The organism is Paludisphaera soli (assembly GCF_011064595.1).
GTDB classification, from domain to species: domain Bacteria; phylum Planctomycetota; class Planctomycetia; order Isosphaerales; family Isosphaeraceae; genus Paludisphaera; species Paludisphaera soli.
In genome coordinates this window covers 55,786-113,231 of the sequence record NZ_JAALJI010000021.1, presented here as the reverse complement: position 1 = coordinate 113,231, position 57,446 = coordinate 55,786, and the positions used below count along the sequence as shown (strand labels likewise).

43 protein-coding genes and 1 other RNA gene (1 of these 44 running past the window's edge) are annotated in these 57,446 nt (G+C 72.4%); 22 read left to right on the top strand and 22 right to left on the bottom strand.

Annotated features, from left to right (window positions below; genetic code table 11):
- Positions 1-320: 320 nt before the first annotated feature.
- The gene (locus G6O68_RS22740; protein WP_165250945.1) at positions 321-1,001 is read right to left on the bottom strand and encodes a PEP-CTERM sorting domain-containing protein; all 681 of its coding nucleotides are present in this window, start codon (positions 999-1,001) and stop codon (positions 321-323) included.
- Positions 1,002-1,181: 180 nt separating this feature from the next.
- On the bottom strand, positions 1,182-3,356 hold the full coding sequence (locus G6O68_RS22735) for a heavy metal translocating P-type ATPase (protein ID WP_165250944.1): 2,175 nt from the start codon (positions 3,354-3,356) through the stop codon (positions 1,182-1,184).
- A gap of 132 nt (positions 3,357-3,488) precedes the next feature.
- Here G6O68_RS22735 and G6O68_RS22730 point away from each other — a divergent pair, with 132 nt between their 5' ends.
- Complete coding sequence (locus G6O68_RS22730; protein ID WP_165250943.1) at positions 3,489-4,241, top strand: PSP1 C-terminal domain-containing protein; 753 nt, start codon at positions 3,489-3,491, stop codon at positions 4,239-4,241.
- Here G6O68_RS22730 and G6O68_RS33360 read toward each other — a convergent pair.
- A complete protein-coding gene (locus G6O68_RS33360; RefSeq protein ID WP_165250942.1) occupies positions 4,221-7,433 on the bottom strand; it encodes a serine/threonine-protein kinase in 3,213 nt (1,070 codons plus the stop codon). The genes G6O68_RS22730 and G6O68_RS33360 overlap by 21 nt on opposite strands.
- A complete protein-coding gene (locus tag G6O68_RS22720; protein WP_240911455.1) occupies positions 7,424-8,092 on the bottom strand; it encodes an RNA polymerase sigma factor in 669 nt (222 codons plus the stop codon). The genes G6O68_RS33360 and G6O68_RS22720 overlap by 10 nt, the downstream gene beginning before the upstream one ends.
- A 584-nt stretch (positions 8,093-8,676) precedes the next feature.
- Between G6O68_RS22720 and G6O68_RS22715 the strand changes: the two genes are divergently transcribed.
- Positions 8,677-9,585, top strand: coding sequence for a sigma-70 family RNA polymerase sigma factor (locus G6O68_RS22715; protein ID WP_165250941.1), 909 nt, complete (start codon positions 8,677-8,679; stop codon positions 9,583-9,585).
- An 81-nt stretch (positions 9,586-9,666) separates the two neighbouring features.
- On the opposite strand, the gene G6O68_RS22710 is transcribed toward G6O68_RS22715, so the two are convergent.
- The 4 genes from G6O68_RS22710 to G6O68_RS22695 all read right to left on the bottom strand — a co-directional run bounded on the left by G6O68_RS22710 (position 9,667) and on the right by G6O68_RS22695 (position 11,929).
- Positions 9,667-9,870, bottom strand: a complete 204-nt coding sequence (locus tag G6O68_RS22710; protein ID WP_165250940.1) for a hypothetical protein — start codon at positions 9,868-9,870, stop codon at positions 9,667-9,669.
- An 86-nt stretch (positions 9,871-9,956) separates the two neighbouring features.
- Complete coding sequence (locus G6O68_RS22705; RefSeq protein WP_165250939.1) at positions 9,957-10,358, bottom strand: ankyrin repeat domain-containing protein; 402 nt, start codon at positions 10,356-10,358, stop codon at positions 9,957-9,959.
- A gap of 23 nt (positions 10,359-10,381) precedes the next feature.
- A complete protein-coding gene (locus G6O68_RS22700) occupies positions 10,382-11,140 on the bottom strand; it encodes a haloacid dehalogenase type II (RefSeq protein WP_165250938.1) in 759 nt (252 codons plus the stop codon).
- Between the two features lie 69 nt (positions 11,141-11,209).
- Positions 11,210-11,929, bottom strand: a complete 720-nt coding sequence (locus G6O68_RS22695; RefSeq protein WP_165250937.1) for an SDR family NAD(P)-dependent oxidoreductase — start codon at positions 11,927-11,929, stop codon at positions 11,210-11,212.
- A gap of 308 nt (positions 11,930-12,237) precedes the next feature.
- On the opposite strand from G6O68_RS22695, the gene G6O68_RS22690 reads away from it, so the two are divergent.
- A complete protein-coding gene (locus tag G6O68_RS22690; protein ID WP_165250936.1) occupies positions 12,238-13,755 on the top strand; it encodes an ArnT family glycosyltransferase in 1,518 nt (505 codons plus the stop codon).
- A 272-nt stretch (positions 13,756-14,027) separates the two neighbouring features.
- Here the strand turns inward: G6O68_RS22690 and rplU are convergent, their stop codons facing one another.
- Together rplU and G6O68_RS22680 are read right to left on the bottom strand one after the other, a co-directional pair.
- Positions 14,028-14,342, bottom strand: coding sequence for a 50S ribosomal protein L21 (rplU, locus tag G6O68_RS22685; RefSeq protein WP_165250935.1), 315 nt, complete (start codon positions 14,340-14,342; stop codon positions 14,028-14,030).
- Positions 14,343-14,576: 234 nt separating this feature from the next.
- Positions 14,577-15,143, bottom strand: coding sequence for a dihydrofolate reductase family protein (locus tag G6O68_RS22680; RefSeq protein WP_165250934.1), 567 nt, complete (start codon positions 15,141-15,143; stop codon positions 14,577-14,579).
- A 597-nt stretch (positions 15,144-15,740) separates the two neighbouring features.
- Between G6O68_RS22680 and G6O68_RS22675 the strand changes: the two genes are divergently transcribed.
- The 3 genes from G6O68_RS22675 (at position 15,741) to G6O68_RS22665 (ending at position 21,152) form a co-directional block, all read left to right on the top strand.
- The gene (locus G6O68_RS22675; RefSeq protein WP_165250933.1) at positions 15,741-17,405 is read left to right on the top strand and encodes an RNA polymerase sigma factor; all 1,665 of its coding nucleotides are present in this window, start codon (positions 15,741-15,743) and stop codon (positions 17,403-17,405) included.
- Between the two features lie 138 nt (positions 17,406-17,543).
- Positions 17,544-19,229: an RNA polymerase sigma factor gene (locus G6O68_RS22670; RefSeq protein ID WP_165250932.1), complete on the top strand. Its 1,686-nt coding sequence runs from the start codon at positions 17,544-17,546 to the stop codon at positions 19,227-19,229.
- Positions 19,230-20,066: 837 nt separating this feature from the next.
- Positions 20,067-21,152, top strand: coding sequence for a hypothetical protein (locus G6O68_RS22665; protein WP_165250931.1), 1,086 nt, complete (start codon positions 20,067-20,069; stop codon positions 21,150-21,152).
- 17 nt (positions 21,153-21,169) lie between these two features.
- Here the strand turns inward: G6O68_RS22665 and G6O68_RS22660 are convergent, their stop codons facing one another.
- The 3 genes from G6O68_RS22660 to G6O68_RS22650 form a co-directional block, all read right to left on the bottom strand.
- Entirely contained in the window at positions 21,170-22,234 is a 1,065-nt protein-coding gene (locus G6O68_RS22660; protein ID WP_165250930.1) for a PDDEXK nuclease domain-containing protein, read from the bottom strand.
- Between the two features lie 53 nt (positions 22,235-22,287).
- Complete coding sequence (locus G6O68_RS22655) at positions 22,288-23,211, bottom strand: lactate/malate family dehydrogenase (protein ID WP_165250929.1); 924 nt, start codon at positions 23,209-23,211, stop codon at positions 22,288-22,290.
- Between the two features lie 321 nt (positions 23,212-23,532).
- Complete coding sequence (locus tag G6O68_RS22650; RefSeq protein ID WP_165250928.1) at positions 23,533-24,957, bottom strand: redoxin family protein; 1,425 nt, start codon at positions 24,955-24,957, stop codon at positions 23,533-23,535.
- A gap of 468 nt (positions 24,958-25,425) precedes the next feature.
- Between G6O68_RS22650 and G6O68_RS22645 the strand changes: the two genes are divergently transcribed.
- The gene (locus G6O68_RS22645; protein ID WP_165250927.1) at positions 25,426-25,566 is read left to right on the top strand and encodes a hypothetical protein; all 141 of its coding nucleotides are present in this window, start codon (positions 25,426-25,428) and stop codon (positions 25,564-25,566) included.
- A 198-nt stretch (positions 25,567-25,764) separates the two neighbouring features.
- Here the strand turns inward: G6O68_RS22645 and ribB are convergent, their stop codons facing one another.
- Entirely contained in the window at positions 25,765-27,054 is a 1,290-nt protein-coding gene (gene ribB, locus G6O68_RS22640; RefSeq protein ID WP_165250926.1) for a 3,4-dihydroxy-2-butanone-4-phosphate synthase, read from the bottom strand.
- A gap of 263 nt (positions 27,055-27,317) precedes the next feature.
- Here ribB and G6O68_RS22635 point away from each other — a divergent pair, with 263 nt between their 5' ends.
- Together G6O68_RS22635 and G6O68_RS22630 are read left to right on the top strand one after the other, a co-directional pair.
- The gene (locus G6O68_RS22635; RefSeq protein ID WP_165250925.1) at positions 27,318-28,223 is read left to right on the top strand and encodes a manganese catalase family protein; all 906 of its coding nucleotides are present in this window, start codon (positions 27,318-27,320) and stop codon (positions 28,221-28,223) included.
- 112 nt (positions 28,224-28,335) lie between these two features.
- The gene (locus G6O68_RS22630; protein WP_165250924.1) at positions 28,336-29,592 is read left to right on the top strand and encodes a hypothetical protein; all 1,257 of its coding nucleotides are present in this window, start codon (positions 28,336-28,338) and stop codon (positions 29,590-29,592) included.
- A gap of 22 nt (positions 29,593-29,614) precedes the next feature.
- Here G6O68_RS22630 and G6O68_RS22625 read toward each other — a convergent pair whose 3' ends face one another.
- Positions 29,615-30,232: a hypothetical protein gene (locus G6O68_RS22625; protein WP_165250923.1), complete on the bottom strand. Its 618-nt coding sequence runs from the start codon at positions 30,230-30,232 to the stop codon at positions 29,615-29,617.
- A complete protein-coding gene (locus G6O68_RS22620; RefSeq protein WP_165250922.1) occupies positions 30,229-31,080 on the bottom strand; it encodes a methyltransferase domain-containing protein in 852 nt (283 codons plus the stop codon). Before G6O68_RS22620 ends, G6O68_RS22625 begins: the two co-directional genes overlap by 4 nt.
- 106 nt (positions 31,081-31,186) lie before the next feature.
- Between G6O68_RS22620 and G6O68_RS22615 the strand changes: the two genes are divergently transcribed.
- The 5 genes from G6O68_RS22615 to G6O68_RS22595 all read left to right on the top strand — a co-directional run bounded on the left by G6O68_RS22615 (position 31,187) and on the right by G6O68_RS22595 (position 36,360).
- Positions 31,187-32,200 carry an Ldh family oxidoreductase gene (locus G6O68_RS22615; RefSeq protein WP_165250921.1) on the top strand — a complete coding sequence of 338 codons (1,014 nt, stop codon included), beginning with the start codon at positions 31,187-31,189 and terminating at the stop codon, positions 32,198-32,200.
- Positions 32,201-32,260: 60 nt separating this feature from the next.
- A complete protein-coding gene (locus G6O68_RS22610; RefSeq protein WP_165250920.1) occupies positions 32,261-32,716 on the top strand; it encodes a MarR family winged helix-turn-helix transcriptional regulator in 456 nt (151 codons plus the stop codon).
- A 71-nt stretch (positions 32,717-32,787) separates the two neighbouring features.
- Positions 32,788-34,125, top strand: a complete 1,338-nt coding sequence (locus G6O68_RS22605; protein WP_165250919.1) for an SCP2 sterol-binding domain-containing protein — start codon at positions 32,788-32,790, stop codon at positions 34,123-34,125.
- 106 nt (positions 34,126-34,231) lie between these two features.
- On the top strand, positions 34,232-34,765 hold the full coding sequence (locus G6O68_RS22600) for an RNA polymerase sigma factor (RefSeq protein WP_165250918.1): 534 nt from the start codon (positions 34,232-34,234) through the stop codon (positions 34,763-34,765).
- A complete protein-coding gene (locus G6O68_RS22595) occupies positions 34,762-36,360 on the top strand; it encodes a LolA family protein (protein ID WP_165250917.1) in 1,599 nt (532 codons plus the stop codon). The genes G6O68_RS22600 and G6O68_RS22595 overlap by 4 nt, the downstream gene beginning before the upstream one ends.
- A gap of 30 nt (positions 36,361-36,390) precedes the next feature.
- Here the strand turns inward: G6O68_RS22595 and G6O68_RS22590 are convergent, their stop codons facing one another.
- The gene (locus tag G6O68_RS22590) at positions 36,391-37,401 is read right to left on the bottom strand and encodes a hypothetical protein (RefSeq protein WP_165250916.1); all 1,011 of its coding nucleotides are present in this window, start codon (positions 37,399-37,401) and stop codon (positions 36,391-36,393) included.
- A 203-nt stretch (positions 37,402-37,604) separates the two neighbouring features.
- On the opposite strand from G6O68_RS22590, the gene pruA reads away from it, so the two are divergent.
- Positions 37,605-40,667, top strand: a complete 3,063-nt coding sequence (gene pruA / locus G6O68_RS22585; protein WP_240911454.1) for an L-glutamate gamma-semialdehyde dehydrogenase — start codon at positions 37,605-37,607, stop codon at positions 40,665-40,667.
- A gap of 169 nt (positions 40,668-40,836) precedes the next feature.
- The gene (locus G6O68_RS22580) at positions 40,837-42,348 is read left to right on the top strand and encodes an efflux RND transporter periplasmic adaptor subunit (RefSeq protein WP_165250915.1); all 1,512 of its coding nucleotides are present in this window, start codon (positions 40,837-40,839) and stop codon (positions 42,346-42,348) included.
- Between the two features lie 24 nt (positions 42,349-42,372).
- On the opposite strand, the gene G6O68_RS22575 is transcribed toward G6O68_RS22580, so the two are convergent.
- Both G6O68_RS22575 and G6O68_RS22570 read right to left on the bottom strand, forming a co-directional pair.
- Positions 42,373-46,878: a PAS domain S-box protein gene (locus G6O68_RS22575; RefSeq protein WP_165250914.1), complete on the bottom strand. Its 4,506-nt coding sequence runs from the start codon at positions 46,876-46,878 to the stop codon at positions 42,373-42,375.
- Between the two features lie 103 nt (positions 46,879-46,981).
- A complete protein-coding gene (locus G6O68_RS22570) occupies positions 46,982-47,788 on the bottom strand; it encodes a PEP-CTERM sorting domain-containing protein (protein ID WP_165250913.1) in 807 nt (268 codons plus the stop codon).
- 181 nt (positions 47,789-47,969) lie between these two features.
- Between G6O68_RS22570 and G6O68_RS22565 the strand changes: the two genes are divergently transcribed.
- From G6O68_RS22565 to G6O68_RS22550, 4 genes are all read left to right on the top strand, one after another.
- Positions 47,970-48,575, top strand: a complete 606-nt coding sequence (locus G6O68_RS22565) for an RNA polymerase sigma factor (protein ID WP_165250912.1) — start codon at positions 47,970-47,972, stop codon at positions 48,573-48,575.
- Positions 48,572-51,040 carry a serine/threonine-protein kinase gene (locus G6O68_RS22560; protein ID WP_165250911.1) on the top strand — a complete coding sequence of 823 codons (2,469 nt, stop codon included), beginning with the start codon at positions 48,572-48,574 and terminating at the stop codon, positions 51,038-51,040. The genes G6O68_RS22565 and G6O68_RS22560 overlap by 4 nt, the downstream gene beginning before the upstream one ends.
- 112 nt (positions 51,041-51,152) lie before the next feature.
- Positions 51,153-51,476 carry a hypothetical protein gene (locus G6O68_RS22555; protein WP_165250910.1) on the top strand — a complete coding sequence of 108 codons (324 nt, stop codon included), beginning with the start codon at positions 51,153-51,155 and terminating at the stop codon, positions 51,474-51,476.
- A 274-nt stretch (positions 51,477-51,750) separates the two neighbouring features.
- Complete coding sequence (locus G6O68_RS22550) at positions 51,751-52,689, top strand: DUF4394 domain-containing protein (protein WP_165250909.1); 939 nt, start codon at positions 51,751-51,753, stop codon at positions 52,687-52,689.
- Positions 52,690-52,799: 110 nt separating this feature from the next.
- Here G6O68_RS22550 and G6O68_RS22545 read toward each other — a convergent pair whose 3' ends face one another.
- On the bottom strand, positions 52,800-53,789 hold the full coding sequence (locus G6O68_RS22545; RefSeq protein ID WP_240911458.1) for an acyl-ACP desaturase: 990 nt from the start codon (positions 53,787-53,789) through the stop codon (positions 52,800-52,802).
- 327 nt (positions 53,790-54,116) lie between these two features.
- Positions 54,117-54,632, bottom strand: coding sequence for an aminoacyl-tRNA deacylase (locus G6O68_RS22540; protein WP_165250907.1), 516 nt, complete (start codon positions 54,630-54,632; stop codon positions 54,117-54,119).
- A gap of 310 nt (positions 54,633-54,942) precedes the next feature.
- Between G6O68_RS22540 and rnpB the strand changes: the two genes are divergently transcribed.
- Together rnpB and G6O68_RS22530 are read left to right on the top strand one after the other, a co-directional pair.
- Positions 54,943-55,417, top strand: an RNA gene (gene rnpB, locus G6O68_RS22535) — RNase P RNA component class A.
- Positions 55,418-55,724: 307 nt separating this feature from the next.
- Positions 55,725-57,011: a sialidase family protein gene (locus G6O68_RS22530; protein WP_165250906.1), complete on the top strand. Its 1,287-nt coding sequence runs from the start codon at positions 55,725-55,727 to the stop codon at positions 57,009-57,011.
- 219 nt (positions 57,012-57,230) lie between these two features.
- Here G6O68_RS22530 and xth read toward each other — a convergent pair whose 3' ends face one another.
- Positions 57,231-57,446: the final stretch of an exodeoxyribonuclease III gene (xth, locus tag G6O68_RS22525; RefSeq protein ID WP_165250905.1), read on the bottom strand. Its footprint extends 561 nt past the window's final position; 216 of the gene's 777 nt are visible here — the last part of the coding sequence; its start codon lies off the right edge, out of view; it ends in the stop codon at positions 57,231-57,233.

The following is a 57,446-nucleotide window of genomic DNA, read 5'->3' as shown; positions in this document are numbered from 1 at the left end:
CGGTCAACCGCCCGGATGGCCGGCCCGGCTGAGGCTCCGAGGGCATCCGTGCTCGTCTTCCCCCTCATCCGGCCCTTCGGGCCACCTTCCCCCGCGAGGGGGGAAGGGCGTTGGATAGGCAGACGACTCTTGATGCGAGGGCCCGCTCGCTCGACCCGTGGGGCGGGCGGCCCGCCCGCCGGGGGGGCGTCGGGGGCGAGGCCGTCCGGCTCCAACGAAGGCCGGCCCGGCTGAGGCTCCGACGGCATCCGTGCTCGTCTTCCCCCTCATCCGGCCCTTCGGGCCACCTTCCCCCGCGAGGGGGGAAGGGGTTGGAGGGATCAGGCCCGGCGGCGGGCGAAGGCGAGCAATCCGGCCCCGCCGAGGGCGAGGAGGGCTGCGGAGGTGGGCTCGGGGACGACGCGAAGCGTCCGGTTGCGGCCGACGGCGACGCGGACGTCGTTGCTGGTGTCGCCGTCGCCGTCGTCGGAGTAGACGTCGAAGGGGGTCGGGCCGTAGAGCACCGTCCCGTAGGCGAACGGGATCGAGACGCCGTCGGCGTCGAAGTCGAGGCCGACCCGGCCGTAGAGTCGGCCGAAACCGGGGCCGACCAACTCCCACTCCATCAGGAGGTCCCGCACGTCGGCCGAGATCACCTCGCCCGATCCGTCCCGGACGATGTTCGTCAGCTCGCCGCCGAGGAACGCGACGTTCGGGCTGATCGTGAACGGCCCGAAGTCGAGCGGCTTGGTCCCTTGCAGGACGCCGGTCGCGTCCAGGAACGGGACCGTGGTCGGCTGCGACGCGTCGTTCAGCGAGGGGTCGAGCCGGAACGTCAGGTCGCCGACCGCCTGGAAGGGGATGAACGGCGAGTCGACCGGCCCGGGGTTGAAGGGGGTGCCGGCCACCAGGGAGAACTCGAAGTCGGCGACGACTCTCCGGGTGAACGTCGTCATTTCGGCGTGGACGAGCGCGGGGAGGGAAAGGAACGCGGCCGTGCACAGGAGGAAACGTCGGCGCATCGGAAATCTCCGTTTTGGATCACGTCGCGATCGTCGCCCGTCGGCGACGCCCGAGGCACCGCGAATCCGGTCGAACAGGCGAGCAGAGGCCGAACGATGCTAGCCGTGCGCGGGGGCCGCTTCAAGGACCGTCTTGATCCTTCGTGAAACAAAGCGAATTTTTTTGGATGCAACGAGGCCTCAGGCCGTCGTCGGGTCGCCGGCGCGGAGGAGGCGGAGGGCGTTGGCGACGACGAGGAGGGTGGTGCCGACGTCGGCGAGGATGGCCATCCACATGTTGGCGATCCCGAACAGGGCGAGGACCAGGACGACGGCCTTGACGCCGATCGCCAGGGCGATGTTCTGGTGGATCATCCGCAGGGTGGCCCGGCCGTGGCGGACGAGCCAGGGGAGCTGGCGGAGGTCGTCGGCCATGAGGACGACGTCGGCCGTCTCCAGGGCGGCGCCGCTGGAGACGCCCCCCATGGCGATGCTGACGCGGGCGGCGGCCAGGGCCGGGGCGTCGTTGACGCCGTCGCCGACCATGCCGGTCGGGCCGTGGGCCCGGGTGTACTCGCCGATCGCCGCCACCTTGTCGGCCGGCAGCAGCTCGGAGCGCTGGTCGCCCACGCCCAGCTCGCGGGCCATGGCGGCGGCGGCGCGGGGGTTGTCGCCGGTCAGCATGACGGTGCGCAGGCCCAGGTCGTGCAGCTCCGCCACGACGGCGGCCGCCTCGGGGCGGGGGCGGTCGGCCAGGCGGATCCAGCCCAGGGGGCCGGACGCGGCGGTCACGGCGACCTCGGTGCCCACGTCCCCCTCGGCCCGGCCCATCTCGTCGTGGAAGTCGGGGCGGCAGAGGCCCGCCTCGTCGATGTAGCGGTGGCTCCCCAGGTGGTACTCCTCGGCGTCGATCCGCCCCAGGGCGCCCTTGCCGGGGATCGCCGTGTAGTCGTCGGCGGCGGGGACGTCGATCCGCAGGTCGCGGGCGTGCCGCGCGATCGCCTTGCCCAAAACGTGCCCGCCCCGGTCCCCCAGCGCCGCGGCGATCCGCAGGACGTGCGAGCGGTCCCCCTCGCCCGAGGCGACGACCTCGACCACGTCGGGCCGCCCCAGCGTCAGGGTCCCGGTTTTGTCGAACGCGATCGCCCGGAGCCGCCCCACGGCCTCCAGGAACTCGCCCCCCTTGATGAGCACCCCGCGACGCGCCGCGGCCGCCAGGCCGCTGACCACCGCCACCGGGGTCGCGATCACCAGGGCGCACGGGCAGGCGATCACCAGGACCACCAGCGCCTTGGCGAACCAGGCGAGGAAGACGCCCCACACCGGCCCCCCCGTCGCCCAGGAGTAGGCCGGCGGCAGGAGCGCCGTGAGCAGCGCCACGACGACCACCAGCGGCGTGTACCAGCGGGCGAACTGCGAGATCCGCCGCTCCACCGGCGCCCGCCCGGCCTGCGCGGCGCGGACCTGCTCGACGATCCGCGAGACCAGGGCGTCGCCGATCGGGCCGGAAGCCTCGACCTCCAGCGTCCCGTCGCCGACGACCGTGCCGGCGTAGACCGGGTCGCCGGGGCCGCGATCGACGGGCGTCGACTCGCCGGTGATCGCCTTCTGGTCGACCCCCGAGCGGCCCTTGAGGATCGTCCCGTCGATCGGGATCTGGTCGCCGGCGCGGACGAGGACGAGGTCCCCCTTCGCGAGCCGGTCGACCGGGACCGATTCCACGCCGCCGTCGACGATCCGCTCGGCCGTGGCCGGGGCGACCTCCAGAAGCCGCCGGATCGCCCGCCGGGCGCGGGCCACGCTGAGGGCTTCGAGCGACTCCGAGACGCCGAACAGGAAGGCGACGGTCGCCGCCTCGTCCCACTGGCCCAGCGCCACGGCCCCGGCGATCGCCAGGGTCATCAGCGCGTCGATGTCCAGCCGGAGCTGCTTCAAGGAATGCAAGGCGCGGGGGAACAGCCAGACGCCGCCGGCGGCGATCGCCAGGGCGAGGAAGCCCGCCGAGGCCGGGCCGGCCGTCGACGGTGAGAGGCCCATCCTCGTCCCAAAATGGTGCAGGACGAGCCCCACGCCCAGCGCGACGCCCGACGCCGCGGTCGACGCCAGGAGACCGCGCCGGGACCACCACGAGGCGGCCGCCTGGGCCTCCGGCTCGCCGACCATCGTGGTGGCCAGGCCGCTTCGCTCGGCCACGCGGGCGGCCAGCCGCCGGGGCTCGACCTGGGCGTCGTCGTAATCCACGGTCATCAGGCCGTTGATCAGGTCGAAGCCCAGGCCCTCGACGCCCGCCTCGCCCTTCAGGGCGGCGCGGAGCTGCCCGACCTCATGCTCGCAGTCCAGACCCCGGACCTGGAACGTGCACCGCGATCGACTCATCGGCCCCACCTCGTCGTCCCCATCGACCGAAGACCGCCCCCGACCCGGCCGGATGCGGCGATATCCCCCATGATACGGTATAATCCCAAACCGGTAAGGGGAACGGGCGGCGTGACCGGGAAGGGCCGACACATGGACGCGGGAACCGAGGCCGTTGCGGGAATCGGGGAGGACTCCGGGGCCGAGTGCCTGGTCCGCTACGGCCTGGCCGGGCGGGTCGGCTGGTTCGCGGCCGACGATGGGCCGACGCCGCTCCCCGCGCGCGGGGAATCGGTGGTGGTCCGGTCGAGCCGGGGCGTCGAGCTGGGCGAGGTCCTGGCGGGTGAGTCGCCGGGGCGGGGCCGAGCCGGCGAGGACTCGGTCGGTGCCTTCCGTGTGCTCCGTCGCGCCGACGCCGACGACCAGGCCCGCGCCCATGAGGCGGAGCGGCTCCGGGAGCGGCGGTTCGACCTGTGCCGCCGGATCGCCGACGAGGCGGGATGGCCGCTGGAGCTGGTCGACGTCGAGCCCCTGCTGGACTTCTCGACGGTCCTCCACGTCCTGACGTTCGACGACCTGGACCCGGCGCCGATCCGGGCCCGATACCGCATGTCGTGCGACTTCGACGTCTTCATCGAGGACCTGACCGACGGCTCGGCCGCGGGCGCGACGGCGACCGAGCCCGAGGCCGAGCCGGCCGCCGCGGGCCGCTGCGGGGACTGCGACTGCGGCGGCGGGGGCTGCTCGCGCAAGGCCGCCAAGCTCCAGACGCGGGCCGACGCGGCCGAGACGCTCCCCAAGCCGGGCGGCGGCTGCTCGACGGCCTCGGGCGGGGGCTGCTCGTCGTGCGGGGTCTCGGCCTGGAAGAAGGCGAAGGCCGGGCCGTCAGGGGCGGTCGGCGAATAGGGCGGCGGGCCCGGCCGCCGGGGCGACGCGGCGGGCGTCGAGGGCCGCCTGGATCTGGATCCGAACCGGGTCGAACGCCGGGTCGCGCCGGAACCATCGCTCGTACTTGGGGTGGGCGGTGATCGCGTGCCGGAGGTGTTCGCCGGCGGGGCGGAGCCACTTGCGGTTGGAAGCCGCGCCGACGGACTCGACGACGGCCAAGGTGTAGTACGCTCGCCCCCGCGAGCCGCCGCCGGCCTTGGCCAGGTCCAGGATCTTGAACGCCAGGGCGTGGGCCTCGGCGAACTGGTCGTGGGCGGCGAAGAGGATGCAGGCGTAGTGCAGGGCGTCGAGCCGCTCGGGGGCGAACCGGGCGTAGTCGAGCAGCCGGGGGTCGGCGATCAAGAGGTCGAGGTGCCGCTGGGCCTCCAGGGGGCGTCCGCGGCTGATCGCCAGGCACATCCGGTCGACCTGGGCCACGAGGTTCCCGGGGTCGAGGGCCAGGATCTTCTCGACCTCGAAGGCGGCGAGCGCCAGCCGGCGGGGGTCGAGCGGGAGCTGGACGCGGGCCGGGCCGTCGGGGTCGGAGCCGGCCTCGCGGATCCGCGAGGCGAGGACCGCGCGGGCGTCCAACTCGCCTCGACCGACCTCACCGACCTCGTCGGAGGCCGAGGGGGCGGCCCCAGGCGTCGGGGGGGTCATGGGGAGGTTGGCGCCGGTCCCGGCGAGATCGTCGGCGGGCCCGAGCAGGCCCTGGAGGAAACGCCTCGGCAGCACGCTCCGGAGCACTTCGTAGCGGCGCAGGTCCTGTTCGAGGCCGTCGAGGCTCGGGCCGTCGGCGCGGATGAACGCGCGGGTCTGGACGAACTCGGCCCGGTCGGGGGCCGCCGCGATCGCCAGGTTGCATTCCTCCAGGGCCTCGTCGTCCCGGCCCAGCTTGTCGAGGTTCCCCGCCAGGAACAGGCGGAGCAGGCTGTTGCCGGGCCTGAGCGACGTGCACTTCAAGAGGTTGGCCTGCACCTCGTCCCAGCGCGAGAGGGAGAAGGCGACGACGGCCGCGCGGTAGTGACACCAAAACGAGGAGGGCCGCAGGGCCGCCAGCTCCTGGTAGCGGTCGGCGGCGCGCCGGGCGGCGGCGTCGGCGGCCTCCGGGCGCTCCTCGCCGTCGATCTCGGCGGCGACGCCGTCGAGATAGGCGTCGATCGCGCGGGGGGGCGGGCCGGGAGGCGCGGCCGGGCCGGGGTCGCCGTCGCCGATCTGTGCGGTGAGCCGCTCGCGGAGGCTCCGGAGCGCGGCGGGGTGGACGGGCCCGCAGGCGCGGTCGACCGCCTCGCGGGCGCGGCGCCAGTCGTCGGGGACGTCGGGACGGAGGGCCAGGACTCGGCCGTAGCGCAGGGCCTGCTCCAGCAGGTACAGCTCCAGGTCCTCGCGGTCGGCCTGGGGGAGCAGTCGGAACGGGGCCTGGAGCCGCCAGTCGCCCTCGCCCTGGACCTGATAGCGGTCCAGGGCACCCAGGGCGATGGAGGTGGTCTCCGCGGCGTTGCGCCGCCGCGGCCCCCTTTGGCCCTGGCGTTGGAGGCCGAAGATGTTGGTGGACGGCTCGTCGTAGAAGTTCGCGAGCGCCTGCAACGCCTGGCTCCGGCCCCGGGCCTCGTGGTCGCGGCCCTGGCCGATGTAGAGGGCGACCCCGAGCGAGGCCGACCCGGCGAGGGCCAGCGCCGAGGCCAGGCCGATCAGCGGCCGTCGGCGGCGGCGGGCCCACTTGGCGGCCGCGTGAAGCCGCGAGGGCTCGGGGGCGAACGCCAGCGGGCGGTCGGCCCGCCAGCGGTCCAGGTCCTCGGCCAGCTCCAGGCCCCGGCCGTGCCGGGCCCCGGGGTCGGCCTGGAGGCCGTGGATCAGGATGGCGCGGAGCCCGGCCGGGAGGCGGCGGCCGGCGGCGGCCTCGGCCCGGCGGACGACCCAGGCGGCGCGTTCGCGGGTGGCGGCGCAGAGGCGTGCGGCCTCGCGGAACCCGGCGCGGCCGGGCCGGCGGGGCTCGACGACGTCGGCGGAGGGGGACCAGCCGGTGAGGGCCTCCAGCAGCACCAGGGCCAGCGAGTAGACGTCGGCCCGGTGCGCCCGGTCGTCGTCCGGCGGGGCGGGGCGGCCGTCGTCGGCGGTCGCCAGCGCGGCCAGCCGCTCGGGCGCCATGTAGGCGAGCGTGCCGCCGGCGTCGACCGCCGCCGCGCCGGGCTCGACCTTCGACCAGTCCTGGGCGAGGTTGAAGTCCAGCAGCATCGGCGTGCCTCCGGCCGTGATCAGGACGTTCGACGGCTTGACGTCGCCGTGCGCCACGCCCCGGCGCCGGGCGTGGTCGAGGGCCTCGGCCAGCCTCGCGACCGACCAGGCGAGCGCGTGGGCGTCGGTCATCGCCCGGAGGATCGCGCGGGCCGGGCTGGGGGCCCCGCTCGCCGCATGCTCGCGGGCCGAGACGGCGTCCAGGTCGTCCAGGTATCCCCGGCCGCGCGGGTCCGGGGCCGGGCCGGCCCCCGCGCCGATCGCCCGCTCCCGCCGCCGCGCCAGGAGGGTCGAGAGCGCCGCGCCGCCCAGGAAGGGCATGGCGATGAGCTGCAAGGCCCCGTCGTCGACCTCGGCGTGGGTGAGGATCTCGACGATGTTCGGGTGCTGCGCGCGGGCCAGCAGCCAGGGCTCGCGGGTGGGCCGGGTGGTGACCTTGATGACGACCGGGCGGTCCTCCAGGTCGGCCTGGCGGGCGAGGAAGACCCGGGCGAAGCCCCCCCGGCCCAGCTCGCGGTCCAGGACGTAGGGGCCGATCTCGTCGCCGACGCGGGGGAGCGGGTCGTCGTCCGGCTCGTCCCCCGGGCCGCCGAGCCGGCCCAGGAGCGAGTCGGGGCAGGCGCCGTCGAGGTCGAGCAGCCGCTCCAGCGCCCGGCGGTGCCGGGGGAACCGCGCCAGGTAGTCGGCCTTGGCGGGGGCGAGCCCGGCGGCGCGGGCCAGGCGGTACTCGCGGTAGATCAGCTCGACGGCCTGGTCGGCCGACCAGGGCCGGCCGTCGTCCAGGTAGGCCTCGGCGGGCGTCTCGTCGCCCCGCTCCCAGCGTTCGGCCAGGTCGGCGAGGGCCTCGCGGAAGTCTCGGGAGGGGGCGTCGGGCGGCGCGGCCGGGCCGCGCGTCGGCAGGAGCATCGAGGAGAGCCCGTCCGACGTCACGCCCATCCCCGGGCCTCCATCCGCTGGCGCGCCGCCTCGATGAACCGCCGCACGGTCTTCTCGTGGATCCCCAGCATCGCGGCGATCTCGTCGATCGTGCGGCCCTCGTGGCGGAGCGTGAGCACCTTCGCCTCGAGCGGCGGGCGGCCGGCCGTCAGCAGGGCCAGCCGCTCGCTCGCCTGCAGGTTCATGCTGGGCGACGGGTCGTTCGCGGGGACGTCCAGCGCGACCTCGCGGTCGCCCCGGCGGACGTACAGCTGCTCCTCGCGAGCCACGGCGTACTTCGCGGTCCGAGTCAGCCGCCGGTCCTGTTCGAACACCTTGTTGCGGGCCACCCCGGCGAGGAAGCCGCGCAGGTGCTTGGCGTTCTCGAACTCCCGCGAGCCCCCGCGCAGGTCGGCGAAGAAGCTCTGCCAGACCGCCTGGACGAAGTCCATCGAGTCGAACTGGTTGCGCAGGCGGCGCGGCAGGCGGTCGCGGACCATCAGCCGGACCTCGCGCTCGAACCGCCCCACGAAGGTGCGGATCGCGTCGTCGTCCCCCGCCCGGGCGCGGGCGATCAGCTCGGCCACGTCGCGCGAGAGGTCCAGCCCCTCGTCGTCCGAGTCGATCGCGATCTCGCCACGCCGCTCGCCCGCCGAGCCGTCATCCCTAGGCTTGAGCACTGGTCGTCCCCCGTCGAGTCGAGTGGAACGCGCCGGCCGGCTCCGCGACGAGGCTCGACGCCGCGCCCTCGGGCCGCTACCTCCAGGAATCGCCGCGGTATCGGGAGCCGCCTCGCCGCGAGGCCTCGCGCATCCCGCCGCGGGGGGTCAATGATCGCATGCAGGCAGACATCGCCATGCTGACGGTTAATTAAACCACCTACAGCTCCGGTTTTCCAGCCCATACCCCGCGATTTTCCGCGACCCCTCCACCTGCCCGGGATCTCCGGGTTGCGCCGGCTTGGCCCCCGGGAGACGCGGTTGCCCGGCCCCCACCTCCCGACGTACGCGCGCGGGTAATCCGCCGGCCCGGGAGACGCGCTTAAAAAATTCGCGGGGGCATGTCCGGTTTTTTCCGGCGGTTGCAACTGAGGGGTTGTTGCTCCTTCCAGGGCTGGAGGCGACGGACGCGAGGAAGACGCAAGGTTGCTTTCTCGGAGCCTCCCCATCCCAGCCCCCCCTCCCGAAGGAGCGCCCGCCGACGACTGCACGGGCCGACCTCAAGATTGCACCACGAAACGGCGACCAAGGCCGGGAGTACGCTCATGTCTCGCACCCAGGGGATGGACTGCGGCGTTTCGCACGATCTTCAGACCTACCTGCACGACATCAACGAGGTCTCCCTGCTGACGGCCGCCGACGAGCGTCAGCTGGCCATGGGCATCGCCCGGGGCGACAAGGACGCCCGCACCCGGATGATCTCGGCCAACCTCCGGCTGGTCGTCCGGATCGCCCGCGACTACCAGGGCCGGGGCATGTCGCTCGACGACCTGATCGGCGAGGGCAACGTCGGCCTCATCCGCGCCGCGGAGGAGTACGACCCCAAGTTCGGCACCCGCTTCAGCACCTACGCCGGCTACTGGATCAAGCAGGCCATCCGCCACGCCCTGATCAACACCACCACCACCATCCGGATCCCGGCCCACATGGTCGGCCTCCTGACCAAGTGGCGGCGGGCCGAGCGGCAGCTCACCCGCGAGCTGGGCCGGGCCCCCGGATTCGACGAGATCGCCTCCCACCTGGGCCTCTCCGAGATGCAGAAGTCGCTGGTCGCCAAGGCCAAGCGGGCCAACCAGGTCAAGCTGGAGAGCGGCGTGGCCGACGAGGACGACTACTGGTCGCCCGACGACTCCGTCGACCCCGACGAGGGCCCGACCGCCGAGCTGGAGGCCGGCGACGACCGCGACGACCTGCTCCGCCGCCTCCAGGTCCTCGACGAGCGCGAGCGGATGGTCCTGACCTTCCGCTACGGCCTGCACGGCGTCGTCCCGCTGACCCTCAAGGAGATCGGCGAGCGGCTGGGCGTGACCCGCGAGTGGGTCCGCAAGATCGAGATCCGCGCCGTCCGCAAGCTCGACGCCCCCGCGCTCCCGAACGCCGCCCCCAAGGCCGCCCCGCGCCGCCGCCGCCCCGCGGCCTTCCAGCCCCGGCTCTCGCTGGCCTCCGCGTCCTGACGACGCGCCGATCCTTCGCCCCCTCGCATCCACGCCCCGGCATCCCGGGGCGTGTGCGTTCCGCCCGCCTTCGACTCGCCGCTATCCGGCGGGAGGCCCCGGCCGGTAGTAGCCGACGTCCCGCAACCGGAGGTCGGGGTCGGCGTAGACGTGCAGCTCGCGGCCTTCGAACAGGTCGGGCTCCACCTCCCGAGTGCCGGAAGGGAGTCGGTGCTCGGCGAACCAACGGTCCTGGTCGGCGATCCAGGCCAGCTCGCCGGAATCGGGTTGGCGCCAGACGTCCATGACGTTCCCCGATCGGCCTTCCTCTCTCGGCGTCGAGAACGGTCGGCGTCTCATCGGGAAGGGCGGGACTCGCATCGGAAACCGTATCAGCCTTCCGATGCCCCGCGTCGTGCGAGCGCGGCCTCGACGGCGGCCCGATTCCGCTTGCCGCGGCAACGCCGCAGGTAGTCGGACCCCGACTTGCCGTGGCCGTCGGGCTGCCGGAAGTCGCCGCCGTGTTCCGCCAGCATCGCGACCACGGCCCATTCGCCGGCGCGTGCGGCGGAGGTGACGGGCGAGAATCCGTCGTGGTCGACGTGGTTGACGTCGGCCCCGCGCCCCAGGAGCAACCTCACGACCTCGAGTCGCCCGGCGCGGGCGGCGACCTCGAGCGGCGTCGCGTTGAATCGGCCGTTGTCGATGAAATCGACGGGCGTCCCCGCGTCGAGCATCGTCCGGACGCCTTCCACGTCGCCCTCTTCGGCGAGCTTCGTCAGGCCGCTGAACATGGGACGACTCCCGAGGGATTCGCTCAGGGCTTGCCGAGGACCAGCTCCAGCAGGCCCTCCAGGTTATCCGACGTGCCGTCCGGCTCGACCCCGAGCCGCTCGTTCGGCAGGCCGAATCGGTTCACCCAGTACGTCGTGTAGCCGAAGCTCTTCGCGCCGTAGGCGTCCCAGCCGCCGAACGCGGCGAACACGATCTCCTCTTTCTTGAGCTTCAGGTGCTCCATCCCCAGCGCGTAGGCGCGGGGGTCCGGCTTGTACGTGCCGTTGGCCTGGGTGCTCAGGAGTTCGTCGAACAGGTCGGCGATCCCGGCGTGCTCGGCGTTGGCCTCCAGCATCTTGGGGCTGAAGTTGGCGATGGTGATGATCCGGACGCCCGAGGCCCTCAGCTTGCGCAGGGCGTCCACCGCGTCCGGCCAGGGCTTCAGGTTCAGGTAGGCGTCGAGGAGGCTCCGCCGCTTCTCGAGGGTCAGCTCGACCTTCATCGCCTCGGCGGTGTAGGCCAGGGCGTCCTCCGTGACCCGGAAGAAGTCGGCGTGACGATCGGTGATGGATCGCAGGAAGCCGTATTCGAACTGCTTGGCCCGCCAGGCCCTGGTGAATTCGGCGCCCTTGCCCGGGAACGCCGCCTCGACGGTCGGGACGACGGAGTTCGCGTCGAAGATCACGAAGTAGTCGAACGCGACGGCCTTGAACCGCGGCTCCTCCTGCGCGAGGGCCGGGCCGCGAGGCGCGACGAGAATCGAGGCGAGCAGCGACCATCGGAGCGAGCGAGGGATCGTCATCGAGTCACCAGACTTTCGGGCTTGGGGTCGGGAAGGCGGGTTGCGCGGCCCTGATGCGATCGTCCTCGGTCACCAATGCCCGGCGTGCGCGCCGCCGTCGACGTGCAGGGTCTCGCCGGTCACGAACGCGGCCGATTCCAGGTACAGGACGGCGTCGACGATCTCCCGGACCTCGCCCATCCGCCCCAGCGGGTGCATCGCGGCGAGGGCGTCGAGCGGGTCGTGGGCGTGCATCGGCGTCTTCACGTTGCCCGGGGCCACCGCATTGACCCGGATGCCCCGGTCGGCGTACTCGATCGCCAGCGACCGCGTGACCGCGTCCAGCCCGCCCTTGGTGAGCGACGCCAGCGCGGACGGCACCCCCCTCACGGGCTGGCCGACGAGCGTCGTCGTCATGTTCACGATGTGGCCGCCGCCGCCCTGCGCGAGCATCTGCCGGACGGCCGCCTGCGAGACGTAGAAGAACCCGGCCAGGTTCACCGAGACCTTGCGGATGAAGTCGGCCTCGGTGTATTCGGTGAACGGCCTGGAGAGGAAGATCCCGGCGTTGTTGACCAGCGTGTCGACGCGGCCGAACCGCGCGACCGCGTCCCCGACCACCCGGGCGGCGACCGCCGGATCGGCGATGTCGCCGGCGACGGCCAGGACCTCGCCGCCGTAGGCGTCCGCCGTGATGGATCGGGAGTTGGCGACGACGCGATAGCCCCTCGCCAGATATCCGCCGACCAGCCCTTCACCGATGCCCTGGGACGCGCCGGTGATGACGACGACCTTCGTGTCTGCGCTCAAGACGAGCCTCGATCCGAGGAGTGGGATGCGCCCCGGGGGCGGATCCGAAGGAGATCGCCACGACGCCGGGAGCCGCATCGCTGCAAGATTCTAACGGGACCGGTCTTCGATCCATGATGAAAATCGGCCTTCGGATCGCCGCGCGGGCGAGGGACCACGCCTCGCCTCCCAGGTTCTGCGACCCTTCGGACGTGGACGACGCCGAAGGCGGGGCGGCCCGCGCCCTCGCGGCCGGCCGCGCCCGCCCCTTGCCCCGCCCGCCGCCGGCTGGTCCAATCGGGGCCGGGGTTCTCGGGGGGGAGGCGGCGATGCGGCGGAAGGCGAGGCGAGGCGGGATCGACGGCGTGCTCATCGCCCTGGCCGCGGCGTCCGCCGCGCTCGCGCAGGCCGACCTGGACGCCCCGCCGCGACGCGACGGCGCCGGCTACGCCGTGCTGGCGACCTCGCTCCTCGAAGGCCGGGGCTATCGGGCGATCGACCACCCCGAGGCCCCCCGGCACGCCCATTTCCCCCCGGGCTATCCCGCGTTCCTCGCCGTCGTCTGGAAGGCGACTGGCGTCTCCGACCGCGCGGCCCACGCGGCCTCGATCGCCTGCACCGTCGGCGCGACGCTCGCCGCCTGGGCCTGGTTCCGGACGATGTTCGGCCGTCGCGTCGCCCTCGCGATGGGACTGGCCCTGGGGGTCAACTGGGCCTGGTCGCGCACCGGCTCGGGCGTCCAGTCCGAGCCCCTCTACGAGCTTCTCGGCGGCCTGGCCCTGCTCGTCTCGGCTTCGATCAAGGGCCCGCGTCGGGAGGTCGCCCGCGGCCTGCTGCTGGGCGCGATCCTGGGCGCGGCGGTTTTGACGCGGCACGTCGGCGTGGGGATCGCCGGGGCGGCGGCCCTCGACCTGATCCTTCGCGGCCGGCGTCGGGCGATGCTCGCCTCGCTCGTCGCGGCCGGCCTGTTCGTCGCCCCGTGGGTCGCCTGGACGGCGGCGGTCGGGCGCGAGGGGGCGGGGCGGACGCAGGCGTCGCTCCTGTTCCCGGCGGGACGGGGGCCGATCGCGACGGTCGTCGAGCAGGCCGGCTTCTACGCCGGGCGGATCCCCGACGCCCTGACGGCGCCTTTGGTGGAGGTCGCCACGGTCTTCGGCCGGCCCGGTCCGATCCGCGCGGCGGCCCTGGCTTGGGCGGCGGTCGCCTCGGCGATCGTCGTCGGCGGCTGGCTCGTCGCGCTGGCGAACCCGCGCCGGAGGCTCGCGGGGCTGGTCGGCCTGGTCACGCTCGGCCTGCTCCTGGTCTGGCCGTACACCGAGGCGGGGCGGTTCCTGATCCCCCTGATCCCGGCCTTGCTGGTCGGGGCCGTCGAGGGGCTGGCGTGGGGCCTTCGGCGTCTGCGTCTGCGACGCGTTCGGACGCTCGCGGCCCGGCTGCTGCTGCTCGCGGCGATCCCGTACACGGCGTACTCGGCGGCCACCGCCGATCGCCGCCTTCGGGCCGAGCGCGACCCGGCGTTCGCCGCCGCTTGCGCCTGGCTCCGCGACGAGGCCGATCGCCCCGGGCCCGTCCTGACCCGGCACCCCGGCGAGGTCTTCCTGCGCACCGGCCGCCACGCGCTGGAGGTCGCCTCGTCCGAACGACCCGGCGACCGCGACGCCGACCCCGACGCCGTCGTCGCGACGATCCGCCGCCACGGCGTCGCCTACATCCTCATCGACGCCCAGCCCTACGCCCGCGCCGTCGCCTCGCCGCTGGAGCGATTCACCGCCGAACGCCCCGACGCCGTGCGCGAGGTGCTGTCCGTCGGCGACGTCCGCGTCTTCGAGGCCGGGGCCGCAGGGTGAATCCCCTCGCCCCCGGTGGGGCCGCAGCGGCTGGCGGTCAGGCCCCCTCCGCCGCGAGGCCCGGCGCAGGTCGACTTCTTGTCGGGAGAAGCCGCCATCCTGAGGAGAAGCGAACCGTCGACGCTCCTCACTCGACACGGGGCCGTTCGAGAGGGCCGGATTCGGGTGCCATTCGTCGCAACAAAAACGCCCGGGCTCGGCGGGTTGGCCGGGCGCGGGCGTTGGATGTTCGGGGGTCGGTCGGCGATCAGGTCGCGTCGGCGGACGCTCGTTCAGGCCCCGGCGACGGCCAGGATCTGGACGGTCGTGTAGGGCTGGCGGTGGCCGCGACGGCGACGCATGTTCTTGCGACGGCGGAACTTCTGGATGATGATCTTCTTGGCGCGGAACTGGTCGACGATCTTGGCCGTGACCTTGGCGCCGTCGATGACGGGGGCGCCGATGGTCGGCTCGCCTTCGCCCGCGATCAGGAGGACCTTGCCGAAGATCAGCTCGTCGCCGGCCTTGCCCTGACGGCGGTCGACCTGGATGAAGTCGCCTTCGGAAACGCGATACTGGTGGGAACCGTCTTCAAAAACAGCGTACATGGTCTTTCCGAAGCTCCTGGGCGGACGACGGCCCGCGCTCGACACGGCGGGATGTTCGGGATCGCCCGCCCCCCGACGTCACGTCTTCACTCTTCTCTTCACTTCACGGTGATTCGCCTTCACCGCGCGGAATCCCCTCCGCGCGAGAAGAAAACGCAAGCATAGCCTACGGCACGCCCCGAGATCAAGAGCGGCCGCGGCCCGCCGCCGCCAAAATCCACAGGACCCCACCACTCAGGCCGACGCATACCGGACGAACACGCCCCCCGCCCCCATCGGCCGGGTTTCGAGCAGCCGCAGCTTCCGGCGGCCCGGCCCCCCCGCGAACAAGGGACGCCCCTCGCCCAGGACGACGGGGACGATCAGCAGCCGGTACTCGTCGAACAGCCCCTCGCGGATCAAGGTCGCCGCGAGATCGGCGCTGCCGAAGACGAACAGGTCGCCGTCGCTTCGGCCCTTGAGGTCGCGGACGGCCGTCGCGGCGTCGCCGGGGAGGAGGCTCGCGTTCGCCCAGTCCACCGTCGCCAGGGTCCGCGAGGCGACGGACTTGGGCAGAGAATTCATCAGCCCGGCCACCTCCCCTTCCGGCCCCGCTTTCACTTCCGCGGTCCGCCAGTAGGCCGCCATCCCCTCATAGGTGACCCGGCCGAAGATCAGCCCGGCGGCCGACCGGAGCTGCTCGACCGAGAATCGCTCCAACTCCTCGCCCCAGACCTCGCCGTGCCAGTCGAGGTCCCAGGCCTTCGGCCCGTCGAAGAAGCCGTCGAGGGTGACCAGGTTCCACAGGATCAGCTTGCCCATCGTGATCATCTCCCTTCGCGTGAAAGGCGGCTATCGGCCGTCGATCTCGGATCCGGCTCTTCGCGCCCGGTGTTGACATCCCCCTCCGCCCGCCGATCATGAGGACGGCTGACGCTGGACGATGCGGATGCTCCTCCAAGTCCGGGACCGCAGCAAAGAGGGGGACGGAGCCGCCCGGAGGGGTGCCCCCTACCATTTCTCCCCTGACGGTCGGCAAGCCGCCCCCTCCGACGCGGGCGTTGCCCAGATCGTCCCCCCCTTGAACACTCGGGCGAGCCCTGCGGCGTGGCGCCTGCTGCGGCCGCGCCAGGTCGTGGAACGCCGTGCACCGGCCGAGTCTCTCATGCGGGTCCGTCCCCGGCTCGCCGCGGCTCTGGCCACCACGCCCGGCTCTTCGACGAACATCGGGGTGGAGGGACGGGCCCACCCTCGCGCTCCACGACATCCCGCCCGAACCACGTCGGCTCGGCCCCCGGATTTTCGACCTGACGGGCGCGAATCGAAGATCCTTTTCGGAAAATGATGGGGCCGATCGGGCGACTCCCCGCATGTCAGGGGCGAGGGTTTCGGGACTTCGAGGCGGAGGCGGGCGAAACGATGATCCGATCCACCCCCGCGCCGGGGGGCCTGCGGGCCCTGTTCGCCGGCGGGACCGCGACGGGATCGACCGACGACCAGTTGCTGCAACGGTTTCGGTCGCGATCCGGGGCCGGCGACCCGGCCGCCGAGGCCGCCTTCGCCGCGCTGGTGGATCGCCACGCGGCCATGGTCTGGGGGGTCTGCCGTCGCGGGCTCCTCGACCGGGCCGACGCCGAGGACGCGTTCCAGGCGACGTTCCTGGTCCTCGTCCGCAAGGCAAGCTCGGTCCGGGTCGACGACCGAGGCTCCATCGGCCGCTGGCTTTACGGCGTCGCCCGCAAGGTCGCCGCCCGCCAGCGGCGAGCCGCCGCGCGACGGCCCACGGTCGTCGTCGAGCCGGCGACCGGCGACGATCCCGCGATCGCCGCCCAGCGTCGCGAGGCGTGCGCCGCCGTGTCGGCCGAGCTGGACCGCCTCCCCGCGAAGTACCGACGCCCGATCGAGTTGTGCGATTACGAGGGCCTGACCTACGAGCAGGCGGCGCTCTCCCTGGGCTGGCCGACCGCGACGATCAAGAGCCGACTCGCCCGAGGCCGCCAACGCCTCAAGGGCCGGCTCGCCCGCCGCGGCCTCGCGCCTTTGGCGGGAGCCGTCGCCGCCGAACTCGCCCGCGAGTGCCGCGCCGGCGTCTCGCAGGCCGTGCTCTCCTCCACTTCCCGCGTCGCGACGATCGCTTCGGGACTGGTCCCGGCGGCCGTCGCCCGCCTCGCCGAAGGAGCGACCCAGGCCATGATGTGGAACAAGCTCAAGCCCCTCGCCATTCTCGTCCTATGCGGTGTCGGCACGTCGAGCCTGGCCGTGGCGTGGACCTTGCCTCGCCAAGCGGACAAGCCGCCCCCTCCCGTCACCGGTTCCGCTCCTGGCCAGGAGCGGACGGCCGACAAACCCGACACGCGTTGGGCCCGTCAACTGCCGAATGGGATGCGGCTGGAAATCATGGCGGTCTCGCCGATCCCCGATAGTCCGAAGACCTGGTGGCGGCCCGACGGCCGATCGATGAAGAGCCCTGATTTTCAACCAAACTTCCTGACCTCGGTAACGGAGTCGGCCGTCGTCTCCGACCGATCGACCCGGCTGGCGATCGTCTACCGAGTCGCCGGTCGGCCCGATGGGGGCCAAGTCCTCGCGCTCATCGACGGGGCGGACACGATCGGTTACAAGAATCTGCCGACCTCCGACGAGGATCCATCGACCACTTCGCACGCGATCCTGGCGACGTTCCCCCGATCGACGACCAGCCTGACGGTCCGGTTCCGTGTCTCGTGCGACGCCTGGGAGACGGTGAAGACTCTGGACACTCAGGCCAGCTCGACCGGCGGCGGCAAGGGGCGGAGCCTCATATCCAGCGGCGCGATCGCCGACGGGGGGGGTGGGTCGACTCTCTGCCTGGCCCACGACGTCGGGGGCAGCGAATCGCTCCGAGTCCTGGCCGTCGACGCGAGCGGCAAGGAACAATCGCCCAGCCGCGTCGGCTCCTCCTCGGCGGGCGGCTTCCAGCAACTCATCGCCAAATTCGCCCTCCCCCCGGAGGCCATCCGCGAATTCCGCGTCCAGACGCGCCCCTGCGACGAGATCCTGATGCCCGACGTCGCGACCAGCCCGATCGGCCCCGCGCCCCGCTGAGCGGGCCGCCCGGCGGTCCGGCCACGCCCCGCGCCCCGACTTTCCCGGCGATCCCCGGGAAAGTCGGGGCCGATCGCGCGCATCACGGCATGATAGGGGTGGGAAGGCGATTCGACTGGGGCCACGACGGACGGATCCATGACGCGAGCGAAAACACCCTCGGCGGAGTTGCGAAGCCTTCTGGCCCACGGGACCGCCACGGGGGCGACCGACCACCAGTTGCTGGAACGCTTCCGGTCGGCCGAAGGGCCGTCCGACGCGGGCGCCGAGGCGGCCTTCGCGGCGCTGGTGGACCGGCACGCGGCGCTGGTGTGGGGCGTCTGCCGTCGCGGCCTGCCGGATCGGGCCGACGCCGAGGACGCATTCCAGGCGACGTTCCTCGTGCTCGTCCGCAAGGCCGCGTCGGTCCGGGCGGACGCCCGCGGCTCGCTCGGGCCTTGGCTCTACGGCGTCGCCCGCCGGGTGGCGGCCCGAATCCGGCGGCAGGCCCGGAACCTCCCGCCCCCGATCGGCGAGCCGAGCGATGCCGACGATCCCGCGATCGCCGCCGAACGTCGCGAGGCGTGCGCCGCCGTGTCGGCCGAGCTGGACCGCCTCCCCGCGAAGTACCGACGCCCCATCGAGCTGTGCGATTACGAGGGCCTGACCTACGAACAGGCGGCGCATTCGCTGGGCTGGCCGACCGCGACCCTCAAGAGCCGACTCGCCCGAGGCCGCCAACGCCTCAAGGGCCGGCTCGCCCGCCGGGGGCTCGCGCCTTTGGCGGGGATCGTCATGGCCGAGCTGTCCCGCGAGTGCCGCGCCGGCGTCTCGCAGGCCGTGCTCTCCTCCACTTCCCGCGTCGCGACGGCCGCTTCGGGATTGGTCCCGGCGGCCGTCGCCCGCCTCGCCGAAGGAGCGATGACAGCGATGTTGTGGAACAAGCTCAAGCCTTTCGCTCTCGTGCTCCTGGGAGTTTTCGGCGCGGCGACGCTGGGTGCCCCGTTCCGGACGCGGGCCCCGTCGGACGATCCGCCGGCCGTCTCGCGAGCCCAGGCTCCGGAGGCCGCGCGGGCCGGCGCCGAGCCCGACCCACGATGGTCCCGGCGGCTCGCGGACGGCACGGTGGTCGAGATTCTCGGCCTCTCCACCTACCCGGCTTCGCCGACCTCCTGGTGGCGGCCCGATGGTTCGCCCCTGAAGCCGGCCCCGTGCGACGCCATCACGCGGCTCGACGCCCAGGATCCGCTCATGAACCCCGGCGGCCAGTTCACCGCGCGTCAGGTCGTCATGCGAATCACCTCCAGGCCGGGGAACCGCCTTCTCAAGACCGATTTCGCCCCGTCCGCCGGCTTCTCGACGATCGACGCGGCCACGCGAGAAGGCGAACCGGCCCCCGCCCTGCGGAGCGGCTTCTGGCAGTTCCCCAAAAGCCTCGCCACGACCAGCCTCCAGATCGAGGCGGCCTCGCTCCCCTGGCAGACCTTCCACACCCTGGGGATGGGGGCCGGCTCCTTCCAGTGCCGGACCTGGAACAGTTCCGTCGTCGAGACCCTCTCCGGCGGCGCCGTCGCGACGAGCCGGGGCACGTCCCTCTCGGTGGTTCGCGGGTTCTATCTCGACGACGGCCGCCCCTTCCGGATCATCGCCGTCGACCGCGACGGCCGCGAGCATACCGACGACGCCCCCCGGGTCGTGCACAATCTGAACGCCGAGCTGACGACGGCGGAATTCGCCGTCGTTCCCGATCGGGTCCGAGAGTTCCGGCTTCAGGAAGTACCCTTCGAATCCCTGACCATCCCCGACGTCGCCCTGCACCCCCGAAAGATCGAAGATCCGCGTTGACCGTTTCGCCCGCCTGGGATACGAAGCCGAGGTTGGAGCGCATCGCATCGCGACTCAGGGCGTCCGGGCGAGCCTTTCGGCATTTCTCCGCGATTTCGCACTTCTATCCGCCCACCCGCGTGCATTGTTTCTTGATGGCTCCCGCCCGCGGGACGCCGACGGCCGCCCCGGATCGCAGTGACGGCCTTGCCGAAGATCGAAGAAAGGGAACGAACGAAGCCAATTTCCGGAGACTCCCCACTCAACGCCAACGGCTCGGGGCCGTCGGCAGGTTCGGACCTGGGTGCCACGAGTTCGGCCCTCTCAAAGATCGCGTGCCATTGGTGCCGAGTGAGGAGTGTCGAAGAAAGTGGACGAACGAAGCCAATCCGCGGGGCCGATTCCCACACTTAAGCCAATACGCCCAGGAGCGTTATGGCCGATGGCTTCGTTTCCCGGCCGGCGCGAACGAAGCCAATCGCCGAGGGTGGGGACGGCCGGCGAACAGGACGAGGCGGTGGGGCGATGAGGAGGAGGGGGAGTCGGCTCGATTGATCCAGGGCCAACGCGACGGATGCCTCCCGGCCGACGCGGACGACGAAGGGCCTGGGGGATGGGGACGCAAAAAAGGTGACGATTCGGCGTCGAACGAAGCCAATTCCGCGAGCCGAAAACCTCTCTTAACAAACAATCGAACAACAGGTTGCGCCGAATGGCTTCGTTTCCGGCCTGGGCGAACGAAGCCAATTCGTCGAAGCCGATCTCCGACGGCTTCCGTGCTGGTCTTCCCCCTCATCCGGCCCTTCGGGCCACCTTCCCTCAGGGGGGAAGGAAAGACATGGCTGGGAGGTGATTCCGATGATTCTCGTGCATCTCCTGGTCCTGGCGGCGGGGGTTTCGGCCCAGGCGGGGACGGTCGAGGGACGGGTGACGGATCGGCTGGAGGTCCTGGACGCGGCCCGGGATTCGGGGTACGTCGTGGCGACCGTGGAGCGGGGCGACTCGGTGCGGGTCCGGCCGGCGGGGGCCCCGAAGCCGGGCTGGCTGGCGATCGATCCGCCGGCCTCGGCCTTCTGCTGGGTCGAGGAGTCGGCCCTCGAGCTGGACGAGGCCGAGGACGGCGCGCCTCTCGCCGCGAAGGTCCGGGCGTCGACCGTGGTCCGCTCGGGCAATGCGCGGGCGAAGCTGCCGGGTCCGCCTTGCGGGAAGCTGGAGCCGGGCGATCGGGTGCGGCTGGTGGACCGGCCGGCGGCCGAGGTCGGCAGCCGTTCCCCCCGACGCTGGCGGGCGATCGCGCCGCCGTCGGAGCTGGCGTTCTTCGTCGCGGCCGACGGGGTCGCCTGGGACGCGGCCCCCCCCCCTTCCCCGACGACGCCCGAGGTCCAGCGGGTCGCGCTCGCCCCCGGCGACGACGCCGAGCTGCGTCGGGTCGACGGCATGCTGCTGGCGGAGACGACCGGCCAGCCCGTCGAGAAGTGGCGGCTGGACGCGATCCGCGAGGCGTACCAGTCCCTCGCCGATCAGGCCGGCGACCCGGAGAGGCGGCGAGCGGTCGAGGCCCGGCTGGCCCAGGTGGCCCAGTACGAGAAGGCCGCGAAGGCCGCGCGGAGCTTCGTCGAGGCGGCCTCGCGATCCCGCGACCTGGACGAGGACTTCGCCCGGCTCGAACGCCGGCTGGCCGACGTCGAGCGCGAGCGGAGCCGGGCGTACGACGCGGTGGGCTTCATCCAGCCCTCGTCGCGGATGCTCGACGGCCGCAAGCTGTTCGCCCTGATCGGCCGCGAGGGGACCGTCGTCGCCTACCTCGACGTCCCCGTCGGCGTCGATCCCGCCCCCCTCACCGCCCGCCGCGTCGGCATCCGCGGCCAGTCCCGCTACAACCCCGACCTGAAGGCCCGCCTCATCCAGGTCCGCGACCTGACGAACCTGGAGCCGAAGCGATGAGGGGGTCGGCCGGAGCTTCAATCGCCCAACTCGGCCTCAAGGTCGGCGATGGTCGGCAGCGTCCCCTGGAACGATTCCGGCAAGGACTCGGCGATGCGGAAGCCGCTGACGCCGATGGGCTTGCCCACGTCGCGGAGGGCGTACTCGGCCATGACCGTGTTGGTGGTCTTGTCCTTGCACAGGATCAGGCCGATGCTCGGCTCGTCCTGGGGGTGCCGGAGCAGGTCGTCCACGACCGACAGGTAGAAGTTCATCTTCCCGGCGTACTCCGGGCGGAACTCGGTCGTCTTCAGCTCGACGACGACGTACGCCCGGAGTTTCAGGTGGTAGAAGAGCAGGTCCAGGTGGAAGTCCTCGCCGCCGACCTCCAGCCGGTACTGGCTCCCCACGAACGCGAACCCGACGCCCAGCTCCAGCAGGAACGCCCGGATGTGCTCCAGCAGCCCGCGCTCGATCTCGCGCTCCCGGGCGTCGTCGCCGAGGGTCAGGAAGTCGAAGTTATACGGGTCCTTCAAGATCTGCTGGGCCAGGTCGGACTGCGCGGGGGGGAGCGTGGCCTGGAAGTTCGTCACGGCCTTACCTTGCCGCCGGTACAGCCCGCTCTCCACCTGGAGGACCAGGATGCTCCGACTCCAGCCGTGCTCCAGCGTCTTCCCGACGTACCAGACGCGTTCCTCGGGGTCCTTGACCTTGTCCATCAGGACGCAGTTGTGGAACCAGGGAATTTGTGCAGCAAGCTGCTGCACAATTGGCTCGTCAGGCCAAGCGGCGGCGAAGGCCCGCATGTACTTGAGGTTGCGCGGGGAGAGGCCCGACATCTCGGGGAAGGCGTGGTGCAGGTCGGCGGCGAGGCGGTCGACGACCTTCGCCCCCCAGCCCTGGTCGCGCTGGCGGGCCAGCACCTCGCGGCCGATCCGCCAGTAGAGCAGCACCAGCTCGCGGTTCACCGCCAGCGCGGCCCGGAGCTGGGCCGTCTTGATGAGCCCCTTCAGGTCGACCAGGAACGCCTCGTAGCCCTCGGGCGGGCCGTCGGGCTTGGGCTCCTGGGATGCGTCGGACTCGATCGCTCGCTTGCGTGCCATGCGGAGACCTCCGGGGGAGAGGCTACCGGACGGCGGGCCCGGGCGCAAGGCCTTCAGGGGGCATGTCGATCGGATGCAACGCGGTCGATCATCCCGCGGATGGCGGCGGCGCTCTGGTGCAAGAGGGCGGTCTCGTCGTCGTCGAGGTCGATGGCCAGCACGCGTTCGACGCCGCGGCGGCCGATCACGCAGGGGAGGCTGAGGCAGACGTCGGCGACCCCTTTATACCCGTCGACGAGCGTGCTGACGGGGAGGACGGTGCGGGCGTCGTCGGCGACGGCCTCGCAGATGGAGGCGGCGGCCAGGGCGACGGCGAAGTTGGTGAAGCCCTTGGAGCGGGCGACCTCGTGGCCCCCCCGGCGGGCCTCCTCGGCGAAGGCCCGGACGGTCGAATCCCGGGGCTCGAACCGCACGCCCCCGGCGCTGGCGACGGAGAGGGCGGGGAACTGGGTCTCGCCGTGCTCGCCCAGGACGTACGCCCGGACGTCCTGCGGGCTGATGCCCGTCTCGCGGCTGAGCAAGGCGCGGAACCGCATCGTGTCGATCAGGGTCCCCGTGCCGATCACCCGGCCCGGCGGCAGGCCCGAGGCCTTCAAAGCCACATAAGTGCATACGTCGACCGGATTGGTCACGACGACGAAGACGGCCGACGGCGAGGCCTCGGCCAGCGGCGGAACGATCTCGCGGAGCATCCGGGCGTTCGCCTGCGCGTTGGCGCCCCGGCCCTTCGCCGGGTCGTCGGCCGCCGCGCTCGCGGTCAGGATCACCAGGTCGCTCCCCGCCGTGTCGGCCGCGTCGCCGGACCAGACCCGCATCGGCCGCACCAGGGCCGAGGCGTGCAGCAGGTCGAACGCGTCGCCGACCGCGCGCTCCTTCGTCCGCCCCACCAGCACCAGCTCGTGCGGGATCCCCCGGGCCACCAGCGCGAACGCCGTCGCCCCGCCCACGCGACCCATGCCGACGACGCTGATCTTCATGCGAGAACCACCTGATGCGTCGAGGCCGCGGGCGGGATGGGGGTGCTCTCCAAATCCTTCCCCCCTAGCGGGGGAAGGTGGCCCGCAGGGCCGGATGAGGGGGAAGACGAGCACGAAAGCCGTGCGGAGGTCCAGCAAGGTCTTCCGAGGCCGTCGGCCATGCGGGCGGGGTTGCGAAATGCCACGCTCCCCGCGAGCGTCCCCCCCTCATCTGACCGCGTCGCGGTCTGTCTTCCCCCGCCAGGGGGGAAGACCGTTGCCGACCGACGATCCTTCGTGTAATCCGCCTCGATGATCCCCTCATCGACCGCAGAGCGGAGGTCAGTCCTTCTTCGAAGGCTCGGCCTTCTCGGCGGCTTCCTTCTTCTCGGCCTCGTCCTTCTCCTTCTTGGGCAGGGGCTTGCCGGCGAGGAGGGCGTCGATCTCGGCCGCGAGGGTCTCGCGGATGTCGGGGCTGAAGCCGACGTGGGCGGACTGGACGACCCCCTTGGCGTCGAGGACGACGAGGGTCGGCAGGCCCTCGACGGCGAACAGCTCGCCGATCGAGCCGCTGGGGTCCAGGCCCACGGCGGCGGCGGGCTTGCCGAGGATGTCGATCTTCTTCTCGGCCAGGGTCTTCTCGACGAGCTTGCGGACCTCGGCCAGCTCGGTCGGCTCCTTGTCCTGGCTCAGGGCCACGACGAGCACGTCCTTCTTGTCCTTGCCCAGCTCGTCGACCAGCTTCTGGATCTCGGGCAGCTCGGCCAGGCAGGGGCCGCACCAGGTGGCCCAGAAGTCGATGACGACGACCTTGCCGGCGAGGTCGGCCTTGGTGACCGTCTTCGTCTTGTCGGGCCCGTCGAGCAGCGTCAGGGCGAAATCGGGAGCCGGCTGGCCGACCTTGTCGTCGACGGCGAACTTGGGGCGCTCGCCCTCACCGCCGCCCGGCTCCTGGAACGACTCGACCTTGGAGAAGCCCTCGGGGGCCTTGAAGGCGAAGGCGTCGGCGGCGGCCTCGGTCGCCACCGCGCCGGCGGTCCAGCCGAGCTTCTCGACCTTCACCGGGTTCCCCTGCTGCGCGCTCTGCTCCAGGACCTTGGGGTCGATCACCAGGTCCACGCCCGACAGCAGCTTGGTCTTGGGGTCGACCGTCATCTTCAGGTCCGGGCCCTGCTGCTGGTCGATCAGGATGGCCTGCACGCCGCCGTCGCCCTCGACCAGCTGGAGCGAGCCGCCGAGCTGCTCGACGGCCTTCGCCGGATCGGGAGCCGTGAGCATGTTCACGAGGATGTACATGGGCACGCCCGACGGCCCGCCGAACAAGGCCGCGCCGATCGGGCCCTCGCGGAAGGCGTCGATCGAGAGTTCCTTGGGGGCGGGGGCCGCGATGTATTTCTTGAGCGGCTCGACCACCGTGGTCATCGTCTCGCCGTCGCTGACGACGCGGACGGGCCCGGCCTGCAGGTTCAGCTTGTTGGGCCGGGCGAACGCCAGCTTGACCGGCGTGTTCTGCTTCTGGACCTTGCCCCCCACGCTCATCGCCACCACGAACTCGCCCTGGTCGCTGTACGACGCGAGGGCCTGGTACGCCTTGGCGACCTCGCCCAGGAGCGCGACCGCCTTCGGGTCGTCGGGCTTGTCGTCGGGCCGGGTCGCCGGCGGCTTGGGATCCTGGGCGATCGCCGCGGTCGGGCCCGAGGCCAGCAGCAGCCCCAACGCCCCGGCGAACCGGAAGGACGCCGGGCGGGAGGGGATCGAAAAACGCATGAGCCGTCCTTCACAAGTGCCGAGAATGCCCGGATCGACGGCCGCGCCCGCCGAAGGGCCCGCCCACACTCCCGATCCAGACGTCGCCCCCCCATCGTAGCCGCCCGCCGAGCGTCGCGTCGAGACGGGCCGATCTCTCCCAAGTCCTTCCGCCGGCGGGGGAAGGCGGCGCGGGGGCGTCGTGAGCGGGACGGACGACGGGCCCGATCCGGCTACCGCTCACAAGTTGTGGACTTGGGAGGCCCAGCAGGTGGACGTGGTGCAGGGGCACCCATTCGTCGTGAAGTGGAAGTCGGCCAGTTTAAGTTGCGACGGCGCCCCCAGGATCACTCGGCATTCGGAAGTCAAACGTCTGACCTTCAACGCGAAGATCGGCATGGAGACCTTCCAAACCGAGATTTCGCCGGACGTCGTGGTCAATCATACGATCACCGGCAAGGTGCCCCCCCTGGCAAGGCGGCCGACGAGGTGCCCAAGGGCCCCGTCGTCGCGGAGTCGGTCGGTGTCGCCGAGCGGCCCGTCGGCTGGTCTCCGCTGGCCGTGAACGCCTCGCTGGGCCTGGGGGCGTTGCTGCTGGTCACGGGACTGGTGCTCAAGCTTCGGCGGTGAAGCCCGGCCTGCGACGCCCTCAGCCGGGCCCTTCGCGAATCGTCCTTCTCCCCTCGTGGGAGAAGGTGGCCGGAGGCCGGATGAGGGGGGCCTCGAAAAGCCGTGGCTTGTTGCTACGTCCGCTTTGATGGTCCCCCTCATCGACCGCTTCGCGGTCCTTCCCCCACCAGGGGGGAAGGAGAGGACAGTCGTCGCCGCTCAGGCGCCGACGACGCCGTTGCTGGTCTCGGCGGCGGGGGCTTCGAGGCAGGCTTCGTCGGCCTTGCTGGAGCAGCAGGGGCGAGGGGGGAGGATGTGGCCCATCTTGTCGCGCTTGGCGTCGAGGTAGCGCTCGCGCTCGACGGCGTGGGGGGCGATGATCGGCACCTGGCCGACGACCTTCAGGTCGTAGCCGTAGTAGACGAACGCATTCGTCTTCTTGGGGTTGTTCGTCAGCAGGCGGATCTTGGTCAGGCCCAGGTCCTTGAGGATCTGCAGGCCGATCCCGTAGTCGCGCATGTCGGCCCGGTGGCCCAGGGCGAGGTTCGCCTGGACGGTGTCCATCCCCTCGTCCTGGAGGTTGTAGGCCCGGATCTTCTCGATCAGGCCGATGCCCCGCCCTTCCTGCGGCAGGTAGATCAAGGCGCCGACCCCCTCGTCGCCGATCATCTCCAGCGCCATGTGGAGCTGGTCGCCGCAGTCGCAGCGGAGCGAGTCCAGCAGGTCGCCGGTGAAGCAGGACGAGTGCAGCCGGACGAGCGGGGCCTCGACCGACTGGAGGTCGCCCATGACGAACGCGACCGGCTCGTTGCCGGGCTCGTGCTGCACGCGGTAGCCCAGGATCCGGCCGTTGCCGTAGCGCGAGGGGAGGTCGCACTCGGCCACGCGGTTGACCAGCTTCTCGCGCATCCGGCGGTAGCGGATCAGGGCCTCGATCGAGATGATCGGCAGGCCGTGCTCGCGGGCCACGGCCTGGAGCCGCTCGCCCCGGGCCATGCCCACGCCGTCGGTGATCTCGCAGATGACGCCGGCCGGGGCCAGGCCCGCGAGCTTCATCAGGTCGACGGCCGCCTCGGTGTGGCCCGCCCGGCGGAGCACGCCCCCCTCCTTGGCGACCAGGGGAAACAGGTGGCCGGGGCGCAGGAGGTCGCCGGGCTTGGTGGCGGGGTCCAGGAGCGCGGCGACCGTGCGCGCCCGCTCGGCCGCGCTGATGCCGGTTCGGCACGAGACGTGGTCGACGGGGACGGTGTAGGGGGTCTCGTGGGCCGAGGTGTTGTGGTCGACCATCGGGAAGAGCCGCAGGCGGTCGGCCGCCTCGGGGAGGATCGGCATGCAGACCAGGCCCCGGCCGTGGGTGATCATGAACTCGATCACCTCGGGCGTGGCCTTCTCGGCCGCGACGACGAAGTCCCCCTCGTCCTCCCGGTCCTCGTCGTCCACCACCACGATCACCCGCCCGTCCTGGAGCGCCTGGATCGCATCCTCGATCTTCGAATACTCGTGCCCCATCGACCCATCCATCCTTTTCGGCCCCCTGCCGCGCCGGCCCGATCGTCGTCGGGGAAAACCCCCGACCGCCCCGCGCCTCGCTCCATTCTACGCGGGAGGGGCCCGATGAACAGGATGGGCCGCGAGGATGAGACCCTTGAAGGGCCGAGAATCGCGACGCGGCGGAATGGATGTTGCCTCGGATCAGAAGCCCACTCCCCGCCGTCGCATCCCCATCGAGGAAGCGGCGACTCGACCATCTCGACCTCTCCAGGAGACGCACCATGATCTTCCGAGTCGACAAGCTGCTGACCGCGCTCCCCGTCCCCAGGCACCCCTCCGCCGAGGCCGCGGCGGCCGTCCAGGAGCTGATGGGGGGCAAGGCGGGCGAGATGTCCACCCTCATGAATTACTTCTTCCAGACCATCAACTTCCGCGACCGCGAGAACTACAACCCCTACTACAAGCTCATCGGCAACATCGCCGCCGAGGAGTGGGGCCACGTCGAGCTGGTCGCCAGCGCCATCAACATGCTGCTCAGCGGGACCACCACGCGGGGCCACGACCCCGCCGCCGCGCCGCTGGCGGACGTCCCCAAGTTCCACAACATGTACAACTTCTTCAACGCCGGCCAGACCGCCCTGCCGATCGACTCGATGGGCAACTACTGGAACGGCAGCTACGTCCACTCCAGCGGCAGCCTGAAGCTGGACCTGGTGCACAACTTCTTCCTGGAGCTGAACGCCCGGGCGACCAAGCTCAAGGTCTACGAGACGACCAGCGACCCGACCGTCCGCGAGCTGACCGCGTTCCTCCTGGTGCGCGGCAGCACCCACGTCATCGCCTACGCCAAGGCCCTGGAGACCCTCTCCGGCGGCGTCGAGGTCTCCAAGCTCTTCCCGATCCCCGAGCTGAGCACCGACAAGTTCCCCGAGGCCCGCAAGTACGTCGAGCAGGGCCTCTACAACACGATGTACAGCTTCAGCAAGGAGGACATCTCCCAGGTCGGCGAGATCTGGAAGGGCGCCCACCCGGACAAGGCCCCCGACCTGGTGGTCACCAACGACCCGATCCCGACCATCGCCGACATCCCCGTCTTCCCCGCCGAGCCCCAGCTCGCCGCCCCCTCGGCCCTCGACCCCGAGGAGGTGAAGGACGCCGCCAAGCGGATCTTCGGCAAGGGCCTCTGATCGCCCCCTCGCCGGGCCGCGCCGGGTCGATTCGTGGTACGATGGGCCGCGACGCGGCCCCGCCGTCGGGGGCGGGCCGACGCCCCTTCGTTCGCCCCCCGGGCCGAATCCGATGTCCGACGCCGCGCGGCTGCTGGAACTGATCGAGACCTGCCTCGTCGAGCACGGCGGCGACCTCGGCGGCTGGACGCTCCTGGAGGACGACGCGCTCCAGGTCTTCGACGGCCGCGCCACCCTCCGCGCCGAGCTGAGGGACGCGAGCCCCGCGGCGCGCGAGGGGATGGTCCACGCCCACGTCTTCGCGACCTTGCACGAATACGACGACGAGGTCCTTGACGCCTGCCTGTTCGGGATGGGCGACGACCGCGAAGGAGCCTTGAAGCAGGCCGCCGCGATCTGGATGACGGCCGTCGCCGGGCCGATCCGGTCGTTCCTCGACGACCGGCCCATCTGCATGACCTGTCGGGCCGGCGTCCCCGGCGGCGACCCCTCGGCGGGCGAGGTCGAGGGGGACTACGGCCTGCCCGGCCTGCGGGCGTTCGTCGGGCCGATGATCTCGCGGGCGTTCGACGACGAGCCTTTCCGGGCGGAACTCGACGAGACCAGGCCCTGGTTCCGCTTCGCCGCCGAGTCCGCCGCCCCGCGTCGGGTCCACCTGGCGAAGGCTTCGGTCATCGCCCGGGGGAAGGAGGGCTGGCTCCGCGTGTTGGAGATCGACGGCCACGACGTCTCCCACAAGGACCCCGACTGGCCGGCCGGAGGGGGCGCCCCGGAGTTCGGATACGCGACGCGGTTCGCGGTCTTCGAGTTCCCGCCCGATTCGCCCGAGATCGCCCGCCGGGCCGAGCTGGAGCGGACCATCCGCCGGTTCGCCGAGGACTTCGCGAAGCACGAGACCGCCGACTCCCTGATGGAAGATATGATCGCACGAGGATTCGACCCCGACCTCGTCCACGAGTGCGAGTCGATCGCCACCATGGCCTTCGGCCGCCTCTTCTTCGAACCGGCCGGGATTCGGTACTCCTCCACGGTCATCCGCGCGCGTCGCGACGGCCGGGTCGAGGCCGACGTCCCCCTGATGTCGATCCCCGCCTACTCCCGCGCCCGGGCCCTCGCCGCCGAACTTCGCGAGACGATGCCGGACGAGGAGTTCCGCTCGCTCTGCCTCTACCACGCCGAGTCGAACGGGATCGTGAAGGCCATCGAGGCCGCCGGCGCCAAGCTGAACCTCGCCCGGCTGAAGTTCTGCCCGTGCATCGTCCCCGACCGCGGCGCGAGCGACGAGACCGTCGCCGCCGCGCACAAGGTCCTGCAGGAGTGGATCGACCGCGGCCGAGAGGCCGGGAAGCCCTGGTGGAAGTTCTGGTGAGGACGCAGGGGGAGCTTCCACATTACAGGAACAGCCCGTCCTCCCCCCAGCCCTTCAAGCGGGCGCGGGCCTCGGCGTCGCCCGAGTACGACCGGATCGCGTCGGCGACCTCGTCGAGCGGACGCCTCAGCTCGACCTGCTGGATGGCGAACCCGGGCTCGTGTTCCGACCCCCATCGGACCCCGAGGTTCAGCACGCGGGCCATCGGCGGGCCGGAGACGAAGACCTTGCGGAGATCCCGCCAGGCGATGCGGACCACGCGGCGGCGGAACCCCTGCCCCGTGACGATCAGCCAGGTAAGCCGCACCAGGCCGGGGACGAACGGCACGCGGTCCAGCGCGGTCTCGCCGATGCGGACCACCTCGACCCCCTCGCGACGGATCGTCAGGAGCGGCTTCCGCCTGGCCCGGAGGTTGGCCGTCGCCAGCGCGAAGGCCAGGGCGAGCGGCACGGCCATGATCGAGAGCGCCACCCCAGCCCCCGACGCCGGCTCGTCCCGGGCGTTCTTCATCAGCCCGAGGAGGAAGAGCGGGCCCAGGGTCGCCGCGAAGGCCGCGAGGCCCCCGGTCACGATCGCCGAGGCCCGATAGATCCAGGTCAGGGCGAAGAACTCCGTCGGCGGCCCGACGGCCAGCCTCATCGCGCGACCTCCCCAGCCGCACCGGCCGGGGCTTCTCCAGGCCGCGTCCCTCGGACAAGGAACCCGGTGTAGGAGCAGAAGAAGCGGCCCGCGCGGTCGGCGGCGCGCAGGCTCTCGGACCAGCGCTCCGCGTCCTCGCGGCCGAGGGTGCCGGACTCCACCAGCATGTCCACGGTCGCGAAAAAGCGGTAGAGCCGGTCGGCCGGCTCCAGGTCGCGGAGCACGAGCGTCCTCGGCTCGGCTTCCACGTCGGCCAGCCCGGCGTCCAGGAACAGCGGGACCATCCGCCGGCCGATCCAGCCCGAGGGGAAGCGGTCGCACCAGGCGTTCAGCACGGTCCGCGTCGTCGCGCGATCTGGCGCGTCGACCGTCAGGGTCTCCCAGTCGTTGTCGTAGGCGACCAACACGCCGCCGGGGCGCAGGACGCGGGCCATCTCGCGGACGACCGGGCCGGGATCGGCGACGTGCTGCAGCACGCGGTCGATCCGGCAGGCGTCGAAGCTCGCGTCGTCGAACGGCAGCGCGGCGGCGTCGGCGACCTCGAACGTCAGGCCCTCGACCTCGCCATGCCGCGCCCGAGCCGCCTCGATCATCGCCCGGCTGGAGTCGACCCCGACGGCCGACCCGCCCGGGGCGGCGAGCCTCGCCAACGCCGAGGCGTCGTCGCCCAGACCGCAGCCGACGTCGAGGATCCGACGCCCCGGCCCCGCTCCGAGCAGGCCGTAGCTGTCTCGCTTGCACGCGGCGAAGAAGGGGATCGAATCGACCAGGGTCAGGCAGTCCGCGAAGGTCGCGAAGTCGGCCGCCCGGTCCACGTCCCGGAAGCCGGAGGCCAGGTCATCGCCCATCGGTCGGTCCCCTCCCCTTCGTGAAGCCCTCCCCCCGACGGTCGGCGTCGGTATCATGGGGCGTTCGATTCTAGCAGCAGGCGGGCCGACGGGCGAAGGGGATGCGATGGACGATCGAGTCAGGCTCTCGCTGGACGAGGTCCGAGGGCTGGTGGAAGCGGTGCTCCGGCGGCACGGCCTGTCGGAGCCGCACGTCGCGGCCTGCGCGGACGTGATGGTCGCCGGCGAGCGGGACGGCGGCGGGTCGCACGGGATCTTCCGGCTGCTGATGTGCCTGAACTCGATCCGGGCGGGGAAGGTCTCGTTGGACGCCGAGCCCGTGGTGCGCGACGTCGCGCCGGGGATCGTGCGGGTCGACGCGGGGGGGGCCTTCGCGCCGCTCGCGTTCCGGCGGGGGCTGCCGGTGCTGGTGGAGAAGGCGAGGGCGGTCGGCCTGGCGGCGATGGCGGTGAACGACTGCGGGCACTTCGCGGCGCTCTTCCCGGAGGTCGAGGCGATCGCGCGGGCGGGCCTGGTCGGCTTCGCGTTCACGCCCAGCCACGCCTGGGTCGCGCCGGCGGGGGGCTCGCGGCCGTTGCTGGGGACGAACCCGATCGCCTTCGGCTGGCCCCGGCCGGGGGGCGACCCGTTCGTCTTCGACTTCGCCACGAGCGCCTCGGCCCGGGGCGAGATCGAGCTGCACCGCCGCGAGGGGAAGCCCACGCCGCCGGGATGGGGCGTCGACCCCTCGGGGAACCCCACGACCGACGCCGACGCCATCATGGCCGGCGCGATGCTCCCCTTCGGCGGCCACAAGGGCTCGGCGCTGTCCCTGATGGTCGAGCTGATCGCCGGGCCGCTCGTCGGCGACCTGACCAGCGTCGACTCGATCGCCCTCGACGCCGGCGCCAAGGGCGCCCCGCGCGGCGGCGAGCTGCTGCTGGCGATCGACCCGTCGCGGATGCTCGGCGAGGCCGCCCCCGCCCACCTCGCTCGCGCCGAGGCGATCTTCGAAGGGGTCGTCTCCCAGGGCGCCCGCCTCCCCTCCCTCCGCCGCTACGAGGCCCGGAAACGCAGCCTGGCCGAAGGGGTCCTCATCCCCCGCAAGCTCGTCGAGGAGGTGAGGGCGCTGCTGGCCTGACCGGGCCCGGCACCCCGGGACGGACTTGACCCGGCCATATGTCGCATATACAACTTAATCATGTCGAAACCCCTTTCCAGAACTCCGATGGTCGAGCGGATGGCGCGCGAGTGCCTCTCGGTCCGTGTGCGGCTGATCAATCGGGTGGTGACGGGCCTGTACGACCGGGCGCTTCGGCCGTTCGGGATGCGGGTGAGCCAGGTGAACATCCTGGTGGCGGTGGCGCACGGCGGGTCGGCCCGCCCGGCCGACGTCTGCCGGGCCCTCCGGCTGGAGAAGTCCACGCTCAGCCGCGACGTGGAGCTGATGAAAGGCCGAGGCTGGCTGGAATCCGACCCGCCGGCCGGGGGCCGGAACCAGGTGCTGAGGATCACCCCCCGGGGCCTGGAACTGCTCGACCAGATGGAGCCCGCCTGGCACGAGGTCCAGGCCGAGGCCCGCCGCCTTGTCGGCGAGGCCGACGTCGACGCCCTCCGGCGCATCGCCGACCGGCTCCGCCTGGGCGGCCCCGATTGACCGACGCGGGCCGGGGCGTCCCGGCCCGAATTCGCGGACGCCAAGTTGTAGATACAAGAAAGAGGCCGACGATGTCCGGACTGGACGAGCACCCGACGGTGATCCGCCATCGCGAGCGGGCGGCGGCGGCCCCCACGCTCGCGCTCGACGCGGGGGAGCTGCGTCGGATCTGCCTCGAAGCCGGGGCCGACGACGCGGGGGCGGTGGCGATCGGCAGGCCCGAGCTGGACCCGCAGCGCGACGACGTGCTGCGGGCCTATCCGTGGACGAGGACCCTGGTCAGCCTCGTCTGCCGGATGAACCGCGAGCCGATCCGCAGCGCCGCACGGTCGACCGCCAACCTGGAGTTCCACCGGACCAACGAGGAGACCGACGCGGTCGCCCGTCGCGTGGTCGCGGCGCTGGAGGCCCGAGGCGTCCGCGCGGTCAACCCGTCGGTCGGGTTCCCGATGGAGATGGACGGGTATCCCGGCAAGATCTGGCTGGTCTCGCACAAGCCGGTCGCCGAGGCGGCGGGGATGGGGCGGATGGGGATCCACCGCAACGTCATCCACCCGAAGTTCGGCAACTTCATCCTCCTGGCGACGGTCCTGATCGACGCCGAGATCGCCGAGGGGTCGCAGACGCGGCCGATCGACTACAATCCCTGCCTGGGTTGCAAGCTCTGCGTGGCGGCCTGCCCCGTCGGCGCGATCGCCGCGGACGGGGCGTTCGACTTCTCGGCCTGCCACAACCACAACTACCGGGAGTTCAACGGCGGCTTCACCGACTGGGTGGAGCAGGTCGTCGAGAGCAAGGACGCGGCCGACTACCGCCGCCGCGTGGGGGAGGTCGAGACGGTCTCGATGTGGCAGAGCCTCAGCTTCGGCGCCAACTACAAGGCCGCGTATTGCATGGCCGTCTGCCCCGCCGGCGAGGACGTCATCGGGCCGTTCCTGGACGACCGCAAGGGGTTCCTGAACACCGTCGTCGACCCCTTGCGAGACAAGGCCGAGACCCTCTACGTCGTCCCCGGCTCGGACGCCGAGGCGTACGCGGCGAGGCGGTTCCCGCACAAGCCGAGGCGGCGGGTCCACAACGGGGCCCGCGCCCGGTCGGCCGCCCAGCTCTTCCGGGTCCTCCCGGTCGCCTTCCAGCGCGGCCGGTCCGAGGGGCTGGACGCGACCTACCACTTCGCCCTCGCGGGGGAAGGGGCGACGGAAGCGACCGTCGTCATCCGCGACCGGACGATCCGCGTCGAGGCCGGCCTGGTCGGCGAGCCCGACCTCGTCGTCTCGGGCGATGCGCCCACCTGGGTGGGCTTCGTCCGCAAGGAGCGAAGCTTGTTTTGGGCCCTGCTCCGCCGGAAGATCCGCCTGAAAGGCGACCCCCGCCTGCTCCTCGCCTTCGGCCGCTGCTTCCCGTCCTGACGCGGCCTCCCGGGCCGGCGGCGCCGCGGGGATTCCCACATTTCGGTCGCATCCCGGCGGCCGTTCGCCTCTATCTGGTGGTGACCAGGTCGAGGGGAGGACGCCCATGCCGCCGGACGACGCGATCGTGCGCGAGGTGCTTCGAGGGGACCGGGGTGCGTTCGCGACTCTCGTGGCCCGGCACGAACGGGCGGCGTGGGCCACGGCCTGGCGCGTCCTGCGGGACGACCACGCGGCGGCCGACGCGGCGCAGGAGGCGTTCCTGACGGCCTACCACCGGCTCGCCGACCTGCGGCGGCCCGAGCGGTTCGGCGCCTGGCTCCTGCGCATCGCCCGCCGCGAGGCGGTCCGCACGGCGCGGGGCCGGGCGCGCGAGCCGGCCCGCTCGCTCGACGAGCCCGGCGCGGCCGACCTCGCGGCCCAGTCGGGGGCGCGGCTACCGGCCGACGCCGAGGCCCTGCTGGCGGCGGTCGCCCGGCTGCCGGAGCACGAGCGGGTCGTCGTCGCGATGCACTACCTCGACGGCCTCCCCGTGGCCGACGTGGCCCGCGTGCTCGGCCGCCCCGTCGGCACGGTCACCAAGCAGCTTTCCCGCGCGATCGAACGGCTGAGGCTCAAGACCAGGGGGGTGCTCGGATGACGAACGACGGACGCGACGTGGAAGACCGGCTGGCCCGGCTGCGCGAGGCCTGGCCGACCGGCTCGATGGTGGACGACGTGATGGCCCGGATCGCCGCGGACGAGCCTCGACGCGCCCGGCGACGAGGCCGGAGGCTCGCCGGCCTCGCGGCCTCGGGCCTGGGGCTGGCGGGGGCCTTCGCGCTCGCCTGGCTGTTCCTCGCCGCCCGGCCGACGACGCTTTTGGCCGCCGTCCAGAAGGGTCTGGAGCGGGCGGGCTCGGCCCATCTGGTCATGACCGCTCGCGACGAGCAAGGGCGCGAGCATCGGGCCGACGCCTGGTACGTCAAGGGCGTCGGGGTCCGCATGGAGACGCCCGACCGGACGATCGTGGAGAACGGCGCTTCCCAGTGGTCCTGGCCGACCGTCGCGGCCGAGCCGGTGGCGACCCGCCGCCGCGGCCCCGGCTTCTTCGCGATCCAGCTCCCGCAAATGCTCGCCCTCCAGGAGAGCCCCGACGGCTGGCGTCGCGAGCGGTCGCCCGAGCTGGACCGGGAGGTCGACGGCCGTCCCGCCCTGGGCTTCACCTTCTCCGCCCCGCCGGAGCAGACCCCGGGCCGCCCCGCGCCACGAACCCTGGTGCTGGCCGACGCCGAGGAGCGCATCCGCGAGATCGCCTTCGAGGAGCGCCAGGCCGACGGGACCTGGCGTCGAGCCCGCGAGGTTCGCATCGAGTACGACGCGCCGATCCCGCCGGAGAAACTGGCGTTCCAGCCCCCCGAAGGGGCGAAGGTCGTCGATCTCGACGAGGCCTTCCACGGCCTCCACCCGCTCGACCGGGCGCTGCACCGCGTCGAGCTGGGGGGGCTGATCCTGGCCGTCCACGACGTCCGGCCGCTGGAGGATCGCGAGGGGTTCTCCGTCGTCTCCTCGGTGCGCGGGACCCCCGATTTCCTCGCGAAGCATCCCCCCCGGCGACGGCCCCTCAACCCGGAGACGGTGATCGTCGAGGTGGCCACGCAGAACGTGGGCAACCGGATGTACGGCGGCCGCTACGACCTGATCGGCCTGGCGACGGCCGAGCGCGACGGCGTCGAGTACGGCTGGTGGCTGGTCGTCCCCCGGCGGCTGTACATGGTCAAGGACGGCCGGCGCGAGTACTTGCCGGAGACCGACCAGGTGATCGGCGACGAGCCCGGCCGGCTGGACGCCGTGCCCGGCAAGGCCCGCGTCCCGCTGAAGGCGACCTTCCGCGACCCCGCCCTCCGCGACCCGAAGGGTCATCCCCGCGAGGTCTCCACCTGGGCCGAGGTCCCCATCCCCGCCGACAATCCGCCGACCACGATCGAGGCCGTCGCCGCCCGGGCCCGGCGCGACCTGATGCGGATGGGGGGAGGCGACGCAGGCTACACCCTGCTCGGGATCGCCGCCGACGCGAAGGACGACGGATCCGGCCTCCGCCCCATGTCCCATTTCCTGCCCGAGTCCGTCTCCGACGCCGACTTCGCCGCCGCCGCCCGCCGCGGTCTCGACGACCTCCGCAAGTTCGACGAGGTCCGCCCCATCCGGCCCGAGGAGATGCTGCCGCCCCTCGGCCAGGCGAAGCCGAAGGAGTGAGCCGGGGCCCTCGATCTCACCGGCTTCACTTCAGCCCTCGACGCGAAAGGGATTGCCGAGGGTCGCCCGCAAGAGCGGGGCCGGGAGGAAGATCCGGTATCGCTCGATGGACTCCTTCGGCCGGAGCCCGGGGTAGCAGAGGGCGGAATCCACCAGGTACGCCGCGTGCATCATCAGGCCGCGGGGAGAGAGGTCGTCGCCGGGGCGAGGGGACTGGATCATCGCGTCCAGTTCGCGGGGAGAGAGGCGCGTCACGCGGTCGCACCAGCCGACGACCTTCTCGGAACCGGGATTGTATTCGAAGTAAAACGCGGCCCCCTCGGCGAAATAGCTCGCCGAGTAGTCCCTATCGGTCGCCCGGCCCTGGACGAACCTGTCCAGGGCCTCGACTCCCTGACGACTGCCCTCGTGAGGGAGCAGCGGCCAGATCCGTCGGCAGCAGGCCAGCAGGTAGCGTTGCACGAGCCGATCCAGCTCGGCCTCATCCCCTCGCCATTCCTGCCGGAACCAGCGCAACATCAGGCCGACGTCGTCGGATCGCAGCCATTCCTCCTCCGTCATGTGGACGACGGGTCGCGAGGGATCGCGGACGCCCCAGCAGTCGAACAAGGCGAAGGCCGCCTCGTCGGAGTCCTGGATCGCGACGCCGGCCGCGGGCGAGCGACCCAGCGCCCGAAAGGCCGCCGAACCCTCGACGGCCGCGCGGAAGCGGTCGACATCGTCCGCTCCGAGCTGCCAGAACTCTCCCCAGTTGTCGCACAAGGGCCCGAACTCGGCCGGCGATCCATACCGGAACATCAGATCGAAGCCGGGGTCGAAATCCTCGCGGTAGTCGCGGAAGGAGAAACGGAAGCCCAGCGTCTCCTCCTCTTCATAGCAGCTCACGTCCCCGAAACGGCCGCCCATCAGCTTCCCGTCCGGCTCGTCCAGGAACTGTCGGACCAGCAGGCCGAGCCCCACCTCCGGCGTCAGTTCGGCCAGCGGGACGCCCGACGCGGCGAGCCTCCGTTGGAAGCGTTCCAGGGATTCGGACGACGCCACGCGAGACCTCCCGGATCGAGACGAGGGGGGCGCCGCCGCCCGGCACGCCCGGAATGTAACATCCGCGAGGCGGGCCGTCACGTCGCGATCGCTCGCGAGGCCGGCGGCCCGTCTTTCGTCGGCCGATCGCACCGCCGGTTGTCGGCGCCCGTAGAATCGATCGGGGAGCGACACGCGGCGACTGGCGGCGAAAGGCGGGGATCATGGCGACGACCTCGGCGGCGATGACGAGCGGGCGGCCCGGGGCGATCGGGCCGGCCGACCGGGAGGCGATCGAGCGGCGGACGCGCGAGGTCGGGCGCGAGCTGTTCGATCGGGTCGCGCGGGCGTCGCGGCCGTGGCGGCGGGCCTGGTGGGAGGACCGCTTCATGGGGGCGACGCTGGACGACCCCGAGGTCCGCGTCCAGCTCTTCCGGTTCATCGACGTGTTGCCCGCCCTGAAAGGGCCGTCGGCCGTGCGGCGTCACCTGGCGGAATATCTGGGCGAGGCCGGCGGCCGCGTGCCGTGGTGGCTGCGGACCTCGGTCGCCCTGGCCCCGCCGGGCTCCGACCGCGAGGCGATCCTCGCCCGCACCGCGACCGCCGCGGCGGAGGTCATGGCCCGCAAGTTCATCGCCGGCGCCACGCCCGACGAGGCCCTCCAGACCGTGCTCAAGCTCCGGTCCCGGGGCGTCGCGTTCACGGCCGACCTGCTGGGCGAGGCCGTGATCAGCGAGCGCGAGGCCGACGCCTACCAGCGGACCTGCCTCGACCTGATCCGGGGCCTCGCCGGCCCGCTCGCCGCGCGTCCCGAGATCCCCCGGATCGACCGCGACGCCGAGGGCCCCCTCCCCCGCGTCAACCTTTCGCTCAAGCTCTCCAGCCTGACGACCTGGTTCGACCCCATCAGCCCGAAGGCCACGCTCGACCGCGTCGCCGCGCGGCTGCGGCCGATCCTCCGCACCGCGCGCGAGCTGGGGGCCTACGTCCACGTGGACATGGAACAGTACGACTACCGGACGCTCACCTACGACCTGTTCGAGGCCGTGCTTTCCGAGCCCGAGTTCCGCGACTGGCCCGACGTCGGCATCGTCGTGCAGGCGTACCAGCCCGACGCCGAGGCCGAGCTGCGGCGGCTCGACTCGTTCGTCGAGCGTCGCGGGGCGCCGATCACCGTCCGCCTGGTGAAGGGGGCGTACTGGGACTACGAGGTCCTCACCGCCCGCCGCCACGGCTGGCCCGAGCCCGTCTACCTGGAGAAGCGGCGGACCGACGCGAACTACGAGCGCTGCACCCGCTACCTGATGGAGCGCCGGGCGAACCTGCGGCCGGCGATCGCCAGCCACAACCTGCGGAGCCTCGCCCACGCGATCGCCACGGCCGAGGTCATCGGCCTGCCGATCGACGCGTATGAACTCCAGACGCTCCACGGCATGGGCGACGCGATCAACGACGCCCTGGTCGAGCGCGGCAATCGGGTCCGGGTCTACACCCCCTACGGCGCGATGCTGCCGGGGATGGCGTACCTGGTCCGCCGGCTGCTGGAGAACACCTCGAACGAGTCCTTCCTGAAGGCCAGTGGCGCGTCGGGCGCCGCGGCCGACGAACTCCTGCGCGACCCCGAGGAGGCCGGAGCTATGCGGACGCTCTCGCGACGATCCACGCCCCCGCCCCAGGCCCCCGCCGGGCTGCCGCCGTTCCGCAACGAGCCCGTCACCGACTTCGCCAGGGCCGAGAACCGCGAGGCGATGGCCGAGGCCCTCCGCCAGGTCGAGGCCGAGCTGGGACGGACCTATCCCTTGATGGTCGACGGCCGGGCGGTCGAGACCCCCGAGCGGCTCGCCGAGTCGCTGGACCCCAGCCGGACCTCGCGGGTGGTGGGGCGGGTCGCCACGGCCGACGCCGGCCACGCCGACCGCGCGCTGGCCGTCGCCCGCGCCGCGGTCGCCTCGTGGTCGTCGACCCCGGTCGAGGAGCGTGCGGAGGTACTGGTCCGCGCCGCGGCGATCATGCGGTCGCGGAAGTTCGAGCTGGCGGCGTGGGAGGTCTTCGAGTGCGGCAAGCCCTGGCGCGAGGCCGACGCCGACGTCGCCGAGGCGATCGACTTCTGCGAGTTCTACGCCCGCGAGATGATCCGCCTGGCCGAGCCCCGCCGCCGCGACGTCCCCGGCGAGACCAACGTCTGCGACCGCCTCCCGCGCGGGGTGGTCGTGGTCGTCCCGCCGTGGAACTTCCCGCTGGCGATCCCCTGCGGCATGACCGTCGCGCCTCTGGTCGCGGGGAACGCCGTGATCCTCAAGCCGGCCGAGCAGTCGCCGGTGATCGCCGCGAAGATGGTCGCGATCCTCCACCAGGCGGGCGCCCCGGCGGGCGCGCTGCAGTTCCTCCCCGGCGAGGGGGAGGAGGTCGGCCAGGCCCTGGTGAACGACCGCCGGGTGGACGTGGTCTCGTTCACCGGGTCGCGGCAGGTGGGCCTGCTCCTGAACCGGCAGGCGGCCGAGACGCCTCCGGGGCAGGACCACGTCAAGAAGGTGATCGCCGAGATGGGGGGGAAGAACGCGGTCATCGTGGACGACGACGCCGATCTCGACGAGGCGGTCGTCGGCGTGCTGCAAAGCGCGTTCGGCTACGCCGGCCAGAAGTGCTCGGCCTGCTCGCGGGTCATCGTGCTGGAGGGGGCCTACGACGCCTTCGTGGCCCGGCTGGCCGAGGCCGGCAAGGCGCTCCAGGTCGGCCCGGCGGACGACCCCGACACGTTCGTCGGCCCGGTCATCGACTTCGAGGCCCGCAAACGGATCCTGGAGGCCCGCGAGACGGCCGAGGGGGAGGGTCGCGTGATCCTCGACGTGGACGTCGCGGCGATCGCCGACCGGGGGACGTTCGTCGGCCCGCTGATCGTCGCCGACGTGGCGCCTTGCGCCCGCACGGCGCAGGAGGAGATCTTCGGCCCGATCCTGGCCGTGATGAGGGCGAGCGACCTGTCCGAGGCCCTGGCGATCGCCGAAGGCACGTCCTACGCCCTGACCGGCGGGCTCTATTCCCGCAGCCCGGCGACGATCGAGCGCGTGCGACGGGAGTTCCGGGTCGGCAACCTGTACATCAACCGGACGATCACCGGCGCGTTGGTGGACCGCCAGCCGTTCGGCGGCTTCAAGCTCTCGGGAGTGGGCGCCAAGGCCGGCGGGTCGGAGTACCTGCTGGAGTTCCTCCTCACCCGCTCCATCACCGAGAACACGATGCGCCGGGGCTTCGCGCCGGAGGACCTGTCCGCGTCCTCGGGGGAGTGACCGGCCGGAAAGTCGACCGTCGCCCCGGATTCTCCGCCCCGATCGGCTTCGCGCGACGCTGAATTCAGGAGGACCATCTCGAAAGTGTTCGCGGGCCTGATCCCACGGGCGCGCGAGGCGTCGGCCGCGCCAGGATCGGCGGCGACGAGGGAAACGGAGAGGGGGACGCATGGCCGTCGCGACGCAAACGACCGTGGAAGCTCGACCTTCGGCGAACGGACCGGCGCCGCACGCCGCAGACGGCCACGGCGGCGGGGCCCTGGCCCCGGCGACCGCGCGCGCCCCGCGACGGTTGCCGACCGTCCTGATCATCCTGGCGGTCGTCGCCGCGGCGGGGGTCGCCTACGCGCTCCTGCCGGGGAAGCCCTGGTCGTCGAAGGTGGTCGGCGGCGGGACTCCCCTCTTCCGCGCGGCGCGGACGCGGCTGCCGGTGACGGTCGACGCCCGAGGGACGATCGAGAGCGCCCTGAACCGCGAGGTCGTCAACCGGGTCGAAGGCCAGACGATGATCCTGTACATCATCCCCGACGGCACGACGGTCAAGAAGGGGGACCTGGTCTGCGAGCTGGACTCCTCGGCCCTCCGCGAGAAGCTGACGAACGAGCTGATCACGATCCAGCAGGCCGAGGCCGACGTCCAGAACGCCCTCAAGACCCGCGAGGTCGCCGAGTTCGCCCTCCGCGAATACGAGGGGGGGACCTACCCCCAGACCCGCCAGAACGCCGACATCACGCTCACCATGGCCCGGACCAACCTCTCGCAGGCCGACGAGCGTTACGAGTGGTCCACCCGGATGTATCGCCGCGGGTTCGTGGCCAAGTCGCAGACCGTGGCCGATCGGGACGCCAAGGCCAACACCGAGATCTCGCTCGACCGCGCCAAGACCACGATCCACGTCCTGGAAGAGTTCACCAAGCGGAAGCAGATCATCGAGCTGCAGGCGAGCGTCCAGAAGGCCAAGAGCGACGAGATGACCAAGCAGGCCAAGCTCGCGCTGGAGCGTTCCAAGCAGAAGAAGTACGAGGGGCTGGTCGAGCGCTGCAAGATGTACGCGCCGGCCGACGGCCTGATCGTCCACGCCAACGACGCGATGGGCCGGCGCGGCAGCGAGCAGGCGATGATCCAGGAGGGGACGACCGCGCGGGAGGGCCAGGTCCTGATCCGGATCCCGGACGTCGCGTCGATGCGGGTCGACGCCAAGGTCGACGAGTCGGTGATCAGCCGGATCGGCCCGGGTCAGCGCGCCCGGATCCGGGTGGACGCCTTCCCGGGCCTGAACCTCAAGGGCTCCGTGACCGCCGTCCAGCCGCTCGCCGACCCGATGGGCCGCGACGCGATCGACGTGCGGCTCTACACCGCGAAGGTCACGATCGACGGTTCCATGACCCAGCTCCGGCCGGGGATGATGGCGAAGGTCGAGATCCTCGTGAGCGAGGCCGAGGACCTGCTGGCCGTCCCGATGAAGGCCGTCCTCCAGGTCGGCCCCGAGAACTTCGTCTACGTCTCGACCCCGGACGGCATGCGGCGCCGGGCCGTCCGCCTGGGCGCCAGCAACGCCGAGCTGATCGAGGTCGTCGAGGGCCTCCAGGAAGGCGACGTGGTCTCCCTCGACCCCGTCAAGCTCATGTCCGAGCGCGAGAAGCGCGAGGCCTTCGCCGCCGCTTCGCCGCACCTGCTCTGATGAGGCGGCCGCCCCCCGCCCGCCTCAGCGCGGCCCTTCGCGATCGGGGGCGGGGGGTTCGAGGCCGGCGAGGATGGCCTCGACGGCGACGGGGTCGGCGGGCTTGACGAGGTGGTGGTTGAAGCCGGCCTCGCGGGTGCGGCGGCGGTCCTCGTCCTGGCCCCAGCCGGTGAGGGCGGCCAGCTCGACGCCGCGTAGGGCGGGGCTCTCGCGGACGCGGCGGGCGACCTCGTAGCCGCTCATGCCGGGGAGCCCCAGGTCCAGGAGCACCAGGCGGGGGCGGAAGTCCGCCAGGACCCGCAGGGCCTCGGGGCCGTCGTGCGCCGTGCGGACCTCGTGGCCCTTCATCGTCAGGAGCGCGGCCAGGCTCTCGGCGGAGTCGCGGTTGTCGTCGACGACCAGGATCGTCACCCGCCCGGCCCCGGGACCCGCGTCGCCCTCGGCCGACGGGTCGGCGGCACGGACCACGGCCCGTCGATCCGGGTCGCGGCCGAGGTCGAGGGCCAGGGGGAGGCGGACGAGGAAGGCGCTCCCCTTCCCCGCCCCGGCGCTCTCGGCGGAGACCGAGCCGCCGTGCAGCTCGACGAGGCGGCGGACCAGCGTCAGGCCGATGCCGAGGCCCCCCTGGGCCCGGTCCAGCGACGCGCCGACCTGGGTGAACATGTCGAAGATCCGGGGGAGCATCTCGGCCGGGACGCCGATGCCGTCGTCGGCGACCCGGATCGCGACGGCCGCCCCTTCGAGGGCCGCGGACACCTCGATCCGGCCCCCTTGCGGCGTGTACTTGGCGGCGTTGTTGAGCAGGTTGGAGACCACCTGGACGAGCCGGGTGCGGTCGGCGTCGAGCGGCAGCGGCCCCTCGGGAACGCGGACGACCAGCTCGTGGCCGCCGCCGTCGATCATCTGCCGGCTGGTCTCGACGGCCGCTTCGACGATCTCGCGCAGCTCGACGCGCTCGCGCCGCAGGACCACCTTGCCGCTGGTCACGCGGGAGACGTCCATCAGGTCGTCCACCAGGCGGACGAGGTGGGCGAGCTGGCGGTCCATCATCCCCAGGGTGCGCTCGCGGGCCTCGCCGGCGGCGGGGCCCAGGCGGAGGATCTGCATGCCGTTGCGGACCGGGGCCAGCGGGTTGCGCAGCTCGTGGGCCAGGGTCGCCAGGAACTCGTCCTTGCGGCGGTCGGTCTCCTGGAGGGCGCGGTAGAGCTGGGCGTTCTCGACGGCCACGGCCACCCGCTCGGCCAGGTCCTGGGCGAGCCGCAGCTCGTCGGGGCCGAACCGGCGGCGGCCGGAGGCGCTCAGGAACGAGATCCCGCCGACCACCCGACCGCGCGACAGCAGCGGCACGCACAGGTAGGAGCGGACCCCCAGGCCCCGCAGCCGGGCGATCCGGGCGGGCCCCTGGGCGGCCGCCTCGGGGTCCAGGTCGGCGAGGTCGAAGACGACCTCGGGCTCCCCGGTGCGGAGGACGTGGGGGATCACGCCGGCAACCTCGTCCGACTCCCGGCCGGTCGGGTCGGCCCCCCGGTCCGGCGGGTCCTCCAACCGGTCCGCGCGGGCGACCGCCAGCCGCCGGCGGGCCCCGGCGGGGTCGAGGACGTCGACGGCGCACCAGTCGGCGAAGCCGACGACGGCGAGGTTGGCGATCCGGCGCAGGGTGCTCTCGTGGTCCACCAGCTCGGCGAGCGAGGCGCTGGCGTCGGCCAGGAACCGGACCGATTCCTCGGCCCGCTTGCGCGCCGTCGCGTCGCGGAGGACCTTGCCGAAGCCGTGCAGCCCGGCCTCGTCCCGCAGGGGGACCTGCACCCCCTCGCCGAAGAACTCGGAGCCGTCCCGGCGCAGGTGCCAGCGCCGGTCCTCGGCCCGGCCCTCGCGGGCCGCCGCCGCCCGCTCCCTCGCGGGGACGCCGGAGGCGCGATCCTCGGGCGTGAACAGGAACTCGATCGGCCGGCCCAGGACCTCGTGCGGGGCGAAGCCGGTGATCGCCTCGGCGCCCCCCGCCCAGTCGACGACGACCCCCTCCGGATCGGTGATCACCACGGCGTAGTCGGCCGCGTTGTCCAGCAGGAGCTGGAGCCGCTGGTCCTTCTCGCGGAGCTGGTCCTCGGCCCGCTTGCGATCGGTCAGGTCGATGCCGTGGATGAGGATCCCGGAGATGCGGCCGTCCGGGTCGTGGAGCGCCTGGAAGACGAAGTCCAGCCAGCGGTCCTCCATCGCCCCCCCGTGGCCCCGGGCGAGCCGCACCGGGCGGTCGACGGCCACATACGGCCTCCCCGTCCGGAAGACCCGGTCGAGGATCTCGAAGTAGCCCTGGTCCTCCACCTCGGGCACGACCTCCCGGATCGGCCGGCCCAGCAGGTCGCGACGGCCGACGAGCTGGACGTACCGCGGGTTCGCCCGCTCGTAGACGTGGTCGGGCCCCCGGAGCACGGCCACGAACGCCGGCGACCGCTCGAACGCCTCGGCCAGCCGCTCCCGCTCGTACGCGACGTGGCGGTGGAGCCGCTCCCGCTCTTCCTCGTCCCGCTTCCGCTCCGAGACGTCGGTGAACAGGATGGCCACGAGGTCCCCGCCGGCCTCGCCGATCCGGAACGCGTAGACGTCGAACCAGCGCCCCAACGCGGGCGACTCCTGGAGGAACCGGACGGGCTCCCCGGTCCGGGCGACCCGGCCGTAGGCCTCGGCCCAGTGGGGCTCCAGATCGGGGACCAGCTCCAGCGCCCGCCGCCCCGCCGGCTCCTTCAGTCCCGTCTGGGATTCGAACACGGGGTTCGCCTCGACGAACCGATAGTCGACCCCGCGTCCCTCCTCGAACAGCACCTCGACCACGCAGAACCCCTGGTCGATCGACGTGAACAGGGTGCGGTAGCGCTCCTCGGAGCGCCGGAGCGACTCCTCGCCCGCCTTGCGGTCGCTGATCTCGATGACCGAGCCGACGTGGCCCTGGAACGCGCCCTCGGCCGAGATCCGCGGCCGGCCGGCGTCGATGACCCAGCCGTACGACCCGTCGGCGCGCCGCAGGCGATGCTCGAACGAGTAGGCCCCGCGGCGGGCGAGGGCGTCCCGGAACGCCGCCTCGGCGGTCGGCCGATCCTCCGGGTGGACGGCCGCCAGCCAGCCGAACCCGAGGCCCTCCTCCTCGCCCTGGCCGGTGAACTCGTACCAGCCCCGGGAGAGGAACGTGCACCAGCCCGCCTCGTCGGTCGCCCAGAGCATGGCCGGGGCGGCGTCGGCGAACTCCCGCAGCTGCGCCTCGCTCTCGCGCAGGGCGTCCTCGGCGCGGCGGCGGTCGGTGACGTCGACGCCGGTCGGCGAGAGGAAGAGGACGCGGCCCTCCTCGTCCACCACCGGGGCGATCGACATGTCGACGTGCCGCATCGAGCCGTCGGCCAGGAAGTAGGGGCTCTCGCCGCGGAAGGCCTCCCCCGCCGCCGCCCGCTCGCAGGCGTCCCGGACCATCTCCACCAGCTCGGGCGAGCGGTCCCACCAGCCGCACTCCCAGAACGGCCGGCCCAGCACCTCGTCGCGCGTGAAGCCGCAGAACGCCAGGCACGCGCGGTTGGCCTCCACCAGCACGCCGTCGGTGGAGAGGACGCCCGCGAACTGGAAGCCCTGCTCGAACAGGGTGCGGAACTTGGCGTTCGCCGCGGCGGCCTCGCGCGCCCGGGCCTCCACCTCCCTGCGGCCGGTGACGTCGCGGACGACCTTCGCCGCGGCCGCCACCCGGCCGTCGGCGTGGCGGATCGGGGAGACGCTGACCGAGACGTCGACGAGGCGGCCGTCCTTGGTCAGTCGGGCCGTATCGAAGTGCTCCAGGCGCTCCCCGCGCGCGATGCGTCCCAGGATGAGGCGTTCCTCGTCGCGGCGGTCGGGCGGGATGATCGGGTCGATGGGCCGGCCGATCATCTCCTCGGCCGTGTAGCCGAAGAGGGCCTCGGCGCCGGGGTTCCAGCTCTCGACCACGCCGGCCAGCGACTCGGCGATGATCGCGTCGTCCGACGACTGCACGATGTCGGCCAGCCGGGCCCGCTCGCGCTCGGTGCGGCGGCGGACGGCGGCCCCCCGGATCAGCAGCCAGCCGGCCGCCGCGATCGCCAGCAGGCTGGAGACGACCGCGGCCGCGCCGAAGCGGATCGCGTCGGCGTACGCACTGTCCACCTGGCCGCGGCGGCGTGCGAGCCGGGCCTTCGCGTCGTCCTCGATCGCCCGCGCCGCGTCGGCGGGGAGGCCCCGCCCGTTCGACGCGACGATCCCCGCCTCCAGCGCGGCGACCCGCGCCGCCTGCACGGGATCGTCGGCCGCGAGGGTCGCCAGCCGCGCGACCCCCTCGCGGACGCGGGGCCAGGCTTCGTCGCGGGCGTCGGCGCGCAGGTCCGCCAGCGCGACCAGGACCTCCTCGGCCCGGGTCGCCCGCGCGGCGGCGAAGCGGACCGTCTCGGCCTTGCGGTACGAGACGGTCCCGTTGACCACGACCAGGAGGGCCAGCGCGCCGACCCCCAGCAGGTTGTTCCGTTCCGACTCCCCGCCCATCCCCGCCCCTCGGCTCGGCTCGCCGCCGGAGGCCGGCGACATCGGGCCGGGACCGCAGGCACGCCACGCGGCGGGCAGGGATCGACGAGGCCCTCATCGAATTCTAACGCGGTGTTTTCGCAAATCCCATGCCCGCGACCATGCGCCGGCGACGGCCCGCCGCCGCGGCGGCCAGGCCGATCGCCATCAGGGCCAGGCTCGACGGCTCGGGGACGACCGAGCCCGGCACGGCGAACGTCGGGCTGAAGTTGTTGAACGCCAGGCCGATGCCGTCCGTCTTCGTCCCCACGAAGGTCAGGCGGATCGACTTCACGCCGTCCGGCAGGCCCTTGAAGCCGAAGTTCCAGGGGAGGCTGTCGAGGGTGGCGGGGTCGTTACGGCCGACCCCCTGGGGCGAGAGCAGCGTAGTCAGGATCGATCCCGTCCCGTTCAACACGTCGACCCGCCACTGCTCCCCGCCGTCGATGTCCCAGATCTCGCCGGAGAACTCCCGGATGACCTGCGTCGTGTCGTACTCGATCAGGAACGGCCCCGGCAGCACGCCGATGCCGTCGGGCTGGCGTAGGAACCAGCGGCCGAGCTGAAGGCCGTAGCCCTCCCGTGCCCGGTCGAACGGCCCGGGGGCCGTGCTGGAGACGAATCCGTCGGTCCCGTCCTCGCCCCTGGCCTCGAACCGGGGCAAGGCGTCCACCCCCAGGTCGAACCGGTCGTTCCCGTTCACATCGAAGAAGAAGCGGACCGAGCCCCCGCCCGCGATGGCGTACGGGCTGACCAGCCGGGCGTCGTCCACGGGCGTGGATCCATCGGGGCGGGTCTCGAAGTCGATCATGTCGGCGGCTGCGGACGTGGCGAAAGCCAGGCCGCAGAAGGCCGCCGTGGCGGCGGATTTGAGGGCGTTCGGTCGGGGCATGGGAGGCTCCTGGGTGATCCGGCGGCATCGCCCGCGGGAAAAAAACAACGGCGTCGCCCGCCGCCCCGGGTCCGGTTAGGATGGGCGGGTCGCGGGCGTCCACCAATCATGACGAAGTGGATTAACTCGCCGACGCGGATCGATTCGGATCGGCCGGACGGCACCTTTGGGGAGGCGCGGCATGCTCCTGCACGAAGGCGAGACCACCGACGGGGCCCTGCTCGAACGCCTGGGCGACTGGGCCGACCACGACGCCTGGTCGGCGTTCGTACTCCGATACGACCGGGCGATCCGGCGGCACGTCCGACGCTACCGGTTCGACCCCGACGCGACCGAGGAGCTTTGCCAGCGGATCTGGATCGAGCTGGCTGGCCGGATGCGGGGCTACCGCTACGACCCCGGCCGACGGTTCCGCGCCTGGCTGGGCCGGCTCTGCCGCTCCCGCGCCGTGGACCACTGGCGACGGCTGCGGGCCGAGGAGGCCCGCGTCGGGCCGCCCGCCGGAGACCTCGCCGCCGCGACGATCGACGACGAGCCGGAAGGCCCGGACGATCCCGGCCGCCCAGCCCTCCTGAGAGAGGCCGCGCGGGTGCAGGAGGCCGTCCGCCGCCGGGTCGACGCCCGGACCTGGCAGGTCTTCTGGAGCATCGCCGTCGAGGACGCCCCGGTCCGCGAGGCGGCCGAGGCCGCCGGGCTCTCGTACGCCGCCGCCTTCGCCGCCCAGAAGCGGGTCCGCCGGATGCTCCGCGAGGAGGCGGCGCGGGCCGACGCCGGAGTCCGGCCGTGACGCCGGCCGGGATCTGCCCCCCGCCCGAGTCCCTCCTCCGCCTGGGGGCCGACTCGCTGGACGCCGACGCCTTCGGCTCGCTGGAATCGCACCTCGCCGCCTGCCCCGCATGCCGCGAACGGCTCGAAAGCCTGGCCCGGTTCGACTCCACCGAGACCGGCGACGGCCCCCGCCAGGATCCGCCCGGGACGCCGCCGGAGATCCCCGGCTGCGTCCTGGGGGCGGAACTGGGGCGGGGCGGCTCGGGCGTGGTCTATGAGGCGTTGCAGCCCAAGCTGGGCCGGCGGGTCGCCGTCAAGGTCCTGGGTGGGGGCCCGGCCCTCGACGACCGGGCGCGGGGCCGATGGCTCCGCGAGGCGCGCGCGGCCGCCCGGGTGCGGCACCCGAACATCGTCCGGCTGCACGAGGCGGGCGAGCACGACGGCCGACTCTACCTGATCCTCGACCTGATCCCCGGAGGCAGCCTGCGCCGGGGCGCGGGTGCCGGCCGGATCCCGCCGCGCGAGGCCGCGAGGCTGATCGAGGCCGTCGCCCGGGCCGTCGAGGCGATCCATCGGGCGGGGCTGCTCCACCTGGACCTGAAGCCGGCCAACATCCTGCTGGACGGCCCGCCGGGCGCCGACTGGTCCGAGCTCACCCCCCTGCTCTCCGACTTCGGCGTCGCCCGCGACGAGGCCGACGCGGCGGGCGGCTGGGAGGCGCTCGGCGTGCGCGGGACGCCCGCGTTCATGGCGCCCGAGCAGGCGGCCGGCCGGCCCGGCGCCCTCGGGCCGGCCGCCGACGTGTACGCCCTGGGGGCGACGCTCTACGCGCTGCTGACGAATCGGCCGCCGTCCCGCGGCGGCCGGCCGATCGAGGACCCGGGCGTGCCGAGGTCGGCCGGCCCCACGCCGCCCCGGGCGCTCGCGCCGGGCCTCCCGCTCGACCTGGAGACGATCGCCCTGACCTGCCTGGCGAAGGACCCGGCGCGCCGCTACGCCTCGGCCGCGGACCTGGCCGACGACCTGCGGCGCTGGCTGGACGGCTTCCCGATCCGCGCCCGCCCCGTCTCGGCCGCCGGACGGCTGGCGCGGTGGTGCCGACGCCGGCCGGCGCTCGCGGCGCTGGCCGCCGCGCTCGCCGCCACGGTGCTCGTCGCCCTCGTCGGCCTGACCGTCCTGTGGCGGCGGTCGGAACACCAGCGGGGTCGCGCCGAGGCCGCGTTGACGCGGGCCCTGGAGGGCGAGGCGACGGCCGACGCGGCGGTCGCCGACCTGGTGGACCTGCTCCGCCAGGCCGTGGACGCGCCCGAGCGCTCGTCCAGCCAGCGCGCCGACGACGCGACGGCGGCGGTGCTCGCCCTCACGGCCAAGCTCCGTCGCAACCCCGAGATCGCCGCGCGCCACGCCGTCGCGGTCGCCGGCCTGGAGATGAAGCTCGCCGAGCACCGCGACCGCGCGGGGGCTCGGGACGACAGCGTCCGGCTCCTGGCCGACGCCGCCGACCTACTGGCGCCCGGGGCCGACGCGCCGCCGGCCGACGCGAAGATCGAGCGCGCGATCCGCTTCGCCGAGGTCGTCGTCCGGCGCGGGCAGTTCCTCGCTCAGGGGCCCGACGCGGCCGAAGCGGAGGCCGAATTCCTCCGGGTGGACCGGGCCCTGGCGCCCCACGCGGGCGAATTCCGGGCCCTCGACTCGTTCGTGATCCTGCACAGCTCGCGCGCCCAGCTCGCCCTCTGGCTGCGCGAACACGGCGAGCCCGACGCGGCGAGGCGGATCTCGCGGGCGAACGCCGAACGGTTCCGCGAGCTTCGCGACCGGACCGACGACCCGATTATGGGCCTGCTCGCCTCGCTCGCCGTCCTGGAGGACGAGACCCACGGCCTGTCGTCGGCGACCGCGGCGGCGACCGACGCCGCCTGGCTGGCCTACGACCGGCTCCCCGAAGGCGCGCGCGTCCCGCAGTCCTTGAACACCCTCCTGGCCGATTTGACGGCCTGCCAGCTCCGCTCGTCGGCCGAGGCCGCCGCCGACCTCCGCATCGCCCCGGACGAGACGGCGAGACGGCTCACGGTCGAGCTGGACGGACGGTTCGCCGGGCGGCGACTCCCCCGCGACTTCCGGGACGATGTGCTCGATCGCCTCACCCATCTCGGCTGCTCCTGGGCCGCCGAGGCCCGCCGCGCCGGGCGGGTCGACGAGGCGCGCCGCACGACCGCCTGGCTGGACGCGCTGGCCCGCGCCGTGACGGCCCGCGACCCCGCCTCGGTCGAGGCCCGCATGATGCTGAGCCGGGCCCTGGAGCAGCAGGCGAAGGACGGCTGGGCCGCGGACGACCGCGAGGCCGTCGAGCGTTCCCTCCGCGCCGCCTTGACCGAGGCCGCCGCCGCCTTCGATCTCGCCCCCGACGACGAGGTCTGCCGCCGCCACCTCGCCGGCCTCCGCGAGAAGTACGTCCGCCTGGCCGCCGCCGAACCCGACCGCTGAACGCGACCCCGGCAGGGTCGTTGTGCATCCGGAGGCCGGCCGATAGACTCGACCCCGATGGTCGCGCCGCCGCGACGGGCCGGCCGCGCAGGGCTTCGGGAGGTCGTGACCGATGAGGAAGCGAGCCGAGATCGCCAGGGCCGGGGCCCTCGCGTTGATCGCCGACCTGCGGGAAGCCGGCCTGGCCGAAGTCGCCGCAATCGAGGAAATCGGCCGCTTCAACGCGATCCTCGACGACGCCAAGCGCGGCGCCGACGACGTCGGCGTGGGCCCCGACGTCCCCTGGCCGCCCGCGCTGAAGCTCGCCGACCGCCTGAGCCTCTACCATCACCTCGTCACCTTGGTGCAGATCCTCGACGGCACCTATCGGCTGCCGTTCCACCTCGACTGGGACGCCCTCGACGAGGAAGACGACGAGGTCGAGACCGGAGCCTGAGGCTGAAGGCCGAGCCCCGGCGGCATATCGCGACGGCCGCCCGACGAATTCGCTAGGACAAAGAAATTCAGGACTTACGAATTCCGTGACGATCGCAGGCGGCCTCGCCCGAGCCTGAATTTGGATTAAGGTGAACCGAAAGCGGCCTCTGGGGGCAGTTCAAGGAAGTCGGGCGCGGCACCCCGCCGCGCCGACCGATCACGCGGCGCCTCGGGCGGAGCAGGCCCGGGCCGACGCGGCGATCGGCCCCGAGGTCGCTTTACGGAGAACCGCCTTGAATAAGCTTCATGCGATCGGCACGGCCCTGTCGGCCGCCCTCATCCTGGTCATCCCGACCGCCGCCTCGGCGGGCTCCACGGGGTATGTGCTCGGCAACGGCGGCACCACGCTGCACGTCTTCGACCTCTCGACGCCGGGGACGCCGTCGACCATCTCGCTGTCGCTCTCGGGCGCGGGGGCGAGCCTGGACGACATCGACTTCCGGCCGCTCACCGGCCAGCTCTACGGCTACGACGACGTCGCGGACCGCTACTTCACCGTGAACGTCAACACCGGCGAGCTGACCCTGGCCAGCAGCGCCGGGGTGACGCCGACCGGCAGCGACAAGGTGGGCATCGACTTCAACCCGGTCATCGACCGCCTCCGGACGGTGAGCGAGCTGGGCGAGAACATCGTCTACAACCCGAACAACGGCACGGCCTCCGATGCGGCCACCGTCCCGCTGTTCTACGCCGCCGGCGACGCCAACGCGGGCGTCGCGCCGCAGATCGTGGCCAACGCCTACACCAACAGCGCGTTCGGCGTCGCGGCCGCCACGACGGTCCAGTACGTGCTCGACGCCAACCTGAACGCGCTGGCGACCCTGGCGAACAACACCGGCGTGCTGAGCACCATCGCGCAGGTCACCCTGAACGGCGCCGTGCTCGACTTCGAGTCGGACGCCGGCTTCGACATCCTCGCCGGGCCCGGAGGCTCGAACACCGCATACGCCGTGCTCAACGTGGGCAGCCTCGCGGGGCTGTACACGATCGACCTGGCCACCGGCGCCGCCTCGCTCGTCGGCGCTTTGCCGGACGGGTTCGGCACGATCCGGGGCCTGGCCGTCGCCCCCAACGCCGTCCCCGAGCCTTCCTCGATCGTCCTGGCCGGCCTCGCCGCCGCCGGGATCGCCGCCTACCGCGTCAGGGGCGCCCGCCGCGCCTCGCGCGACTGACGATTCCTATCCGCGATCGAGCGACCGGACGGACGCCGCGGCCTCGGCAGCTTTCCCCTGGAAGGCCCCGAAGCCGCGGCGTTTCCGCGTCTCAGTCGGGCGATCCCCGGTCAGAGCGCCGGGCCTCGGCGCACTTCGCCGACGGAGCGGCCGTGGATCCACGAGAAGGCGTGGCTCGGGAGTTCCTCCGTCGGCCGGCCGCGCCGCTCCTCGGCGAGGCGATCGTAGCGCTCGGGCTGGTTGCAGAGGTAGTCCTGCACCTTCGCCGCCTTGCCGCCGAAGGAGCGGTCCTTCAGGCCCCAGGCGTTGTTCAGGTGGCGGATGACCGAGGCGTAGTCGCGCGAGGTGTAGATGCCGGTGCGCTGCACCACGTCGCCGTAGTGTTCGAAGAGGTCCGGGTCGCGGCCGTCGGTCATCCGGCTGCCGGGCATGATGACGACCCGCTTGAGGACCGCGCGGTAGCACATCAGGGTCGTCTCCGGGTCGCGTTCGAACAGCTCCGAAACGATCCGGGTGTAGAACAGCTCGTGGCGGGTCTCGTCGGCGGCGATCTTGCGGCAGATCTTCGCCAGGTTCTCCTCGCCCCGATCCGCGGCCTTCTTGGCGAGGTTGCCGTGCGTGATCCGGGTGGCCCGCTCCTGGAACGACGCGTAGATGAGGCCCTCGTAGGGGTGGGTCTCGTGGCCGGGGGCGAAGCCGTTGCGGATCAGGTGGTGGATCGTCACCTCGACGGCCCGCATGTCGACGCGGCCGGTCAGCCGGAGGTAGGCGTTGAGCAGGTCGCCGTGGCGGTTCTCCTCGGCCGTCCAGCCCCGCAGCCAGGTCGCCCAGGGGTCGTCTCCGGCGCCGGTGGGATCCTTGGCGATGTGCTCCAGGGAGACCGCGTAATTCGGGAGGGCCTCCTCGGTGACCATGTTGCCGACCAGGACCACCAGCAGCTCGTCCGGCAGGCACCGCGCGGACTCGCGGAAGTCGCGCAGGCGCTCGGACCAGTCCTCGGCGGTGAGGTCGGGCAGATAATCGGTCGGCTGCCAGATCTGGTCGACCGGCGTCAGCAGCGACAGGTGCTCCGCGACGTGCCCTTCCAGACTCTCGATCATATTCACGGAACATCACCCCAACGATCCTTGACGACCCATCAGCCTGCATCCCGCACTCCCGACATTACCGGAAGTCGACACATCTGCCTACGCAGGAAGCGTGCCCGACCCGGCCCTCGCAAGCCCATCGGCCCGACCGTCGAGACTCTGGGCGAAATGGCGAACCAGGGCGAAGCGTCATCCGGTCGGCGGGGTGCCGATGGGCTCGATCGGCTTGACGAGGTGGTGGTCGATCCCGGGGTGCGGGGAGGCGACGGGCCGACGCGCCGCGACCCGGCCGGGGGGAGGCCGGGACGCGACGGCCGGAGGACGGGAGGGGTCGGCCGATCAGCCGGCGCGGCGGCGGCGGGTCGGCGAGGGGCCGGGCCCGGGGGGGGGTGAAATGGGGGCGGCGAACTCGGCTCGGAGCGGGGCCTCGACGGCCTCGAAGTCGGCGAAACGCATCCGCAGGCCCTCGTGCCGGGTGTGTCCGGCGAAGGCGATCTCGGCCTGGAGCGCGAGCGAGGCGTCGAGCACCGTGCCGATCCCGTACATCCGGCCGAACGGCGGCAGGGCGCCGGGCTCGCAGTTGGGGAAGCGGCGGGCGACCTCCTCGATCGTCGCCAGGCGGACCTCGGACGGATCGCGCTGGAGAGCCTCGGCCAGCCGGGCGACATCGATCCGCGAGGTCGCCGGCAGGACCGCCAGCCAATCCTCGGGGCCGACGCGGACCAGGACCGCCTTGGCCACCGCCCGCCCCGAGACGTGGATCTGGCTCGCCAGCCGTTCCGCCGAGGAGGCCGGGGCGTGCGGGAGGGGCTTGAACCAGACGCGACGGCTGCGGAGATACTCGGTGAGATACATCGGTGTGCCTCCGGGAGATGGGTCGTCGACCGAAGTATAAGACCCCGCAACTCGCCCGACGATCATTCCTACACTTTTCGAGACCCTCTCATCCGCTACAATCTGCGCAAACCACCGAAAATCCCTGAAGCCCCCGGCGATCCGGGGCTGATGAGGGTCCCGCCCGGGATCCGACGTGGTTTTCGAACCTTCCGGAGTCGAATTCGTCTTGGGTACGGGGGGTAAACCTCCTAAGATGTTGAGAGGGCTTCGCGGCGGGCGAGATGATCGCCGCGGCGCCCCAGGGCGTCTCGGGCGCGTCGGGGAGACCCGGCGGGCGCGGACCGGCCTGGGGGACGTGCCGCGGAGGAAAGTCCGGACTCCACAGGGCTCGGTGGTGGGTAACGCCCACCGTCCGGGGCGTTCGCGCCTTCGGATAGGGAAAGTGCCACAGAAAGCAAACCGCCTCGGCGACGGGACTTCGGTCCGGGAGCCGCGGTAAGGGTGAAACGGTGAGGTAAGAGCTCACCAGCAGGCCGGGCGACCGGCCTGGCTCGGCAAACCCCACCGGGAGCAAGACCAAATAGGGGAGCAGCGGGAACAGCGTGGGCGTCGAAGGGCCGGGAGACCGGACCTCGCGAGCCTTCGTCCCGCACGGGTCGGCCCGACCCGTCATCGACTCCCGGGTAGGTCGCTCGAGGCGTCGGGAGACCGGCGTCCCAGAGAAATGATCATCCGAGGTCGGCCGGGGCGTTTTCGTCCCCTCCGACCTTCGACAGAATCCGGCTTACGCCGCCCGTCGCGACGCCCCCTCAACTTTCCCGCCCTTTCCCGACGCGGGTTGAACGACAGCACCCACCTCGACCCATCCCGGGACGACGAGCCGGGCCCGCCGCCGGGGCCTCGATCGTCCCGCGCCGGGGTCGTAACATGGGTGAAACGCCGCCCGGGAGGAATCGCGCGGCCGTCGAACCCTCGGGAGGCTCGCCCATCGGCAGGTTTCGGTCCGCATCGGTCGTCGCGCTGGTCTTCGGGGCGTGCGGGGCGTCGGCCTTCGGTCAGGCCCCGGCCCCGAAGGCGGTCATCCGGGACGCCGAGGACCTCCGGTCGCGGATGGCGACCGAGATTCGCGCCACGAAGCCCGATTTCGTCGTCTTCATCCCCAGGGTGCGCGACGGCGAGGCCGCCGACACGGGCAACGAGCACTTCCTGGTGTTCCACGGCCCCGACGGCTCGTTGATGGCGGTCTGGACCCAGAGCTCGGTCGAGAACTACTCGGCCGCGATGCCCGCCGACCAGCACATCGCCTTCGCCCGCAGCGACGACGAGGGCAAGACCTGGACCGACCCCCGGATCGTCGCCGGCCCGAAGAAGCCGGGCGACGGCCCCATGGCGAGCTGGGGCTACCCGCTGGTCTCGAAGACCGGACGCATCTACGTCCTCTACAGCCAGCATATCGGCAAGCACGACACGTTCTTCCACCACACCGGCTGGCTCCGGGGCGTCACCAGCGACGACGCCGGCAAGTCCTGGTCGGAGCCCCAGGACGTCCCGGTCGCGCGGAGCGTCCACGACAACCCCGACCCGACGATGCCGCCGAACATGCTCTGCTGGCAGAAGCCCCTGCGGCTGGCCGAGGGGGGCAAGTACCTCGCCGGGTTCACGCGCTGGACCAGCTACGCCGTCATCCCCAACACGACGAAGGACTGGCGAGCGGCCGACGCCCGCGTCGAGTTCATGCGGTTCGAGAACGTCGACGACTGCCCCGAGCCCCGCGACCTGGCGATCTCGTGGTTCGCCTCGAACGAGAAGGCGCTGACGGTCCCCTTCCCCGGCCATCCCGATCGCAGCGCCTGCCAGGAGCCCTCGATCGTGAAGCTCCCCGACGGCCGGCTGTTCGTGGTGATGCGCACGGCCGCCGGCAGCCCCTACTGGTCGCAGAGCCGCGACGGCGGCGAGACCTGGAGCGAGCCCCGCGTCCTCCTGCGGAAGGACGGCGGCGCCCCCCTGCTCCACCCGCTCTCCCCCTGCCCGATCTACGACGTGGGGGGCGAGGCGGCAGGCAGCGGACGCTACGCTCTCTTCCTGCACAACCACGACGGCCACTACAAGGGCTTCGGCCCGGCCGACACCGGGCAGCATCGCCGGCCGATCCACCTGGCCGCCGGCCGGTTCCAGGCCGAGGCCGATCAGCCGGTCTGGTTCGACGAGCCCCGCCTGTTCATGGACCACGACGGCGTCGCCCTGGGCAAGCCCGGCACCCCCGGCCGGCTCGACCTGGCGATGTACGCCAGCTCCACCGTCCGAAACGGCCGCGCCGTCCTGTGGTACCCCGACCGCAAGTTCTTCCTCCTCGGCCGCATCCTCGGCGAGGAATGGTTCCGGCCGGAGGGGGAGTGATCGAGGCGACAGACGCCCTTCTCCCCTTGAGGAAGAAGGTGCCCCGGAGGGGCGGATGAGGGGTCGACGAACACGGAAGCCGGCGGAGAACCCAACGGGCCGAGCATCCGTCGCGTCCTCGCGCCGTCCACCTGGAGGGTCCTCCTCATCCGGCCTTCGGCCGCCTTCCCCCACCGAGGGGAAGGGAGGACGTGCGAATGCCGACGAGAGGACGACCTCTTAATCCGCCGCGATCTCGACCCACGTCGGCGCGTGATCGCTGGTCTTCTCCCAGGCGCGCACGTCGCGGTCCACGCCGGCGGCGACGAGCCGGGGGGCGAGGTCCGGGCTCAGCAGCAGGTGGTCGATGCGGATGCCCGCGTCGCGCTCGAAGGCGCCCCGGAAATAGTCCCAGTAGGTGTACATCCTCGCCTCCGGGTGGAGCGTCCGCAGCGC

Excerpts from the sequence above, each read along its gene's own strand:
- G6O68_RS22740 (WP_165250945.1), bottom strand. The coding sequence starts at position 1,001 with ATGCGCCGACGTTTCCTCCTGTGCACGGCCGCGTTCCTTTCCCTCCCC.
- G6O68_RS22735 (WP_165250944.1), bottom strand. The coding sequence starts at position 3,356 with ATGAGTCGATCGCGGTGCACGTTCCAGGTCCGGGGTCTGGACTGCGAG.
- G6O68_RS22730 (WP_165250943.1), top strand. The coding sequence starts at position 3,489 with ATGGACGCGGGAACCGAGGCCGTTGCGGGAATCGGGGAGGACTCCGGG.
- G6O68_RS33360 (WP_165250942.1), bottom strand. The coding sequence starts at position 7,433 with ATGGGCGTGACGTCGGACGGGCTCTCCTCGATGCTCCTGCCGACGCGC.
- G6O68_RS22715 (WP_165250941.1), top strand. The coding sequence starts at position 8,677 with ATGTCTCGCACCCAGGGGATGGACTGCGGCGTTTCGCACGATCTTCAG.
- G6O68_RS22710 (WP_165250940.1), bottom strand. The coding sequence starts at position 9,870 with ATGGACGTCTGGCGCCAACCCGATTCCGGCGAGCTGGCCTGGATCGCC.
- G6O68_RS22705 (WP_165250939.1), bottom strand. The coding sequence starts at position 10,358 with ATGTTCAGCGGCCTGACGAAGCTCGCCGAAGAGGGCGACGTGGAAGGC.
- G6O68_RS22700 (WP_165250938.1), bottom strand. The coding sequence starts at position 11,140 with ATGACGATCCCTCGCTCGCTCCGATGGTCGCTGCTCGCCTCGATTCTC.
- G6O68_RS22690 (WP_165250936.1), top strand. The coding sequence starts at position 12,238 with ATGCGGCGGAAGGCGAGGCGAGGCGGGATCGACGGCGTGCTCATCGCC.
- rplU (WP_165250935.1), bottom strand. The coding sequence starts at position 14,342 with ATGTACGCTGTTTTTGAAGACGGTTCCCACCAGTATCGCGTTTCCGAA.
- G6O68_RS22680 (WP_165250934.1), bottom strand. The coding sequence starts at position 15,143 with ATGGGCAAGCTGATCCTGTGGAACCTGGTCACCCTCGACGGCTTCTTC.
- G6O68_RS22675 (WP_165250933.1), top strand. The coding sequence starts at position 15,741 with ATGATCCGATCCACCCCCGCGCCGGGGGGCCTGCGGGCCCTGTTCGCC.
- G6O68_RS22670 (WP_165250932.1), top strand. The coding sequence starts at position 17,544 with ATGACGCGAGCGAAAACACCCTCGGCGGAGTTGCGAAGCCTTCTGGCC.
- G6O68_RS22665 (WP_165250931.1), top strand. The coding sequence starts at position 20,067 with ATGATTCTCGTGCATCTCCTGGTCCTGGCGGCGGGGGTTTCGGCCCAG.
- G6O68_RS22660 (WP_165250930.1), bottom strand. The coding sequence starts at position 22,234 with ATGGCACGCAAGCGAGCGATCGAGTCCGACGCATCCCAGGAGCCCAAG.
- G6O68_RS22655 (WP_165250929.1), bottom strand. The coding sequence starts at position 23,211 with ATGAAGATCAGCGTCGTCGGCATGGGTCGCGTGGGCGGGGCGACGGCG.
- G6O68_RS22650 (WP_165250928.1), bottom strand. The coding sequence starts at position 24,957 with ATGCGTTTTTCGATCCCCTCCCGCCCGGCGTCCTTCCGGTTCGCCGGG.
- ribB (WP_165250926.1), bottom strand. The coding sequence starts at position 27,054 with ATGGGGCACGAGTATTCGAAGATCGAGGATGCGATCCAGGCGCTCCAG.
- G6O68_RS22635 (WP_165250925.1), top strand. The coding sequence starts at position 27,318 with ATGATCTTCCGAGTCGACAAGCTGCTGACCGCGCTCCCCGTCCCCAGG.
- G6O68_RS22630 (WP_165250924.1), top strand. The coding sequence starts at position 28,336 with ATGTCCGACGCCGCGCGGCTGCTGGAACTGATCGAGACCTGCCTCGTC.
- G6O68_RS22625 (WP_165250923.1), bottom strand. The coding sequence starts at position 30,232 with ATGAGGCTGGCCGTCGGGCCGCCGACGGAGTTCTTCGCCCTGACCTGG.
- G6O68_RS22620 (WP_165250922.1), bottom strand. The coding sequence starts at position 31,080 with ATGGGCGATGACCTGGCCTCCGGCTTCCGGGACGTGGACCGGGCGGCC.
- G6O68_RS22615 (WP_165250921.1), top strand. The coding sequence starts at position 31,187 with ATGGACGATCGAGTCAGGCTCTCGCTGGACGAGGTCCGAGGGCTGGTG.
- G6O68_RS22610 (WP_165250920.1), top strand. The coding sequence starts at position 32,261 with ATGTCGAAACCCCTTTCCAGAACTCCGATGGTCGAGCGGATGGCGCGC.
- G6O68_RS22605 (WP_165250919.1), top strand. The coding sequence starts at position 32,788 with ATGTCCGGACTGGACGAGCACCCGACGGTGATCCGCCATCGCGAGCGG.
- G6O68_RS22600 (WP_165250918.1), top strand. The coding sequence starts at position 34,232 with ATGCCGCCGGACGACGCGATCGTGCGCGAGGTGCTTCGAGGGGACCGG.
- G6O68_RS22595 (WP_165250917.1), top strand. The coding sequence starts at position 34,762 with ATGACGAACGACGGACGCGACGTGGAAGACCGGCTGGCCCGGCTGCGC.
- pruA (WP_240911454.1), top strand. The coding sequence starts at position 37,605 with ATGGCGACGACCTCGGCGGCGATGACGAGCGGGCGGCCCGGGGCGATC.
- G6O68_RS22580 (WP_165250915.1), top strand. The coding sequence starts at position 40,837 with ATGGCCGTCGCGACGCAAACGACCGTGGAAGCTCGACCTTCGGCGAAC.
- G6O68_RS22575 (WP_165250914.1), bottom strand. The coding sequence starts at position 46,878 with ATGGGCGGGGAGTCGGAACGGAACAACCTGCTGGGGGTCGGCGCGCTG.
- G6O68_RS22570 (WP_165250913.1), bottom strand. The coding sequence starts at position 47,788 with ATGCCCCGACCGAACGCCCTCAAATCCGCCGCCACGGCGGCCTTCTGC.
- G6O68_RS22565 (WP_165250912.1), top strand. The coding sequence starts at position 47,970 with ATGCTCCTGCACGAAGGCGAGACCACCGACGGGGCCCTGCTCGAACGC.
- G6O68_RS22555 (WP_165250910.1), top strand. The coding sequence starts at position 51,153 with ATGAGGAAGCGAGCCGAGATCGCCAGGGCCGGGGCCCTCGCGTTGATC.
- G6O68_RS22545 (WP_240911458.1), bottom strand. The coding sequence starts at position 53,789 with ATGATCGAGAGTCTGGAAGGGCACGTCGCGGAGCACCTGTCGCTGCTG.
- G6O68_RS22540 (WP_165250907.1), bottom strand. The coding sequence starts at position 54,632 with ATGTATCTCACCGAGTATCTCCGCAGCCGTCGCGTCTGGTTCAAGCCC.
- G6O68_RS22530 (WP_165250906.1), top strand. The coding sequence starts at position 55,725 with ATGGCGACCGAGATTCGCGCCACGAAGCCCGATTTCGTCGTCTTCATC.